This window comes from Mesorhizobium sp. M7A.F.Ca.US.010.02.1.1, assembly GCF_004023085.1.
GTDB lineage: Bacteria > Pseudomonadota > Alphaproteobacteria > Rhizobiales > Rhizobiaceae > Mesorhizobium.
Window position 1 is genome coordinate 230,222 of the sequence record NZ_RZRV01000002.1, and the last position, 57,671, is coordinate 287,892.

48 protein-coding genes (2 of these 48 running past the window's edge) are annotated in these 57,671 nt (G+C 63.1%); 24 read left to right on the forward strand and 24 right to left on the reverse strand.

Annotated elements, in window-relative coordinates; genetic code table 11:
- Positions 1 to 1,283, forward strand: partial view of a PAS domain S-box protein gene (locus EOA19_RS03000; RefSeq protein ID WP_023809173.1) — the final stretch only. It extends 2,491 nt beyond the left edge of the window; only the last 1,283 of its 3,774 coding nucleotides appear in the window; the start codon falls outside the window, past its left edge; it ends in the stop codon at positions 1,281 to 1,283.
- A gap of 261 nt (positions 1,284 to 1,544) precedes the next feature.
- Here the strand turns inward: EOA19_RS03000 and EOA19_RS03005 are convergent, their stop codons facing one another.
- Positions 1,545 to 3,503, reverse strand: coding sequence for an acetoacetate--CoA ligase (locus EOA19_RS03005; RefSeq protein ID WP_128302645.1), 1,959 nt, complete (start codon positions 3,501 to 3,503; stop codon positions 1,545 to 1,547).
- 272 nt (positions 3,504 to 3,775) lie between these two features.
- Here EOA19_RS03005 and EOA19_RS03010 point away from each other — a divergent pair, with 272 nt between their 5' ends.
- Positions 3,776 to 5,629: an AsmA family protein gene (locus tag EOA19_RS03010; protein ID WP_023809175.1), complete on the forward strand. Its 1,854-nt coding sequence runs from the start codon at positions 3,776 to 3,778 to the stop codon at positions 5,627 to 5,629.
- Between the two features lie 23 nt (positions 5,630 to 5,652).
- Here the strand turns inward: EOA19_RS03010 and EOA19_RS03015 are convergent, their stop codons facing one another.
- The 6 genes from EOA19_RS03015 to EOA19_RS03040 all read right to left on the reverse strand — a co-directional run bounded on the left by EOA19_RS03015 (position 5,653) and on the right by EOA19_RS03040 (position 12,657).
- Positions 5,653 to 6,471, reverse strand: coding sequence for an ABC transporter permease subunit (locus EOA19_RS03015; RefSeq protein ID WP_013530251.1), 819 nt, complete (start codon positions 6,469 to 6,471; stop codon positions 5,653 to 5,655).
- 4 nt (positions 6,472 to 6,475) lie between these two features.
- Positions 6,476 to 7,450: an ABC transporter permease subunit gene (locus EOA19_RS03020; protein ID WP_023809176.1), complete on the reverse strand. Its 975-nt coding sequence runs from the start codon at positions 7,448 to 7,450 to the stop codon at positions 6,476 to 6,478.
- An 8-nt stretch (positions 7,451 to 7,458) separates the two neighbouring features.
- Positions 7,459 to 8,598, reverse strand: a complete 1,140-nt coding sequence (locus EOA19_RS03025) for an ABC transporter ATP-binding protein (RefSeq protein ID WP_013530249.1) — start codon at positions 8,596 to 8,598, stop codon at positions 7,459 to 7,461.
- A gap of 84 nt (positions 8,599 to 8,682) precedes the next feature.
- Positions 8,683 to 9,780: a polyamine ABC transporter substrate-binding protein gene (locus tag EOA19_RS03030; protein ID WP_023809177.1), complete on the reverse strand. Its 1,098-nt coding sequence runs from the start codon at positions 9,778 to 9,780 to the stop codon at positions 8,683 to 8,685.
- Positions 9,781 to 10,114: 334 nt separating this feature from the next.
- Complete coding sequence (locus EOA19_RS03035) at positions 10,115 to 11,065, reverse strand: DMT family transporter (protein ID WP_128302646.1); 951 nt, start codon at positions 11,063 to 11,065, stop codon at positions 10,115 to 10,117.
- A 149-nt stretch (positions 11,066 to 11,214) separates the two neighbouring features.
- On the reverse strand, positions 11,215 to 12,657 hold the full coding sequence (locus EOA19_RS03040) for an XRE family transcriptional regulator (protein ID WP_023809179.1): 1,443 nt from the start codon (positions 12,655 to 12,657) through the stop codon (positions 11,215 to 11,217).
- Positions 12,658 to 12,884: 227 nt separating this feature from the next.
- Here EOA19_RS03040 and aceA point away from each other — a divergent pair, with 227 nt between their 5' ends.
- From aceA to EOA19_RS03055, 3 genes are all read left to right on the forward strand, one after another.
- Positions 12,885 to 14,174: an isocitrate lyase gene (gene aceA, locus EOA19_RS03045; protein ID WP_128302647.1), complete on the forward strand. Its 1,290-nt coding sequence runs from the start codon at positions 12,885 to 12,887 to the stop codon at positions 14,172 to 14,174.
- Between the two features lie 59 nt (positions 14,175 to 14,233).
- On the forward strand, positions 14,234 to 14,476 hold the full coding sequence (locus EOA19_RS03050; protein ID WP_006202762.1) for a hypothetical protein: 243 nt from the start codon (positions 14,234 to 14,236) through the stop codon (positions 14,474 to 14,476).
- Between the two features lie 231 nt (positions 14,477 to 14,707).
- On the forward strand, positions 14,708 to 15,160 hold the full coding sequence (locus tag EOA19_RS03055; RefSeq protein WP_128302648.1) for a response regulator: 453 nt from the start codon (positions 14,708 to 14,710) through the stop codon (positions 15,158 to 15,160).
- 67 nt (positions 15,161 to 15,227) lie between these two features.
- Here EOA19_RS03055 and EOA19_RS03060 read toward each other — a convergent pair whose 3' ends face one another.
- Positions 15,228 to 15,941 (reverse strand): HAD family hydrolase, encoded by a 714-nt coding sequence (locus EOA19_RS03060; RefSeq protein WP_128302649.1) that lies wholly within the window; start codon positions 15,939 to 15,941, stop codon positions 15,228 to 15,230.
- 163 nt (positions 15,942 to 16,104) lie between these two features.
- On the opposite strand from EOA19_RS03060, the gene EOA19_RS03065 reads away from it, so the two are divergent.
- The 4 genes from EOA19_RS03065 to EOA19_RS03080 all read left to right on the forward strand — a co-directional run bounded on the left by EOA19_RS03065 (position 16,105) and on the right by EOA19_RS03080 (position 20,430).
- The gene (locus tag EOA19_RS03065; protein ID WP_027035719.1) at positions 16,105 to 17,541 is read left to right on the forward strand and encodes a glutamine synthetase family protein; all 1,437 of its coding nucleotides are present in this window, start codon (positions 16,105 to 16,107) and stop codon (positions 17,539 to 17,541) included.
- Positions 17,542 to 17,588: 47 nt separating this feature from the next.
- Positions 17,589 to 17,957: a four helix bundle protein gene (locus EOA19_RS03070; protein WP_127296889.1), complete on the forward strand. Its 369-nt coding sequence runs from the start codon at positions 17,589 to 17,591 to the stop codon at positions 17,955 to 17,957.
- An 83-nt stretch (positions 17,958 to 18,040) separates the two neighbouring features.
- The gene (locus EOA19_RS03075; RefSeq protein ID WP_128302716.1) at positions 18,041 to 19,327 is read left to right on the forward strand and encodes an FAD-binding oxidoreductase; all 1,287 of its coding nucleotides are present in this window, start codon (positions 18,041 to 18,043) and stop codon (positions 19,325 to 19,327) included.
- A gap of 263 nt (positions 19,328 to 19,590) precedes the next feature.
- Positions 19,591 to 20,430 carry an SH3 domain-containing protein gene (locus EOA19_RS03080; RefSeq protein ID WP_128302650.1) on the forward strand — a complete coding sequence of 280 codons (840 nt, stop codon included), beginning with the start codon at positions 19,591 to 19,593 and terminating at the stop codon, positions 20,428 to 20,430.
- Between the two features lie 91 nt (positions 20,431 to 20,521).
- Here EOA19_RS03080 and EOA19_RS03085 read toward each other — a convergent pair whose 3' ends face one another.
- On the reverse strand, positions 20,522 to 21,268 hold the full coding sequence (locus EOA19_RS03085) for an SDR family oxidoreductase (protein ID WP_128302651.1): 747 nt from the start codon (positions 21,266 to 21,268) through the stop codon (positions 20,522 to 20,524).
- A gap of 314 nt (positions 21,269 to 21,582) precedes the next feature.
- Here EOA19_RS03085 and zwf point away from each other — a divergent pair, with 314 nt between their 5' ends.
- The 3 genes from zwf to edd all read left to right on the forward strand — a co-directional run bounded on the left by zwf (position 21,583) and on the right by edd (position 25,647).
- Complete coding sequence (gene zwf, locus EOA19_RS03090; protein WP_023809187.1) at positions 21,583 to 23,052, forward strand: glucose-6-phosphate dehydrogenase; 1,470 nt, start codon at positions 21,583 to 21,585, stop codon at positions 23,050 to 23,052.
- Positions 23,034 to 23,750, forward strand: coding sequence for a 6-phosphogluconolactonase (pgl, locus tag EOA19_RS03095; protein WP_128302652.1), 717 nt, complete (start codon positions 23,034 to 23,036; stop codon positions 23,748 to 23,750). The genes zwf and pgl overlap by 19 nt, the downstream gene beginning before the upstream one ends.
- 73 nt (positions 23,751 to 23,823) lie before the next feature.
- On the forward strand, positions 23,824 to 25,647 hold the full coding sequence (gene edd / locus EOA19_RS03100; RefSeq protein WP_128302653.1) for a phosphogluconate dehydratase: 1,824 nt from the start codon (positions 23,824 to 23,826) through the stop codon (positions 25,645 to 25,647).
- Positions 25,648 to 25,715: 68 nt separating this feature from the next.
- On the opposite strand, the gene EOA19_RS03105 is transcribed toward edd, so the two are convergent.
- The 4 genes from EOA19_RS03105 to EOA19_RS03120 form a co-directional block, all read right to left on the reverse strand.
- Positions 25,716 to 27,368, reverse strand: coding sequence for a VWA domain-containing protein (locus EOA19_RS03105; RefSeq protein WP_128302654.1), 1,653 nt, complete (start codon positions 27,366 to 27,368; stop codon positions 25,716 to 25,718).
- A 374-nt stretch (positions 27,369 to 27,742) separates the two neighbouring features.
- The gene (locus EOA19_RS03110) at positions 27,743 to 28,741 is read right to left on the reverse strand and encodes a helix-turn-helix domain-containing protein (RefSeq protein ID WP_032908654.1); all 999 of its coding nucleotides are present in this window, start codon (positions 28,739 to 28,741) and stop codon (positions 27,743 to 27,745) included.
- 20 nt (positions 28,742 to 28,761) lie between these two features.
- Positions 28,762 to 29,661, reverse strand: coding sequence for a bifunctional methylenetetrahydrofolate dehydrogenase/methenyltetrahydrofolate cyclohydrolase FolD (gene folD, locus EOA19_RS03115; RefSeq protein WP_128302655.1), 900 nt, complete (start codon positions 29,659 to 29,661; stop codon positions 28,762 to 28,764).
- Between the two features lie 180 nt (positions 29,662 to 29,841).
- A complete protein-coding gene (locus EOA19_RS03120) occupies positions 29,842 to 32,388 on the reverse strand; it encodes a Wzz/FepE/Etk N-terminal domain-containing protein (protein ID WP_128302656.1) in 2,547 nt (848 codons plus the stop codon).
- Positions 32,389 to 32,586: 198 nt separating this feature from the next.
- Here EOA19_RS03120 and EOA19_RS03125 point away from each other — a divergent pair, with 198 nt between their 5' ends.
- A complete protein-coding gene (locus EOA19_RS03125; protein WP_128302657.1) occupies positions 32,587 to 33,882 on the forward strand; it encodes a lipopolysaccharide biosynthesis protein in 1,296 nt (431 codons plus the stop codon).
- A gap of 55 nt (positions 33,883 to 33,937) precedes the next feature.
- Here EOA19_RS03125 and EOA19_RS03130 read toward each other — a convergent pair whose 3' ends face one another.
- The 3 genes from EOA19_RS03130 to EOA19_RS03140 are packed head-to-tail and all read right to left on the reverse strand — an operon-like array spanning position 33,938 to position 36,821.
- A complete protein-coding gene (locus EOA19_RS03130) occupies positions 33,938 to 34,861 on the reverse strand; it encodes a DUF6492 family protein (protein ID WP_128302658.1) in 924 nt (307 codons plus the stop codon).
- A complete protein-coding gene (locus tag EOA19_RS03135) occupies positions 34,858 to 35,652 on the reverse strand; it encodes a WecB/TagA/CpsF family glycosyltransferase (protein ID WP_128302659.1) in 795 nt (264 codons plus the stop codon). Before EOA19_RS03135 ends, EOA19_RS03130 begins: the two co-directional genes overlap by 4 nt.
- Positions 35,649 to 36,821 carry a glycosyltransferase family 4 protein gene (locus EOA19_RS03140; RefSeq protein ID WP_128302660.1) on the reverse strand — a complete coding sequence of 391 codons (1,173 nt, stop codon included), beginning with the start codon at positions 36,819 to 36,821 and terminating at the stop codon, positions 35,649 to 35,651. Before EOA19_RS03140 ends, EOA19_RS03135 begins: the two co-directional genes overlap by 4 nt.
- Positions 36,822 to 36,992: 171 nt before the next feature.
- Between EOA19_RS03140 and EOA19_RS03145 the strand changes: the two genes are divergently transcribed.
- From EOA19_RS03145 to proC, 3 genes are read left to right on the forward strand one after another with little or no spacing between them, the layout of a single operon-like run.
- The gene (locus tag EOA19_RS03145; protein ID WP_128302661.1) at positions 36,993 to 37,991 is read left to right on the forward strand and encodes a glycosyltransferase; all 999 of its coding nucleotides are present in this window, start codon (positions 36,993 to 36,995) and stop codon (positions 37,989 to 37,991) included.
- Complete coding sequence (locus EOA19_RS03150; RefSeq protein WP_128302662.1) at positions 37,960 to 39,306, forward strand: O-antigen ligase; 1,347 nt, start codon at positions 37,960 to 37,962, stop codon at positions 39,304 to 39,306. Before EOA19_RS03145 ends, EOA19_RS03150 begins: the two co-directional genes overlap by 32 nt.
- Positions 39,307 to 39,365: 59 nt before the next feature.
- Positions 39,366 to 40,181: a pyrroline-5-carboxylate reductase gene (proC, locus tag EOA19_RS03155; RefSeq protein WP_128302663.1), complete on the forward strand. Its 816-nt coding sequence runs from the start codon at positions 39,366 to 39,368 to the stop codon at positions 40,179 to 40,181.
- A gap of 8 nt (positions 40,182 to 40,189) precedes the next feature.
- Here the strand turns inward: proC and EOA19_RS03160 are convergent, their stop codons facing one another.
- The 3 genes from EOA19_RS03160 to EOA19_RS03170 all read right to left on the reverse strand — a co-directional run bounded on the left by EOA19_RS03160 (position 40,190) and on the right by EOA19_RS03170 (position 42,203).
- Positions 40,190 to 40,522 (reverse strand): type II toxin-antitoxin system VapC family toxin, encoded by a 333-nt coding sequence (locus EOA19_RS03160; RefSeq protein ID WP_245486050.1) that lies wholly within the window; start codon positions 40,520 to 40,522, stop codon positions 40,190 to 40,192.
- A gap of 58 nt (positions 40,523 to 40,580) precedes the next feature.
- Entirely contained in the window at positions 40,581 to 40,823 is a 243-nt protein-coding gene (locus EOA19_RS03165; protein ID WP_128302664.1) for a type II toxin-antitoxin system VapB family antitoxin, read from the reverse strand.
- Between the two features lie 66 nt (positions 40,824 to 40,889).
- Positions 40,890 to 42,203, reverse strand: a complete 1,314-nt coding sequence (locus EOA19_RS03170; RefSeq protein WP_128302665.1) for an NAD(P)H-dependent oxidoreductase — start codon at positions 42,201 to 42,203, stop codon at positions 40,890 to 40,892.
- A 338-nt stretch (positions 42,204 to 42,541) separates the two neighbouring features.
- On the opposite strand from EOA19_RS03170, the gene EOA19_RS03175 reads away from it, so the two are divergent.
- The 3 genes from EOA19_RS03175 (at position 42,542) to EOA19_RS03185 (ending at position 44,791) form a co-directional block, all read left to right on the forward strand.
- Complete coding sequence (locus EOA19_RS03175) at positions 42,542 to 43,948, forward strand: PTS transporter subunit IIC (RefSeq protein ID WP_128302666.1); 1,407 nt, start codon at positions 42,542 to 42,544, stop codon at positions 43,946 to 43,948.
- Between the two features lie 76 nt (positions 43,949 to 44,024).
- Positions 44,025 to 44,486 (forward strand): PTS sugar transporter subunit IIA, encoded by a 462-nt coding sequence (locus EOA19_RS03180; RefSeq protein ID WP_128302667.1) that lies wholly within the window; start codon positions 44,025 to 44,027, stop codon positions 44,484 to 44,486.
- A 17-nt stretch (positions 44,487 to 44,503) separates the two neighbouring features.
- Positions 44,504 to 44,791 (forward strand): PTS sugar transporter subunit IIB, encoded by a 288-nt coding sequence (locus EOA19_RS03185; RefSeq protein ID WP_023809203.1) that lies wholly within the window; start codon positions 44,504 to 44,506, stop codon positions 44,789 to 44,791.
- Positions 44,792 to 44,824: 33 nt separating this feature from the next.
- Here the strand turns inward: EOA19_RS03185 and EOA19_RS03190 are convergent, their stop codons facing one another.
- From EOA19_RS03190 to EOA19_RS03200, 3 genes are all read right to left on the reverse strand, one after another.
- Positions 44,825 to 46,219: a multicopper oxidase family protein gene (locus EOA19_RS03190; RefSeq protein WP_128302668.1), complete on the reverse strand. Its 1,395-nt coding sequence runs from the start codon at positions 46,217 to 46,219 to the stop codon at positions 44,825 to 44,827.
- 103 nt (positions 46,220 to 46,322) lie between these two features.
- Complete coding sequence (gene metH / locus EOA19_RS03195; RefSeq protein ID WP_128302669.1) at positions 46,323 to 50,132, reverse strand: methionine synthase; 3,810 nt, start codon at positions 50,130 to 50,132, stop codon at positions 46,323 to 46,325.
- Positions 50,133 to 50,263: 131 nt separating this feature from the next.
- Positions 50,264 to 51,082 carry an alpha/beta hydrolase gene (locus EOA19_RS03200; RefSeq protein ID WP_128302670.1) on the reverse strand — a complete coding sequence of 273 codons (819 nt, stop codon included), beginning with the start codon at positions 51,080 to 51,082 and terminating at the stop codon, positions 50,264 to 50,266.
- Positions 51,083 to 51,272: 190 nt separating this feature from the next.
- Between EOA19_RS03200 and EOA19_RS03205 the strand changes: the two genes are divergently transcribed.
- Genes EOA19_RS03205 through EOA19_RS03225 form a run of 5 tightly spaced genes read left to right on the forward strand, consistent with a single transcriptional unit; the run spans position 51,273 to position 55,896 of the window.
- The gene (locus EOA19_RS03205) at positions 51,273 to 52,526 is read left to right on the forward strand and encodes an ABC transporter substrate-binding protein (protein ID WP_128302671.1); all 1,254 of its coding nucleotides are present in this window, start codon (positions 51,273 to 51,275) and stop codon (positions 52,524 to 52,526) included.
- A 3-nt stretch (positions 52,527 to 52,529) separates the two neighbouring features.
- Positions 52,530 to 53,267, forward strand: coding sequence for an ABC transporter ATP-binding protein (locus EOA19_RS03210; RefSeq protein ID WP_128302672.1), 738 nt, complete (start codon positions 52,530 to 52,532; stop codon positions 53,265 to 53,267).
- A complete protein-coding gene (locus EOA19_RS03215) occupies positions 53,264 to 53,977 on the forward strand; it encodes an ABC transporter ATP-binding protein (protein ID WP_127269236.1) in 714 nt (237 codons plus the stop codon). Before EOA19_RS03210 ends, EOA19_RS03215 begins: the two co-directional genes overlap by 4 nt.
- Before the next feature lie 12 nt (positions 53,978 to 53,989).
- Positions 53,990 to 54,865: a branched-chain amino acid ABC transporter permease gene (locus EOA19_RS03220; protein WP_128302673.1), complete on the forward strand. Its 876-nt coding sequence runs from the start codon at positions 53,990 to 53,992 to the stop codon at positions 54,863 to 54,865.
- A complete protein-coding gene (locus EOA19_RS03225) occupies positions 54,862 to 55,896 on the forward strand; it encodes a branched-chain amino acid ABC transporter permease (RefSeq protein WP_128302674.1) in 1,035 nt (344 codons plus the stop codon). Before EOA19_RS03220 ends, EOA19_RS03225 begins: the two co-directional genes overlap by 4 nt.
- A 144-nt stretch (positions 55,897 to 56,040) precedes the next feature.
- Here the strand turns inward: EOA19_RS03225 and EOA19_RS03230 are convergent, their stop codons facing one another.
- Positions 56,041 to 57,357: an ArgE/DapE family deacylase gene (locus EOA19_RS03230; protein WP_128302675.1), complete on the reverse strand. Its 1,317-nt coding sequence runs from the start codon at positions 57,355 to 57,357 to the stop codon at positions 56,041 to 56,043.
- A gap of 58 nt (positions 57,358 to 57,415) precedes the next feature.
- Positions 57,416 to 57,671, reverse strand: the 3' portion of a protein-coding gene (locus tag EOA19_RS03235; protein WP_128302676.1) for a MurR/RpiR family transcriptional regulator. The gene runs 650 nt beyond the window's last position; only the last 256 of its 906 coding nucleotides appear in the window; the start codon falls outside the window, past its right edge — the gene reads right to left on this strand; it ends in the stop codon at positions 57,416 to 57,418.

Here is a 57,671-nt window from a genome sequence, read left to right on the forward strand (position 1 = left end):
AAACACGTGACGGACAGGAATTCCCGATCGAGGCCATTTTGCGCTCTGTCCCCTGGCGCGACGGCAAGGCGCTGATGCTGGTCGTGCGACGCTCCGGCGAGGATGATGCGCCGGCGAGCCTGCATGTGGTTGGCGACGAGCAGACGCAGCCGGACATTTCCGAGCTCAAGGTGCGCATCGCCGAGATGCGCACCATTATCGACACCGCCACCGACGGCGTCGTGCTGATCGGCCGTGACGGCACCATCCGATCGATCAGCCGGCCGGCTGAAGCGCTGTTCGGCTTCGACAGCGACGATGTGACCGGCAAGCCGTTCGCCTCGCTGTTTGCGATTGAAAGCCAGCGCGCGGCACGCGACTATCTCAATGGGCTGTCCGAGCCCGGCGTGGCGAGTGTCATGAACGACGGCCGCGAGGTGATCGGGCGCGAATCGCAAGGACGCTTCATTCCGCTGTTCATGACCATCGGCCGGCTGCCCAACGACAGCGGCTTCTGCGCCGTCGTTCGCGACATCACGCAGTGGAAGCGGGCCGAAGAGGACTTGACGCAGGCACGTGCGGTGGCCGAGCGCGCGTCCTCGCAGAAGACCGATTTTCTGGCCCGCATCAGCCACGAGATCCGCACCCCGCTCAATGCCATCATCGGTTTTTCGGAATTGATGGTCGACGAGAAATTCGGACCTGTCGCCAACGACCGCTACCGCGACTATCTGCGCGATATCAACCGCTCGGGCAATCATGTGCTCGACCTGGTCAACGACCTGCTCGACATCTCCAAGATCGAGGCTGGCCAGCAGGAGATGGCCTATGAGGCGGTGTCGCTCAACGACACGCTGGCCGAAACGGTGGCGATGATGCAGCCGCAGGCCAACCGCGAACGGGTCATCATCCGCTCCAGCTTCGCTTCGCGGCTGCCGGAAGTGGTGGCGGACCTGCGCAGCGTGCGCCAGATCGCGCTCAACATCCTGTCGAATGCCATCCGCTACACCCAGGCCGGCGGCCAGGTGATCGTCTCGACCGCCTATGAGACGTCGGGCGACGTCGTCATGCGGGTGCGCGACACCGGCATCGGCATGAGCCATGCCGAGATCGAGCAGGCGCTGAAGCCGTTCAAGCAGATCAACGCCCTGAAGCGCGGACGCGGCGACGGGACCGGGCTTGGACTGCCGTTGACCAAAGCGATGGTGGAAGCCAACCGTGCCCGGTTCACCATCAATTCGACACCGGGCGAAGGCACCCTGGTCGAGGTGGCTTTTCCGTCGACCCGTGTGCTCGCGGAATAGGTCAGCCCTCTACGGTCCCGATAAAAAGAAAAGGCGCCCAAAGGACGCCTTAAGAGATGGGATTGCTGTCACAACGGGGGCTTGAGCGAATTCGGATCCTCGGGGCTGAGGAACGGGATTTCTCCCTCAAGTTACGTGCGACTATCGACGCCGGACCTTAACAACTCCTTACCGGGGCGCCGGAAAATTTACGAATGTGTACCACTCATGAAATCTAGGTAAATTCTAGCGAGATATTTCGTTAACCATGCCGGCTGCCAATTACTCGGCCAGCTGAGGCAGGTTCTTGAACAGCTCGAGCGCCTCTGGATTGGCGAGCGCCTCCTTGTTCTTGATGGCGCGGCCATGCACGACATCGCGCACCGCGAGTTCGGTGATCTTACCCGACTTGGTGCGGGGAATATCCGACACGGCAACGATCCTGGCCGGGACATGGCGGGGACTGGCGCCACTGCGGATCTTAGCGCGGATGCGTTTTTCCAGATCGTCGTCGAGCTGCACGCCGGCGGCTAGCCGCACGAACAGGATGACGCGCACGTCGTTGTCGAAGTCCTGTCCGATGCACAATGCTTCCAGGATCTCAGGCATCTGCTCGACCTGATTGTAGATCTCCGCCGTGCCGATCCTCACCCCGCCCGGGTTGAGCGTGGCGTCGGAGCGGCCATGGATGATGAGGCCGCCATGCTCGGTCCATTCGGCGAAATCGCCATGACACCAGACATTGTCGAAGCGCTCAAAATAGGCCGCCCGGTACCTCTTGCCATCGGGGTCGTTCCAGAAGCCGATCGGCATAGCCGGAAAGGCTTTTGCGCAGACCAGCTCACCCTTTTCCTGCCGGACCGGCCTGCCGTCGTCGTCCCAGACATCGACTGCCAGGCCGAGGCCGGGTCCCTGGATCTCGCCGGTCCAGACCGGCTGCGTCGGCACGCCGAGCACGAAGCAGGAGACGATGTCGGTGCCGCCGGAGACCGAGGCCAGGTGCACGTCCTTCTTGATGCCGTCATAGACGAAGCGAAAATCTTCCGGCGACAGCGGCGAGCCGGTGGAGGAGATTGCCCGCACAGTGGCCAGATCATGCGTGCGGATCGGCTTGAGACCAGCCTTGCGCACAGAATCGATGAATTTGGCCGAGGTGCCGAAAAAGGTCATCTTCTCGGCATCGGCGAAATCGAACAGCACATTGCCGTCGGGATAGAAGGGCGAACCGTCATAGAGCAGCAGCGTGGCACCCGAAGCGAGCCCCGACACCAGCCAGTTCCACATCATCCAGCCGCAGGTGGTGAAGTAGAAGAAGCGGTCGCCATCGGTGAGACCGGCATGCAGCCGGTGTTCCTTGACATGCTGGATCAGCGTGCCGCCGGCCGAATGGACGATGCATTTGGGAATGCCGGTCGTTCCCGACGAAAACAGGATGTAGAGCGGATGCGAAAACGGCAGCGGCTCGAAAGTGACAGGCTTGCCGGCGAAGGGCGACAGCGCCTCTTCCAGCGCTACCGCCTTGTCGATGGTCCCGGCGACATCGCTCGATGTGCCGAGATAGTCGACGACCAGGATCTTGCGGACAGTGCCGAGCTTGGCCGCGACCGCGGCGATCTTGTCGGCGACTTCGATCGCCTTGCCATTGTACCAATAACCATCCGGCGCGATGAAGACGACGGGCTCGATCTGGCCGAACCTGTCGAGTACGCCCTGCTCGCCGAAATCGGGAGAGCAGGACGACCAGACGGCACCGATCGAGGCGGCGGCCAGCATGGCGGCGACGGTCTCCGGCATGTTGGGCATCATGGCGGCAATGCGGTCGCCCTTCTTCACCTTGAGCGACAGGAAAAGCTGCTGCAGCCGCGAGGTCAGCGCGTGCAACTCGTTCCAGGACAGCCGGCGCTCGACCTTGTCTTCGCCGCGAAACACGATTGCGTCGCCTGAGCCGGTCTTCTTCAGCAGATTCTCGGCGAAATTCAGTGTCGCATCGGGAAAGAAAGAAGCGCCGGGCATCTTGTCGCCGTCGACGAGCAGGTTATCGCCCTTGTCGCCGACGATGCCGCAGAAATCCCAGATCAGGCTCCAGAACCCTTCACGGTCCTCGACCGACCAGGCGTGAAGCTGCGAATACGAGGAAAACGCTACGCCGGCTTTCACTCCGGCGGCCTTGGTGAGGGCGGTCAAGGGTGCTGCGTCAATCTGGTCTTGCGTCGGGGTCCAGAGCGGTTGTCCGGCAGCCATGATCGTTCCTCCACGGTCGCCATCGCTTATGCATATCGCAGCGCAGCAGAGCAAGATTTTGTTCGGCTGATGCGACCAGATGTGCGCAAATGCCATCGCCGGGCCATAAAGACTTGAAATGCCTCAGCCCTAAGTCGTAGTGACAACTTGAAGTCGTGGTGGCGGCCGGAAGTGTGGTCACGACTGCAGTCGTAGTGACGACTGGGGGTCGTGGTGACGACTGGGGTTACACCCGTCGGGCGATTTGTCGGAATGGAAGCATACGGGGCCATATGCCATCATCTATGATCCGGCGCGGAATATGGGCGATCGGCGCTGCCGTGATCGTCGTCGCGCTGGTCGTTGCCGCCCTGCCGCTGATCGCCTCCACCCGTATCGTGCGCGACCGCATCGCCTGGGAAATGAGCGCGTGGAGCGGCTTCCGTGTCGCCATCGACGGTTCGCCGCGCATCGAGGTCTGGCCGACATTCCGCGCAATCCTGACCGATGTGACGCTTTCACAATGGACCGACACCGAGGCGCCGCCTGTGGTCGAGGCAGAACGGGTCGAGGTCGATCTTTCCGCCATGGCGGCGCTACGCGGCGACGTGGTGTTTTCGACGGCGCGGCTGGTGCGGCCGACGATCCGGGTCCAGCGCACACCTGCCGGCCTTTTCCTGCCCGCTGTCCCCACCGGCGGGCGCATCACGCGTTCCATCGACACGGCGCGCGGCGTGGTCAATGCCGACCCCGCCAAGCCGGACCTCGACAAGCTGCCTACCGACACCTTCGGCACGGTCGAGTTTCGCGACGGCCGTATGGTCGCCTCCATCGGCGGCAAGGACGTCGAGATCCTGAGCAGTTTGAACGGTCAGGCGAATTGGGCGGCGATGAACAGCAATGCGACGCTGTCGGCAACAGGGATCTGGCGGGGCGAAAGCGTCGCGCTGGACGTCGCCTCGGCCAGACCGCTTGTGCTGTTTGCCGGCGGCACGGCGCCGCTGACGCTGTCCTTCAAGGCGGCACCCGCCACCTTCTCGTTCGACGGCACGGCCAGCATGTCTGAAAATACCTATTTCGACGGTCAGGCGAAGTTCTCGGCACCCTCGCTGCGGCGTGTCCTGGAATGGTCGCAGGCCGGCATCGCTCCGGGTGCGGCGATCGGCTCGGTCAGCATTTCGAGCAAGATCACCGCGACCGGCGGGCGCGTCAAGTTCGACAACACGGCGATTGCGCTCGACAACAATCCGGGGATGGGTGCACTGGACCTCTCGCTTGGTGAAGCACAACCGGTAATCTCCGGCACGCTCGCCTTCGACACGCTCGACCTCAGATCGTTTCTGTCAGCCTTCACCCCGCTGGTGCCGACCGGAGGGGCGGGGCCCGGCGAAATCGACACAAGTTTCGCCGACAAGATCAATCTCGATCTCAGGCTGTCGGCAGCGCACGCCACGGCGGGGCCGATCCAGCTCGCCGACGTCGCCGCCACCGCCCAGGTCAAGGATGGTCTGTCCGTCTTCGACATCTCCGATGCCTCGGCCTTCGGCGGCAACATCCAGACCAGCCTTCGCTTCGATCGCAAGCCGGAAGGCTCGCAGGTCGAAATCCGCCTTCTGGCGTCCGACATCGACGGCGGTGCTTTCGGTACGGCGGCAGGGATGACGCGGCTGGTGCCAGTCGGCACGGGCACCGTCTCGGTGATCCTCAAGGGGCCGGGCAGAACCTGGGATTCCATCTTCGACAATGCCGACGGCTCGGTCTCGGCGACCTTCGGGCCGGGTGCGTTGAGCAAGCTCAACCTGCCGGCCTTCCTCAAACATACCGAACAGGGCGGCTTCTTCGCGCTCGACGATGTCTCTGACGGAACATTGCCGATCGACGGCGCCGAGATCAAGGCCACCATTTCGAAGGGCGTGGCGCGGATCGACAAGGCCGAGGCCAATTCAGCGAAGTACAAGATCTGGCTGTCCGGCATCGCGTCCTACGCCGGGCGCGGACTGGCCTTGTCCGGCGGCGTCATTCAGCCTGAGCAGGCGGCAACGCAGGCCAACGGCCAGCAAGGTCCCAACCAGTCGTCGTTCTTCGTCGGCGGGACATGGAGCACGCCGTTCATTTCCCCGATCAGCCGCGGCGTTTCGGGGGAATAGGCCGCCACCGCGCCTCCTATCTTTCACCCGCGCTGCGCGGCCTGCTCGTCGAGCTGGCGCTGCACCTCACGCCGTTTGTTGGCAAGCGAGGCGATGATGACGCCAATCGCCACGACGGCGATCAGAATGGTACAGGCGGCGTTGATTTCCGGCGTCACGCCGAGGCGAACCTGGCTGTAAATCTTCATCGGCAGCGTCGTCGCGCCCGGCCCGGAGGTGAAGCTGGCGATGACCAGATCGTCGAGCGAAAGGGTGAAAGCCAGCATCCAGCCGGAGACGATCGCCGGCATGATAACCGGCAATGTGATCTGGAAGAAGGTCTTCACCGGCGTTGCGCCAAGATCCATCGCGGCTTCTTCCAGCGAGCGGTCGAAGGTCATGAGGCGCGACTGCACGACCACGGCGACGAAGCACATGGTCAGCGTGATGTGGGCGAGCGTCACGGTGAGGAAGCCGCGGTCGAGCCCGACGGCGACAAAGAGCAGCAGCAGCGACAGGCCGGTGATGACTTCCGGCATGACCAGCGGCGCAAAGACCATGCCGGAGAATAGCACCCTGCCCTTGAAGCGCGTGTAGCGGGTCAAGGTGAGTGCCGCCAGGGTGCCCAGCACCGTCGCAACCGTGGCCGAGATCAGGCCAACACGCGCCGTCACCCAGGTCGCGTCCATGAGGCCTTGGTTGTGGAACAGCGAGACGTACCATTTGGTCGAGAAACCGCCCCAGACCGTGACCAGTTTCGATTCGTTGAACGAGAAGACGATGAGCAGCACGATCGGCAGATAGAGAAAGGCAAATCCAAGCACGATCGAGGTGATGTTGAAGCGGCTCCAGGTGGCGTTCATGAGGTCACCTGTCCATTTCCTGAGCGCGCGCCTGGGCCCGCTGGAAGAGCATGATCGGCACGATCAGCAGCAACAGCAGGATGACGGCGACGGCCGACGATACCGGCCAGTCGCGATTGGCGAAGAACTCGTTCCACAACGTCTTGCCGATCATCAGCGTCTGCGATCCGCCGAGCAGATCGGGAATGACGAACTCGCCGACGGCCGGAATGAACACCAGCAGACAGCCCGCGATGACGCCGGGCAGCGATAGCGGGAAGGTGATCTTCCAGAACGCGCTGGTCGGCGGACAGCCGAGATCCTTGGCTGCCTCGATCAGCGAATAGTCCATCTTCTCAAGCGCGGAATAGAGCGGCAGCACCATGAACGGCAGGTAGGAATAGACGATGCCGATGAAGATCGCCGTATAGGTGTTGAGGATGATCAGCGGCTGGTGGATGACGCCGGTGGCGAGCAGCAGCTGATTGAGCAGCCCTTCGGGCTTGAGAATGCCGATCCAGGCGTAGACGCGGATCAGGAACGAGGTCCAGAACGGCAGGATCACCAGCATCAGCAAGGTTGGGCGGATCGTCGCCGGCGCGCGCGCCATGCCGTAGGCGATGGGATAGCCGACGAGCAGTGTCAGGACCGTCGAGACCGCGGCGATGATGACGCTGGTCACATAGGCGTTGAAGTAGAGCGCGTCCTGCGTCAGCCAGGCGTAGTTGTCGAGGCTGAGTTGTTTCAGCTGGGCGAGGAACCCGGAAACGCCGCCGCTGAAATCGAGCGCCGGCGTATAGGGCGGAATGGCGATCGCCGTCTGCGACAGCGAGATCTTGAAGACGATGACGAACGGAATGAGGAAGAAGAACAGCAGCCAGACATAAGGGATGATGATGACCAGTCGGCCAACGAAGGCAGCACCCAGCCTGGCGAGGATGGATTTGCCGGCATTGGTCGTCGGAGAGGCTGATGCGGTGGTGACGGCGGCGCTCGACATGGTCGCCCCTACCGCGTCAGCACGACGCCGGCGTCGGGCCGGAAGGAAACCCAGGCGCGGTCGTTCCAGCTCAACGGATCCTCGGTGATGCGGGCCGCGTTCATGGTGCTGGCGCGCACCACCTGGCCGTCGTCCAGCCTGACATGATAGACGGTCATGTCGCCGAGATAGGCGATGTCGTAGACCTCGCCCTCGATGGCGTTGACCGCCTCGGCCGGCTTTTTCGACGACACCTTGATCTTTTCGGGCCTGATGGCGAAGGTGACGGCCGTCCCGGCGCCGGCCGTCCCGGCATTGTCGGTGCGGATGGTGATGCCGTTGCCGGCGTCGATACTGGCGCTGCCGGCCTCGCCACGCGCGATCTTGCCCTCGAACATGTTCACATTGCCGACGAAGCCGGCGACGAAGCGCGACCCCGGCGCCTCGTAGACTTCGGCCGGCGTTGCCACCTGCATCACCTCGCCCTTGTCGATGATGGCGATGCGATCGGCCATGGTCATCGCCTCTTCCTGGTCGTGGGTGACGACGACGAAGGTCAGGCCGAGGTTCTGCTGGAGGTCCATCAGTTCGAACTGCGTCTCTTCGCGCAGCTTCTTGTCGAGAGCGCCAAGCGGCTCGTCGAGCAGCAGCACTTTCGGCCGTTTGGCGACCGAGCGGGCGAGCGCGACGCGCTGGCGCTGGCCGCCGGATAGTTGGTGCGGCTTGCGCTTGGCGAACTGCTCGAGTTTGACCAGCTTCAGCATCTCGGCAACGCGCGATGCGATTTCGGGCTTCGGCATGCCGTCCTGCTTGAGGCCGAAGGCGATGTTGTTCTCGACCGTCATGTGCGGGAACAGCGCATAGGACTGGAACATCATGTTGACCGGCCGCCGATAGGGCGGGATGCCGCGCAGGTCCTGGCCGTCAAGCAGGATGCGGCCGGCTGTCGGCTCCTCGAAGCCGGCGAGCATCCTGAGCAGCGTCGACTTTCCGCAACCGGAGGCGCCGAGCAGCGCGAAGAACTCGCGCTCGAAGATGGTCAGAGACAGATTGTTGACGGCGGTGAAGTCACCGAACTTCTTGGTGACGTTGTCGAACTGGATGTACGGCTTGGCATTCGGGTCGTTCCACGGTGCAAAATCCCTGCGGATGCTGCCAAGCGATTTCATGTCCCACTCCGTCCTGATTTTCTTGCTTCTTGCCCCAGGTAGAAACGGTCCCGGCAGGTGGCTGCCGGGACCGTGTCGGATTGCTTACTGGCCAGTGACGATCTTGGTCCAGGTGCGCGTGATGACGCGCTGGGTCTTGGGATCGTACGGCGAGACGGTGTAGAGCTTCTTTATGGTCTCGGCATCGGGATAAACCGAAGGATCCTCCAACAATGCCTTGTCGACGAATTGCTGCGAGGCCTTGTTGCCGTTTGCGTAGAGCACGTAGTTCGACGACTTGGCGATAACTTCCGGCTTCATCATGTAGTTGATGAACTCGAGCGCCTCCGCGACATGCGGCGCATCGGCAGGGATCGCCATCTGGTCGAACCACATCTGAGCGCCCTCCTTTGGCACGGAATAGCCGATCTCGACGCCCTGCTTGGCCTCGACCGCGCGGTTGCGGGCCTGGAACACGTCACCCGACCAGCCGACCGCCAGGCAGATATCACCGTTGGCGAGCGCGTTGATGTATTCGGAGGAATGGAACTTCCTGATGTAAGGCCGGACCTTGAGCAAGGTCTCCTCGGCCTTGGCGATATCATCGGGTGACGTGCTGTTCGGGTCGAGGTCAAGATATTTCAGAGCCGCCGGGATGATATCTGCCGGCGAGTCCAGCACGTAGACACCGCAGTCCTTCAATTTGGCCAGGCTATCGGGATTGAAGAAGACATCCCAGCTGTCGATCTTGTCGGTGCCGAGTGCCGCCTGCACCTTCTTGATGTTGTAGCCGATGCCAACCGTGCCCCACATGTAGTTGACGGAGTATTCGTTGCCGGGGTCGTACTTGGCGGTGCGCTCGGTAACCGTATCCCACATGTTGGAAATGTTGGGCAGTTTCGACTTGTCGAGCTTCTGGAACACACCGGCCTGTATCTGGCGCGCGAGGAAGTTGCCGCTGGGCACGACGACGTCGTAGCCGCTGCCGCCGGCAAGCAGCTTGGTTTCCAGGATTTCGTTGGAATCGAAGGTGTCATAGACGACCTTGATGCCGGTTTCCTTGGTGAAATCGTCGATGATCGAACTGTCGATGTAGTCCGACCAGTTGAAGACGTTGACGACACGATCCGCGGCGTGACCGCCGACGGTGAAAAGTGTCAGGAATGCCGAGGTAGCCGAAAGCCAGAGCGCTTTGCGGATCATGCTATTCTCCTTTGATGAGTGTTCCTTCACCGGCTCGTGGCGATATCAGCGCGACCGGCATTTTCTTCAGACTATTGAGCTTTCCAAGGGGCGACAAGCGCGAACTGCCGAGACCATGCAGGCGGTTCGATGAGATGGCTCGATGCCCCTGAGGCGGCCTGGGAGGCATACCGTCATAGGCTTTCGCCGTGGCGCGGGCAGAGATACGACGATATGGTCCGGTCTCGATCGGACCGGCTGGGAGACTTGGCAAGATACGCCTGTCTTGTTGTTGCCGTATTCCCAGCCTGCCCGTGCTGCAGCGACGTTGTCAATGGCAAAGCTGCAGGCCGCTTCAATTAGGCGACGGCACCCCGGTGACCCCGGCGCGTTCGGGCCGTGCCTGGCGCTTGAATTCGAGCCCGATATGGACGAGCAGCGCCGTGACCACAACCGCGCCACCGATGATGGTGCGCCCCGACGGCACCTCGGAATGGATGAGCCAGACCCATATCGGACCGAGGATCGGTTCGAACGTGCCGAGCAGCGCCGCGATGGCCGCCGGTATCAGTCGCGCTCCGGTGGCGAAGAAGGCGAGGCCGAGGCCGAGATTGACCACGCCGAAGGCAAACAGAAAGCCCATGTCGCTGACCGACACGGCGAAGGTCGATGCCTGCGAGACGGCAAAGCCGGCCGCGAGCATGGTGCCGAGGCACGTCGCCGGCGTCATGCGCACGCCGGAAAACCGCCGGGTGATGACGGTGGCGACCGAGAACATGACCGCGATCAACAGCGCCAGCCCGTCGCCTATGGGCGAGACGGGGCCATCCAGCGATTCCGACACCATGATGGCGACGCCGGTGATGACGGCGGCGATTGCCACCCAGGTCGCGACACCAACCCTTTCGCGGAACAACGCCCAGGCAAACAGCGCCGCCAGAAGCGGCACGCCGGCCTGCATCAACAGGATGTTGGCGACGGTGGTGTAGGCCAGCGCCACGACGAAGGCGGTCGATGCGGTGGCAAAGCAGATCCCGACGGCAAGGCCGGGCAGACCCATGTCGCGGAACAGCTTCAGCGTGCCACGCCAGCCGTCGCGCCAGACCATGAAGCCGACCAGGAAGGCGGCTGCCCAGACGGAGCGCCAGAAAATGACCGTCCAGCTGTCACCGACAGTGATGAAGCGGGCGATGGTGCCGCCGAAACTCCACATCAGCGCCGACAGGAAGACCAAAAGCATGCCGACGCGTTCCTCGCGCGGCGAGACGGCTGGCGATGCGACGATCGGCGATGCGGTATCGATCATGAGCGCGACTGTCGGGCTTTTGTGGACGGGACGATGCGCAAGGGACGACAAAAAGATGCTCTGTTCGCGTAACGCAAAGGCGCAGGCCGGAACTGAGCCAGCGGCCGGCGACAATTGTGGCACCTTGCTCCTATTTCAGAGGAACACGGCTACTGGAAATCGAAGGCACTCAGGCCCGTCACCATCTCGTCGAGGCCGAGCGGGCGCGTCACCGGCGGCTCGGCGCGCGCCAGGCAGCCGACGCGTTCGCAAAGCCGGCAGGCAGGCCCGACCGGCGTCGCCGCGATACTGCCGGCCTTTGCGGTGATTGCCGCACCGGGTAATGCCGCGCCATAGACGATGTCGTCACGAAAGCCGATGTCGCAGCCAAGCAGCAATGCGGTGCGGCGCGGGCGTTCCGAGAACGCGCCTTGCGGCCCTTCCAGTGTGCGGGCGATGCACAGGAACTCGGCGCCGTCGGGCATTTCAACCGTCTCGACAAATATCTGGCCGGGTTGGGTGAAGGCAACATGCACGGGCAGCTTGGGACAGCCGCCGCCAAAGCGGCTTTGTGGAAACCCCTGGCTGCCGGCCTTGCGGAAGCGGTTGCCTGCATTGTCGACCTCCAGCATGAAGAACGGCACGCCGGAGACACCCTGCCGCTGCAGCATGGTCAGCCGGTTGGCTGCCTGTTCGAAGGAGACCCCGAAGCGCGAACGCAGGACATCGATGTCGTAGCGGGCGCGCACGGCAGCCGCATGAAAGGCCTGATAGGGCATCATCAGCGCATGCGCCGCATAACGGCCAAGTTCGAAGCGGGCCAGGCGGCGCGCCTCGTCGGTGCTCAGCTTGAGCGCCTGGATCTCGCCGGCGACCGCGACCGTCATGCGGATCAGGCAGGCCTCCATAGCGACTTCGCGCAACTGGTCGAACGGCGACAGCCGTTCGGACAGGAACAGGCGCTGCGAATGACGATCATAACGGCGGCGCCAGTTCGGCATGGTCGCGACCGGCAGCACCTTGACCACGATGCCATATTCGCGCTTCAGCCAGGCCTTCAGCGCGCCGAACAGATCGTCGCCGGGATCGAGCACCGAGGTGAACGCCGCGGCCTCCTCCTCGAGGGCAGCAAAATGGTTCGGCCGGCGCTCGAAAATCTCGTGCACCTCGTCGATCGGCAGGCGGGCGCCGGAAAGCGCCGTCGCCCGACCTTCGCGCGCCAAAAGCTCGTTGAGATCGGACAGGCGCTCGGCCTGCTCGCGATAGGCGCGGAACAGTTTTATCACCGCCGCGGACGCATTGGGCGCCGCCTCGGCAAGCTCGATCAGTTCCTGATCACCCGGCAACTCGCCGACCAGCAGAGGGTCGGTGAACACTTCCTTCAAGGCAGCGACAGATCCCCTCGCCTCGCCCTGCAGCTCGTGTGGATCGACCTTGTAGACGGAGGCCAGCCTGAGGATCAGCTGCACCGTCAGCGGCCGCTGGTTGCGCTCGATCAGATTGAGATAGGATGGCGAAATGCCAAGACCCTCGGCCATCGCCGTCTGGGTCAGGCCCTTGGCGTTGCGGATGCGGCGGATGCGCGGCCCGGCGAAGATCTTCTGGTCAGCCACGGACTGTCCTTTACAGCATTTACACGAATTTTCTGGGCTTTGGCCTTTTACAACAATGACAAATTTACAATGCACCTCTGTCAAACACAACACAGGTTTTCTCTTATATTCTGCCGGCTTTGTGGATTTATGTGGCTGATTTCGCGCAGAAATGTAAATCCAGTCATACCCAACGACCCCAAATTCTTGACGCCTTGACACAGATCAGCAATCCCTCGGAGTGACCAATGACTGATTTTTACAACCTCGTCCCATCGGCCCCGGAAGGTCGCTTCGACGGTATCGAACGGCCCTACTCCGCGGCGGATGTGAAGCGCCTGCGCGGTTCGGTGCAGATCCGCCAGAGCCTCGCCGAAATGGGCGCCAACCGGCTGTGGAAGCTGATCCACGAGGAGGACTTCGTCCACGCGCTCGGCGCCATGTCCGGCAATCAGGCGATGCAGCAGGTGCGCGCCGGGCTGAAGGCGATCTACCTGTCGGGCTGGCAGGTTGCCGCCGACGCCAACACGGCTGGTGCGATGTATCCGGACCAATCGCTCTACCCGGCCAATGCGGCGCCCGAACTGGTCAAGCGCATAAACCGCACGCTGCAGCGCGCCGACCAGATCGAGACCTCCGAAGGCAACGGGCTTTCGGTCGAGACCTGGTTCGCGCCGATCGTTGCCGACGCGGAAGCCGGCTTCGGCGGACCGCTCAACGCCTTCGAAATCATGAAGGCCTTCATCGAGGCGGGCGCCGCCGGCGTCCACTATGAGGATCAGCTTGCGTCGGAAAAGAAATGCGGCCATCTCGGCGGCAAGGTGCTGATCCCGACCGCGGCGCACATCCGCAACCTCAATGCCGCGCGCCTGGCGGCGGACGTGATGGGCACGCCGACCCTGGTCGTCGCGCGCACCGATGCGGAAGCCGCCAAGCTGCTCACCTCCGACATCGACGAACGCGACCAGCCTTTCGTCGACTACGACGCCGGGCGCACGGTGGAAGGTTTCTACCATGTCAGGAACGGCATCGAGCCCTGCATCGCCCGCGCCATCGCCTATGCGCCTTACGCGGATCTGATCTGGTGCGAGACCTCGAAACCCGACCTGGCACAGGCCAGGAGATTCGCTGAGGGCGTGCGCAAGCATCATCCCGACAAGCTGCTCGCCTACAATTGCTCGCCCTCGTTCAACTGGAAGAAGAACCTCGACGACGCGACGATCGCCAGATTCCAGAAGGAGCTCGGCGCCATGGGCTACAAGTTCCAGTTCATCACGCTCGCCGGCTTCCACCAGCTCAACTATGGCATGTTCGAGCTGGCGCGCGGCTACAAGGCACGGCAGATGGCGGCCTATTCCGAGTTGCAGGAAGCGGAGTTCGCGGCCGAGGCCAATGGCTACACCGCGACCAAGCACCAGCGCGAGGTCGGCACCGGCTATTTCGACGCCGTGTCTATGGCGATCACCGGCGGCAAGTCGTCGACCACCGCCATGCATGAATCGACCGAGCACGCGCAGTTCAAACCAGCCGCGGAATAGCGGACCGCAGAAATACAGAGGGAACGCCCAACAGGGCTTGGAACACAAGGAGAAGACCAATGGCATCGATAAGCCGCGTCAAGGAACGCGCCGAGGAACAGTCGACGACGATGAGCGTCGACCAGCAGGCGACGATCCGCATGCTGGCCAACGACCTGCACCGCCTCAACCAGTCGGTGATGAAGGCGGTCGAGGCGGGCGTCTCGGTCGAGCTCGTGCGCTCGGCACGACATCACGGCGGCGACGGCAACTGGGGCGATCTGCTGATCCCGGTGATCGTCACGCAGCAGAGCCACGGCTGACCGAAATCCATGCAACCGACCCTTCACCTGCGCAGCCTCTGCGCAGGTGAATTTCCTTTTCATCAAGCTCACGTGTGGACAGTTGAGTACAGTAGCGTTGCTTGAAATTCACTGCTCCCGGCGATGATTTAGGGTACTTTTATTTCAACTTGACATAGGCTCCGATCTCACGCCAATTGCGCTCCGGATTCAACTCTGCATTGAAATAGGGGCGAGCTTCTTGGCCGACTTGTGTGCCCGGTGAACCGCGAAGGCGAGACTCCAAGACATCCGAATCTGGCGACCCGTGACTCGAGCGCCGAGGCGATCCGTGATCCGTCGCAGGTGCTTGTCGTCGGGAAATCGCCAATCAATCGCGTGGTGATTTCAAAGATCGTCGAGCGATCCGGGCTCAAGCCGATTTCGGAATCTCCCGACACGGCGGCAAGGATCTTGCGGTCCCTCATTCCCGGTGTGGTTGTCCTTGACGGCGGCGCCGACAACAAGGACTGCGAGAACCTGATGTCCAGCATCGACGCGTTGCGCCGCGCCTCGGGCAAATCGCTGCCACCGGTAATCCTGCTGTCAACCAAGAATGGCGCGACGGAAAGTCTGGGCCTGTCTGGTATCATCGACGTGGTGGTCGCCAAGCCGATCACGCCCGAACGGTTGCAACCGGTGATCGATCGCCTCATCGGCCGCTAAGCTAATTGCGGGAAAGTGTGTAACGGTTTTCCGTCCGGAATTGAGCAAATTAGGTAAGGCCCGGCAATCACGGATCGATGATGCTTTCGATCAGTCCGGGCAGTTGTCCGAGATCGGATATCTGGCGGAACCTCGATGCGGTTACCGGCGCTTCGACATGCTCCAGCACCCAGATCAGTTCATGCGGCACATGGACACCCCAGCCGCCGGCCTCGATGGCCGGCACCACATCCGACTTCAGCGAGTTGCCGACCATCATGCTTTTCGCCGGACCATCGCCGTGGCGGTTGAAAAGCCTGCTATAGGTGGCTGCATTCTTGTCGCTGACGATCTCGACCGCGTCGAACAGGTCGCCAAGGCCTGAGCCAGCCAGCTTGCGCTCCTGGTCGAAGAGGTCGCCCTTGGTGATCAGCACTAGGCGGAATGCGCCGGCAAGCTGTTCGACCGTCTCGCGGGCGTGCGGCAAGGCCTCGATCGGATGGCTCAGCATCTCGCGCCCGGCATCGAGAATCTCCGCTATGACCGAGGCCGGCACGCGGCCTTGCGTCACCTCGATCGCCGTCTCGATCATCGACAGGGTAAATCCCTTGATGCCGAAGCCATAGACGGCGAGGTTGCGCCTTTCGGCCTCCAGCAATCGTGCCGAGATATGCTCGGCTTCGCCATGGTCGACGAGCATGGCGGCAAAGCGCTTTTCCGTCAGCCGGAAGAACTGCTCGTTCTGCCACAGCGTGTCGTCGGCGTCGAAGCCGATCGTCGTCAGTTTGCCGTTGGGCCGCATTCAATTTCTCGATTAAGATTTGGGCCTCGATTGGAATTGGGACGGTCGAGACTAAGCCGATTGGCGTGATTTTCAACCGCGCCGGCCAATGCCCGACGCGGCTCCCCTTCCCTTCCACAGGGGGGCACGGCTATACTCCACAATCCGCAACCCAATCTGGTGAATGATGCCGCCTGCAAAAAAGGAAGTCCGTCCGTCGAGCCGCGGAGGACGCGCCCGCACGCCTGCCTTCGTGAAAAATCAACGGGGCGTCAAGAACTGGAAGGAAGTCAGCGCCTGGCTGGAGTGGCGCGGCATCGAGGACATCGAGTGCATCACGCCCGATCAGGCAGGCGTTGCGCGTGGCAAGATGATGCCATCGAAGAAATTCACCTCCAACACCTCGCTGGCACTGCCTTCGGCTGTCTTCATGACGACGATCTCCGGCGGCTACCCCGAGGATGGCAATGGCTTCCATTATCCGGAAGACGACGGCGACCTTAAACTGATGCCCGACCTGTCGACGCTGACGGTGGTGCCCTGGGAAGAAGACCCGACGGCCGCGGTCATCTGCGATCTCGTCCACCAGGACGGACGCTCGGTCGAGTTCACGCCGCGCAACGTGTTGAAGCGTGTGGTGGCTGCCTATGACAAGCTCGGCCTGAAGCCGGTGGTGGCGCCCGAGATCGAGTTCTACCTGGTGCGCAAGAATCCCGATCCGGACTATCCGCTGACGCCGCCGGTCGGCCGTTCTGGACGCGCAATCGGCGGCGGCGCCGGCTATTCGATCGCCGGTGTCAACGAATTCGACGAACTGATCGACGACATCTACCATTTCTCCGAAAGCCAGGGCCTGGAGATCGATACGCTGATCCACGAGGAAGGTGCCGGGCAGCTGGAGATCAATCTGCGCCACGGCGACCCGATCGAGCTGGCCGATCAGGTGTTCATGTTCAAGCGCACCATTCGCGAGGCGGCGCTGAAGCACGAGATCTACGCCACCTTCATGGCCAAGCCGATCCAGGGGCAACCCGGCTCCGCCATGCATATCCATCAGTCGATCATCGACAAGAAGACTGGACAGAACATCTTTTCGGCCGCTGACGGCTCGGAAACCGACGATTTTTTCCACTTTATCGGCGGCATGCAGAAGCATGTGCCGAACGCGCTGGTGATGTTCGCGCCCTACGTCAATTCCTACCGCCGGCTGACACAGGCGGCGTCGGCGCCGGTCAACAACAAATGGGGCTATGACAACCGCACCACGGCATTTCGCGTGCCACGTTCGGATCCGGCGGCTCGGCGCGTCGAAAACCGCATCCCGTCCTCCGATGCCAACCCCTATCTAGCGCTTGCGGCATCGCTTGCCTGTGGGCTGATCGGCATCACCAACAAGATCAAGGCCGAGCCTCCCGTGCTGACCACCGCCAATGCCGACGAGATCGACCTGCCGCGCGGCCTGCTCGAAGCCGTCGACCTGTTCGAGGGCGACGAGGAACTCTGCGCGCATCTGGGCAAGTCCTTCGCCGCTACCTACGCGGCGATCAAACGGGCGGAGTTCGAGACCTTCATGGAAGTGATCAGCCCGTGGGAGCGGGAGTATTTGTTGCTCAACGTCTAGGGGAATAAGGGAGTAGGGCAGTAGGGCAGTAGGGCAGTAGGGCAAGGATGGCGGCCAAGATTGAATCGTACAGGGATTTAATTGTCTGGCAGCAAGCTATGGATCTTGCGGTATCGATCTACGAAACAACCAGAGCTTGGCCAAGGGATGAACTCTACGGACTGACGACTCAGGTGCGCCGTGCAGCCACCTCCGTTCCCGCCAACATTGCCGAAGGTTACGGGCGAGAAAGCCGAGCTTCCTATCAGCAATTTCTCAGGATCGCCCAGGGATCTCTCAAGGAACTGGAGACCCATCTGCTGATCGCGCAACGCGTCGGAATCGCTTCGCATGCGGCCGTCGAACCGTTGATGATCCGCAGTGAGAGCGTCGGAACGCTCTTGCGCCTTCTGATCCGTAAATTGTCACCTGAATAGTCCCCACCTACTGCCCTACTGCCCTACTGCCCTACTGCCCTACTGCCCTACTGCCCTACTGCCCTACTGCCCTAGGACTTCTCATGCCCTACCAATCCCCGATCTCCCCCGGCCGGTCCTGGTATGAGGACACAGCCGGTCCGAGACCTGAATACCCGGCGCTGGATGGCGACCGGGCATGCGATGTCGTCATCGTCGGCGGCGGCTTTACCGGTTTGTCGGCGGCGGCGCACCTGGCCAAGGCAGGCACCAATGTCGTGCTGATCGACGCTTACCGCTTCGGCGATGGCGCCTCCGGTCGCAATGGCGGGCAGCTCGGCACCGGCCAGCGCGCCTGGGCCGAGGACCTGGAAGCCGAGTATGGCTTGGCCCGCGCCAAGGCGCTGTTTGATCTTGCCGAAGAGGCCAAGGCGCATCTCCTCGAATTCACTGCCGCCAACCAGATCGATATCGACTATATGCCGGGCCAGCTCTCGGTGGCGCACAAGCCGCGCTATGTCGACGACTACAAGGCGCATGCCGAGATCATGGCGAGCCGTTTTTCCTACCCGCATATCTCGTTCATGGATGCCAGGGAGACAGCGGAGCGGTTGGGCTCGACCGCCTATTTCGGCGGCACGCGCGACACCGGCACCGGCCACATCCATCCGATGAAGCTGGTGATCGGCACGGCGCGGGTGGCAGCGCTTGCAGGCGCGCAGCTGTTCGAGGGGACGCCGTCGACCGGCATCATCTCCAGTGGCGGCAAGGTGAAGGTTTCGACACCGAAAGGTACGATATCGGCGCAGAAATGCCTGATCGCGGTCAACGCCTATGGCGGCACGCTCGAGCCGGTGAGTGCCGCGCACATCATGCCGATCGGTTCGTTCATCGGCGCGACGGTGCCTCTGGGGGCAGACTCAGATGTGCTGCCGGGCGGCGAAGCGGTCGACGATTCCCGCTTCGTCGTGCGCTATTTCCGCAGATCGAAGGACGGACGGCTGCTGTTTGGCGGACGCGAGGTCTATGGCGTCAACGATCCGAAGGATATCCACATTCACATCCGCCGCCAGGTCGCGGAACTCTATCCGGCGCTCGGGGATGTCGAGATCACGCATGGCTGGGGCGGCTATGTCGGCATCACGGTGCCGAGAAAGCCTTTCGTGCGCGAAGTGATGCCCAATGTGATCTCGGCCGGCGGCTATTCCGGCCACGGCGTCATGCTGTCGAACTACTTCGGTAAACTCTATGCCGAAACCGTTGCCGGCAACCGCGACCGGCTGAAGCTGATCGAGGATCTGAAAATCCCGCCGTTCCCCGGCGGTCGGCGCTTCCGCACGCCGCTGCTGTTCCTGGCGCTCAACTGGTTTGCGTTGCGGGACAGGATCTAGCCGACCGACCTGATGTAATATTGTAATATTCATTGTAACATTTGTTGCCCGTGCGACGCATTGCGCAATTTCCCGCAAAGGCGCAGAATCCCCTATAATGGCGTACTGATGCCACAATCGCAGGCGAAAGCTGCCGGTTCTGGGCGATTGTTCGGGGATTGTTGCGGGACTGCCCGCGTTGTTTTTTTGACCTATGCGGATCAGACGCCGGACTTCCGGCAACCGACCGATAGAACGTCGGCCCGCTTATGGAGGTGGCAAGAGTGAGAGAGCCCTTCAGTTTCGGTACGCCGGAACGTCGGCGCTTTGCCATGCAGTTCGGATACGACATGCGGCCCTCCTTCTGGCAGGAAGTCCGTTCGAACTCGCATCTGGTGATCGCCGCGATCGGCACTGCCGCGCTGCTTGGCGTCGCCGCCGTGGCGCTGTGGCTGGCATTGCCGGCCAGCGACAGACAAGCGGCAGCGAGCCCCGAACAGACCATTCCAACGGTTCCGGTGAAGACGACGAAAATAACCCCGGTTGGGGCCGCGGTCGCCGCGGCAGCCGTGCCGCAGGCGCGCAAGTCCGACGCTATTCCGACAACCGTGGCGGCCGCGCAAGCCAACATCCCCGCACTCGCCGCCAACGATCCGCGCTGGACCGGTTCGCAGCCGAAGGACGCCGCCACTTCCGATTCGACTGCTCCCAGCCAGGCAGCGGACAAGCAAGCAGCGGCATTCGCACAGCCGGCAGCCGCTACCGATGCCGCCACCGAACTTGCCAAGGTAGCCGCGCCCAGCGCAGCCGCGGGCAACCATCCCGACGGCGCACAAACCGCCGCCATTCCCGAGGTGCAGCCGCAAGTGCCGGCTCAAGAGCCAGCGGCAGAAGGCGATGACAGCCAGGCCAAGGCGAAGCCCAGGAAAGCCGCAGCCGCCGGAACAGGGCGCATCCTGAGGGCCGTGACCATGCGAAGCGGCCCGAAGAAAAATGCCGCCGCCATCGGTACGGTGCCAGCCAAAACCTCGGTGCAGGTGATGAGCTGCAAGAAATGGTGCCAGATCACCTACAACGGCAAGACCGGCTGGATCTACAAGAGTTACATCAAGACTGGCGCGTGACGTACCCCGCTCTGCGTGAGGCAGGCCTGTTGTTCTGATGCATGTCGTTCTCCCAAACCGGGGCCGCTTTCGAGCGACATACATCAGGCTTTCAGATGCAGCGGCCGCCATCGACCTCCAGCGCCACGCCGGTGATGAAGGCGGCCTCGTCCGAGGCCAGCCAGAGTGCGGCGTTGGCGATGTCGAGCGGCGTCGAAAGCCGGCCGAGTGGGATCGATGCGCGGAACTTCTCGCGGATCTCGGGCGTGTCGGCGCCCATGAATTTCTCCAGCATGCCGGTCTCGCCGGCAACCGGGCAGAGGCAGTTGACGCGGATGTTCTTCGGCGCCAGTTCCACCGCCATCGATTTGGTGGCGGTGATCGCCCAGCCTTTCGACGCATTGTACCAGGTGAGGCCGGGGCGCGGCCGCAGACCCGCGGTGGAGGCCGTGGTCAGGATGACGCCGCCGCCCTGCCGCTCCATGATCGGCACCACGGCAAGTGCCGCGTGATAGATCGCCTTCATGTTGACGGCGGTTATCAGGTCGAAGGTGTCCTCGTCGACGTTGAGCATGTCGCCGTTGCGATGGGTGTAGCCGGCATTGTTGACCATGATGTCGATGCGGCCGAAGGCGCTTTTCGCGGCATAGACCATCTCGTCGAATTCGGAGCGTAGCGAGACATCCGTCTGGGTCCAGATCGCCGCTTCTCCGATCTCGCCGGCGACGCGCTCCGCGCCCCTGGCGTTGAGATCGGCGACAACGACCCTGGCGCCCTCCTGCGCAAAACGCCTGGCAATGCCCTCGCCAAAGCCCGACGCAGCGCCGGTGATGATCGCAACCTTGTTTTCCAGACGCATGTTTTTTCCGCTCACTATTGGTGACCATCAACGGGCACGTCATTGGCGCTCATCCGCGCAAAGCCACGGCTTCTGACTGGATTGGCCGAAAGATGTGGGTCCATCGCCGATTTCTCCTTTGGCTTTCGCGTCGATCCCGCTCTATGCTGCAACTGCGAAGGCTTCCGGAGCCGCGCCTTCGACAAGCCTCCGGGTCATCGGACTGTCAAGGGGCAGGCGCATACACCCAGATGTGACACCATGGCACTGGAAAATTTAAATCGATTAGATTATATCAGCCGCGTCACAGCGACCGGCGTCAAAGCGGACAGACCATGACCAGCCAGATCATCCCCGTCGAGCCTTTCGACTTCATCATTTTCGGCGGCACCGGCGATCTGTCGGAACGCAAGCTTCTGCCGTCGCTCTATTATCGCCAGCGCGACCATCAGTTTTCGGAGCCGACACGCATCATCGGCACGTCGCGCTCGAAAATGAGCGATGAGGAATTCCAAGCCTTCGCCAAACAGGCGATCTCCGAGCACGTCAAGCCGGCCGACATCGACGCCAAGGAACTGAAGACTTTTCTGGCGCGGCTGTCCTACGTCTCCGCCGATGCGACGAGCGGCGCCGGCTTCGACAAGCTCAAGAAGGCGATCGGAGACAGCGACCGCATCCGAGCCTTCTACCTGGCGGTGGCGCCGGCGCTGTTCGGCGACATCTCGCACAAGCTGAAAGAGCACAATCTGATCACGCCGAACTCGCGCATCGTGCTGGAAAAGCCGATCGGCCGCGATCTCGATTCGGCACGCAAGCTCAACGACCTGGTCGGCGACGACTTCCACGAAAGCCAGATCTTCCGCATCGACCATTATCTAGGCAAGGAGACGGTGCAGAACCTGATGGCGCTGCGCTTCGCCAACGCGCTCTACGAGCCGTTGTGGAATTCAGCCCACATCGACCATGTCCAGATCACCGTGGCCGAGACCGTCGGTCTGGAGGACCGCGTCACCTATTACGATAAGGCCGGCGCGCTGCGCGACATGGTGCAGAACCATATGCTGCAGCTGCTGTGTCTCGTCGCCATGGAAGCGCCGTCATCGATGGATGCCGACGCCGTGCGCGACGAGAAGCTGAAGGTGCTGCGGGCACTGAAGCGCATCAATGGCAACGAAGCGCCGAAGCACACCGTGCGCGGCCAGTACCGCGCAGGCGCCTCGGCCAGCGGAGCTGTAAAGGGCTATGTCGAGGAGCTTTCCCACGACAGCAATACCGAGACCTTCGTCGCCATCAAGGCCGAGATCGGCACCTGGCGCTGGGCGGGCGTTCCGTTCTACCTCAGGACCGGCAAGCGGCTGGCAACCCGGGTTTCGGAAATCGTCATCGAATTCAAGCCGATCCCGCATTCGATCTTCGGCGACAGCGCTGGTCCGATCTTCGCCAACCAGCTGGTCATCCGGCTGCAGCCCGACGAAGGCGTCAAGCAGTTCATCATGATCAAGGATCCGGGCCCGGGCGGCATGCGGTTGCGCCAGATCTCGCTCGACATGAGTTTTGCGCAGTCCTTCGATGGCCGCGCGCCGGACGCCTATGAGCGGCTGATCATGGACGTCATCCGTGGCAACCAGACCCTGTTCATGCGCCGTGACGAAGTCGAGGCGGCGTGGAAATGGATCGACCCGATCCAGAATGCCTGGGAAAGTGCCAGGCAGGAGGCGCAGGGCTACACGGCGGGCACCTGGGGGCCATCGGCCTCGATAGCACTGATCGAGCGTGACGGGCGGACATGGCACGAGAGCAATTGAACAGCGCCGCCTATAGCTGGAACGGCTTCGCCGGGCGCCAGGAACTGGCGGCCGCCCTTGCCGGTCATGCTGCAGGCAAACTGACCAAGGCGATCGCCGAGCGCGGCACGGGGCTGCTCGCCGTCTCCGGCGGCACCACGCCGGCAAAATTCTTCGCCGCCCTTTCAGCGATACCTATCGCCTGGGACAAGGTGATCGTGACGCTGGTCGACGAGCGTTTTGTGCCGGCCTCTTCGCCACGCTCCAATGCCGGGCTGGTGGCCGCCAATCTGTTGCAGAACGCGGCCAAGGCGGCTCGTTTCGTGCCGCTCTATCACGAAGCCACCAGCATCGAGGATGCGGCCTCGTCCGATGATGCAGCGCTCCGGTCCTTGCCATGGCCGCTCGATGTCGTCGTGCTCGGCATGGGGCCGGACGGCCACACCGCTTCGTTCTTTCCCGATGCCGACGATCTGGCAACGTTGCTCGACCCGTCTTGCGACAGGATCGTGCTGCCGGTTCATGCGGCAAGTGCGGGCGAGCCGCGGCTGACCCTGTCGCTGGCGCGCATCGTCGAAGCCGGCTTCATCGCGCTGCACATAGAGGGTGAGGACAAGCGTACCGCCTTCGACGGCGCGGTTGCGCCCGGGCCGCGAAAGCCAATCCGTGCCGTGCTCGACGCAGCACATAAGCCCGTAGAGGTTTTCTGGGCCCCCTGAATCTCGATTTACTCTGGTCCCGGCAAACGGCGGGAGGATGTTTCCGGGACCTCGCCTGAAAGGACCGACCGCCATGACCGCCAGACGCGACATCGAAGCCATCACCGAACGCATCCGTCAGCGCTCAAAACCAGGCCGCGAGCGTTATCTCGGCCGCATCGCCGAGGCATCGAACCGCACCGCCAACCGGGCTGTGCTGTCGTGCGGCAATCTCGCCCACGGCTTTGCGGTGTGCAGCCCCTCGGAAAAGCTCGCGCTTGGCGCCGACAAGGTGCCGAACCTGGGCATCATCACCTCCTACAACGACATGCTGTCGGCGCATCAGCCGTTCGAGACCTTCCCGGCGCTGATCAAGGACGCGGCCCGCGAAGCCGGCGGCATCGCCCAGGTGGCCGGCGGCGTACCGGCAATGTGCGATGGGGTCACGCAAGGCCAGCCCGGCATGGAGCTGTCGCTGTTTTCGCGCGATGTCATCGCCATGGCCGCCGCGATCGGCCTGTCGCACAACATGTTCGACGCCGCCGTCTATCTCGGCGTCTGCGACAAGATCGTGCCGGGGCTGGTGATCGCAGCGCTCACCTTCGGCCATCTGCCGGCGGTGTTCATTCCGGCCGGACCGATGACATCAGGCCTGCCCAATGACGAAAAAGCCAAGGTCCGCCAGCTCTTCGCCGAGGGCAAGGTCGGACGCGCCGAACTGCTGGAGGCCGAGTCCAAATCCTATCATGGGCCGGGGACCTGCACCTTCTACGGCACGGCGAATTCCAACCAGATGCTGATGGAGATCATGGGCCTGCACACGCCGGGCGCTTCCTTCGTCAACCCTGGCACGCCGCTGCGCGAGGCGTTGACCCGCGAGGCGACGAAGCGGGCGCTGGCGATCACCGCGCTCGGCAACGCCTATACGCCTGTCGGCCGGATGATCGACGAACGCTCGATCGTCAACGGCGTCGTCGGCCTGCACGCCACCGGCGGCTCGACCAATCACACCATCCACCTGATCGCCATGGCGGCGGCGGCCGGCATAGCCATCACCTGGCAGGATATTTCCGACCTGTCGGAGGCGGTGCCACTGCTGGCGCGGGTCTATCCGAACGGCCTCGCCGACGTGAACCATTTCCACGCCGCCGGCGGGCTCGGCTTCCTGATCCGCGAGCTGCTCGACGAAGGCATCTTGCATGAGGATGTGCAGACGGTGTGGGGCGAAGGCCTGCGGCCCTATGCGGTCGAGGCAAAGCTCGGCGCCGACGGAGGCGTGGTGCGCGAGGCCTCGCCGAAGGCAAGCGGCGACGAAAAGGTGCTGGCGCCGTTCAACAAGGCATTCCAGGCGACCGGCGGCCTGAAGGTGCTGTCAGGCAATCTCGGCCACGCCGTCATCAAGACTTCCGCGGTGAAGCCGGAGCGGCGTATCATCGAGGCGCCGGCCAAGGTCTTCGACAGCCAGCAAGGGCTGAACGATGCGTTCAAGGCCGGCACGCTGATCGGTGATTTCATCGCCGTCATCCGCTTCCAGGGGCCCAAGGCCAACGGCATGCCGGAGCTGCACAAGCTGACTACCGTGCTCGGCATCCTGCAGGATCGCGGCCAGCGCGTGGCGCTGGTCACCGACGGACGCATGTCGGGCGCCTCCGGCAAGGTGCCGGCGGCGATCCATGTCACGCCGGAAGCGGTCGAGGAGGGTCCTATCGCCAGGATCCACGAAGGCGACATCATCCGGCTCGACGCCGAAGCCGGCACACTCGAAGTGCTGGTGCCGGCCGGCGACTTCGCTTTGCGCCGGACGGCGGATGCCGATCTCATCGGCAACGAGTTCGGTTTCGGCCGCGAGCTGTTTGCCGGCTTTCGACAACTGGTCGGCCGCGCCGATCATGGCGCCAGCGCCTTCGGCACGGCTTGACGGCAGTTCTGCGTAGTTCACGACAAAGGGCGGCACATGGCCGCCCTCTTGCGGTTGTGCATACGATTCTATTGCACGGTTAGCTCGGCTCGCTCGCCGGCCTTGACCGTCACGTTGCCTTCTTTGGAACTGTTGTCGGATTTCTCCGAGACGACGGCGTAGTCGCCCGCAGGGATCGCTGCCTGATACTTCTGGTCGAATGCATAGCCAAGCGACTTGCGGTTGCCGTTGATGTCCTTCTTGGCCTCGAAAATCTCGATCTTCGAGGCTCCGGGCGCGGTGATCGCCAGCACGCCGGCATTCATTGCGACCTTCAGATCCTGAAATTCGCCCACCTTGACAGTGAACGGCTGCTCGACGACGGCGAGATCAACCGTCGCAATCAACACATAGTCATCGGGTGGCAGATCGAATTTGCTGTCGGGTCCGTAGGCATAGGTCACCTCGTCCCTGGTTCCATCGATCTTCTTTTTTGCCTTGAGCACCTTGAAGCCGATGCCTGAACCGTCCGCCTTGTCGCCGCCGGCAGCATAGTAAGCATTGGCAACGACATGGCCGACACCGGCAATCATGTCCTTTTCCACGGTCTTGCCGGCAGCCAGCGGGATCGTATCGGTAGCCACGCCCTGCCCGATCGTGACAGTCACCTTCTGGTCGCCGGCCGGCAACACGGCTTTCGTCGTCCCATAAAAGGTCGCGGGCATGTCTGCACCCGGATAATCGATGACGACAGCCGCGCCATCGACGACATCCGCCCCCGCGTTCGGTCGCGGGTGGATGATCAGCGTGCCGGCATTCAAGTTGAAGAGAGGCTTGTAGACCTGGCCTGCCTCGATCTTGACCTTCTGCTCGGTCTTCGCCTGGCCGTCACTGGCCACGACGATATAGTCGCCCGGTTCCAGATTGGCCTTGTAGGCGCCGTATTCGGTGCTGACGTAGTCGCCGCGCGTACCGTCGGGTTTCGCCTTGTAGATTTCCCAGGCGTTGCCGTCGGTGACGGGATCGCCGCCCTCGGCAAGCACTGCTATCGGCTGGAAATTGAAGTCCGGTTTGGCCGGCTCCGGTGCGGGCGCTGGCTCCGGTGCCGGTTCAGGAGCAGGCGCCGCCACTGTCTCGACAAGCGCCTCCTGCAACGCCTTCTCGTCGGAGGCCTGGATGTATTTGCCGCCGGTGTTGTCGGCGAGGCAGGCGATCTGCTTGCCCTCGTCGGCGGTGAGGCCGAAACCGACGACATCGGCGGTGAAGTCGACGCCGGATGCCTCGAGCTCCTTGCCAAGCGCGCAGGGATCGCCGCCGCATGTTTCGAGCCCGTCGGTGATGAGCACGACGGTCGCCTTGTCCTCGGTGTATTTCAACGCCTCGGCCGCCTGCTTGACGGCAGCGGTCAGCGGTGTCTTGCCGAGGAATTTCAGGCTGTCGGCGGCGGCCGAAATGGCGCTGCCCGAACCTGCCTGCGGCGGCACGATCAGCTGGATGTCGTCGCAGCTGCCCTTTTCACGATGGCCATAGGCCATGAAGCCGATCTCGTCGTCGGTGGGGACCGATTGAAGCACGGTTCGAAGCGACTCGCGGGCGATTTCGAGCTTGGGCTTGCCGTCGATCTGCGCCCACATCGAGCCGGACGCATCGAGAATGATGATGACCTTGTTTGCGGCGAAACCGAACGTCGTCATCGACAAAAGGAGGATCGCCGCCGCGACGCCCCGTGCAAGTCCCGCCATCGAAATCTCCTAAATCCACCCCTGATCCGGGCGGCAAGCTATTTGACGCGGCGCCGGGACACAAGTCCGGGGGCGGGTGCGTAGGGCTCCGAACCCAGCTCGACAAAGACCTGACGGCAGCCAGTTCGGCGGTGCCGGCAATGCCGGCAGTTTTTGCGATAGGAATTTTTTCTTGACTCTATGCCCTCAGCTATGGTACATTTTCGTCCATGGTGCTGATTTGCGCCGGTGACCCGCCGCTCAGGCGGGTTTTTCGTTTGATGCACCCGTCAGCCTACGCGCAGTGAAGGCACCGAAGGACCTCGTTAACCCGAAGTCGCTGCCCTGGCCCGATGCGCCGGGCCGAATGCCGAACTTTTCAGCGGAAGCGGAATTCAATAGGTCGTGCGGCGCTCTTCCGAGGGCGGCCTGCCGAATTGCAGCCGGTAGCTCTGGGCGAAGTAGGAATGCGAGGTGAAGCCGGTCGCGATCGCCACGTCGAGGATCGGCATGTTGGTCTGGCGCAGCAGTTCGCGCGCCCGCTCCAGCCGCAACCGCATGTAATAACGGCCGGGCGTGACGCTGAGATGGCGCAGGAACAGGCGCTCGACCTGGCGCACCGAAAGGCCGGCGGATTTGGCCAGCTGCACTGCCGACAGCGGCTCGTCGAGGTGGTCGGCCATCAGTTCGACGATGCGCCTGAGCTTCTCCGACTTGCCGGTCAGGTCGCGTTCCGGCCCGACGCGCTGGCGGTCGCCGGCCGAGCGGATGCGTTCGTGCTGGAACTGGTTGGCGACGCCATTGGCGAGGTTCGAGCCGAAATCGCCGCGCACGATCTCCAGCATCAGGTCGATCGAAGTGGTGCCGCCGGCACAGGTGTAGCGCTTGCGATCGATCTCGAAGACGTTGCCGGTGCAGTTGATGTCGGGGAAGCGTTCGACGAAGCCGGCACGGTTTTCCCAATGGATGGTGCAGCGATAGCCTTCGAGCTGGCCGGCCTCGGCCAGCAGATAGGAGCCGACCGACAGGGCACCCAGCGCATTGCCGCGCCGGCCCCAGCTTCGCAAAGCCGCCAGCACCTTGCTCTTGCCGGGGAATTCCGTCGTCAGCCCAACCGAGACGAACAGGATATCGACCGGCGGCAGGTCGGCAACGGCATAGTCGATCTTGAGCGGCAGGCCGTTGGAAGCCATCACCGGATCGCCATCGGCCGACACCGTCGTCCAGCCGTAGAAGTCACGGCCGAGCAACCGGTTCGCCGACCGGAACGTATCGATCGCGGCAGCCAGCGAGAACATGGAGAACTTGTCGACCAGCAGGAATGCGAACTGCCGGCCACCTTGAACGGGGTCCGCGATGACCGGCCGTTCTGAGGGAACACTGGGGTTCGGCAAAGCTGCGGCTTTCTGGCGGGTCAGAAGGACGGCCGTTTCAATCCGGCCGCAAGGTAGGCCGAGGCTAACGTATTGGCCATCAGCATGGCAATGGTCATAGGCCCGACACCGCCAGGCACCGGCGTGATGGCGCCGGCGGCCTTGGCCGCTTCGGCATAGGCGACATCGCCGACGAGACGGGACTTGCCCTCGCCCTTTTCCGGCGCCGGAATGCGGTTGATGCCGACATCGATGACGGTGGCGCCTGGCTTGACCCAATCACCCCTGATCATCTCCGGCCTGCCGACGGCCGCGACAAGAATGTCGGCGGTGCGGGCAAGTGCCGGCAGGTCCCTGGTGCGGCTATGGGCGATGGTGACGGTGCAATTGGCGGCAAGCAGGAGGTTAGCCATCGGCTTGCCGACGATGTTGGAGCGGCCGACGACGACGGCGTTGAGACCGGACAAATCCTTACCGCGCACCCGCTCGATCAGAAGCATCGAGCCGGCCGGCGTGCAAGGCACGAAGGCTGTCTCGAGTTCACCGGTGCCGAGCTTGCCGACATTGATGAAATGGAAGCCGTCGACATCCTTTTCCGGCGCGATGGTCTGGATGATCTTGCCGGCGTCGATGTGGGCCGGCAGCGGAAGCTGCACGAGGATGCCGTTGATGGCCGGATCGGCGTTGAGGTCGCCGATGATCTTCAGCAATGCCGGTTCCGAGGTTTCGGCCGGCAGCGTGTGCTGGACGGAATGAAAGCCGCATTCCTTGGCGGTGCGCGACTTGGACGCGACATAGACCTGGCTGGCAGGATCCTCGCCGACGATGACCACGGCAAGACCGGGCTTGGGCTTGCCCTTGGCGACAAGTTCAGCCGTCAGGGACTTGACCGTCCCCACAACGTCCCCGGCAACGCTCTTGCCATCAATCACTACAGCCATGGACTACCCTCAACACCAGAATGCCCAAGCGCGTCGCTTCCGAAAGCGACGCGCTTTTCGATCTTTCACAGCGTGGCATTTTCACGAAAATTCCAACATGCAATCCCGCCAAAGCGCCGTCCCATGCCGTTTACGCGAAACCGGCATGTTTTTGTACGGCGCCTGGAAGAATTTTGTGGCTCAGAAGTAGCGGCGCCGCGCGCGGCTCTCGGTCAGTTCGCGAACCGCTTCGCGGAATTCGCGCAGGCTGGCGCGGATTTCCTCGATTGGCGCTTGCTGCTCGGCATCCTCCACGGCCCGCGACGGCTCCGCCGATTGCTGATGAGGCTGAGGCGCCTGTTGCTGCTGGAGGGGCGGTTGTGGATAGGACTCGGAAGCAGGCTGAGCCGGATCGGGCTGCTGCCCGGCGTTGGCGGCCGGCATCGATGGCAAATAGGGATAGCCCGGCGGCTGCGCGTAGCCCAATGGCTGCGCGTAGGGATAGAGCTGCGGCCCGGAATATGGCCGCTGCGTCACCATGGGAGGCGGCAGTGGCGGCTGCGCCGTCTGCTGCGGATGGCCGCCGGGCTGGAAAGGCGGCGCCGGGTATGCTGTCGCGGCCGCCTGCCGAGGCTCGAAGGCCGGCGCCGACTGGGGATAAGCGCGGTATTGCGGATCCTGCATTGGTTTCGCGTTTTCGGCAGAGGCCCATTCAACGGTATCGAACGGCTCCTCCCGGGATGGCCTGCGGGAGACGGACTTATGCAGTCTCGACAGCAAGGCACCGATCCGGCCGGGACCTTCGGCCGGCGAGACCTCGGCTTGCTGGACAGGCGGTGGCGCGGCCGGCGGTGGTGATGCAGGCGGGGGTGTCGATGGCTGCGGCGCTGGTGTTTGTGGCGGCGCCGGCGGCGCTGCCCGATATGCCTTGTCTTCGTAAGGCGTCCGGCGTTCGTCCGTGCCATGGTCGCGGCGCGAGCGCGAATTGGCGGTGTCACGCAGGCTCTCATAGGCGCCACGCATGGCTCCGAGGCCAATGCCGGAGGCAAAGCCCAGCAACAGGCCGCCGAGCGCGACCACGACCCGCGACGGCCCGTTTGCCTCGAGCGGCGCGAAGGCCTTCGAGATCACGTTGATGTTGGCTGTGTTGATGTCCTTCTGCTCGCCGGTTTCCTTGGCGCGCAGCAGATACTGTTCGTAGACGGAACGCTTGGCGGTCGCCTCGCGCTCCAGTTCGCGCATCGACACCAGGTCGCTGTTGACGTCGCCGCTGCGGACCTTCAGCTGCGCCAGGCGAGAGGCAAGGTCCTGTTCGAGCTGGACCGCGCGCTTGAGGTCGACCTGCAGCGACGAGCCTATACGGCGCAGCTCCGCGGCGATGCGGTCGCGTGCGCCGGCAATCTGGGCATTGAGCGCCTGGAGTTCGGGATGACGCGGGCCGAACCGGATGGCGGCGCGGTCAGCCTCCTGCTTGAGCGACGCATATTGCGAACGCAGATCGCTCATCGTGTTGGAGTTGATCTCCTCCGGCAAGGTGCCGGTGAGGACCGAATTGACGTCGACCGACCGCGCCGAAGCGGCCCGGGCATTCAGCTCCAGCGTGCGGGCGCGGGCAATCGACAGTTGCTCGTTGAGCTTCAGCATCTCGTCATCGCTGATGAGATGGCCCTGCGCGTCGACAAGGTCGTGCGTGGCCCTGAAATCTTCGACCTTGCGCTCGGCGGCCTCGACTCCCTTGCGCAACTCGTCAAGCCGGGCCGTCAGTTCGTCGGTGGCGCGGCCTGCGGTGTCCGACTGTATCTGGCCGAAAGTCTGCAGAAAGACATCCGTCATCGTGTTGGCGATGAGGGCCGATTTCTCGCCATTCTGCGTGGTGGCACTGACGGTGATGACGAAGGTCTTGCCGCCGCGCTCGACCGAAAGGCTCTCGGCCAGATTGCCGACAGCAAGCGCGCGGCGGCGGGCGTCGTCGACACCGCCCGGCCCGTCATTGCGGGACAGGACGGAGCGGATGAGCGACATGACGCTGAGGCCGCCGCCGCCTTGCCCATTGAATTCCGGATCGTTGACCAGATTGAGCTTGTCGACGACCTTGTTGAGAACAGTGCCTGATGTCAGCACCCGGACCTGGTTCTCGACGATGGCCAGCGTGGCGTCGGAAGCGACGACCGACTGGGTGAGGTCGCGGTCCGTGAGCTTCAGGTCGCGCGGGTCGACGATCAGTTCTGTGGTGGCTTCGTATTTCTTCGGCGTCGACAGCGCGATGGTGATGCCGAGCGCAGCGCCCAGTAGTGTCGTCGTCACGATCAGCAGCTTCGACTTGCCGACACCGCGCACGACCTGCATCGGATCGATCAGCGGCTTCCACTGCTGGCTGTCCATGCCGTCGTTTCGGGATACCGACGCGTCGCCCGCAGCGTAAGGTTCCGATGCATGATCGGCGCGACGGGCGCCAGCGGTTTCGGCGGCACTGATTTGTGTCCGTGGCGTGGTTTGCGCGCGATACGATGACGAAGCTTGCTTATGATCCCCGTCGGTCGCGACCGGATCCGATAGTTTCGTGTTCCGGGCCTCACGCTGCGAACGGGCGAGACGATGACGCGTGGCCGCATCCTCGCGCCATGACGGGTCTGCCCGATCGCCTATCGAGACCAGGGACGCGTCGGGTTCGTCGCCGCGCACAGCCTGGCCAAGCGCCAGCAATGAGCGCTCGCGCTTCCAGTCTTCGCGGTTTTCCCTGTCGACCATCGTCTGGAACTTTACCTTTGGCGACCTGCAAACGGCGATTGGCCATTCGTTAAGCCACGCTAAACAGGCATGGAAAACAAAAGGTTAATTTTCCCGCGCCGAAGCGTCGGTTTCTCGCTTCGGTTGCATCTATTTTCGACACAAGCCCAAGCTCCAGAACGGCACGTTAAGTTTTCCGGCCTAGGCTCTCCTCGAGACATGACGCAGGCCAGTGACATACCGCAAAGGCGGCCCCTCGCCCGGATCGGCAGCTTTTTGGCCGAACGACGGGGGCTGCTTCGCGACTATTTCTCGGCGATCAGCGGCGCCGGCGGGCGACTGGTGTTTTCACTGGCCTATTTCATCGCGTTGGCCAACACGCTCTCCATTTCCGAATTCGGCATGTTCGCCACCGCATCGGCGGCCGGTGTCATGCTGTCGCGCATCCTCGCTTTCGGGTTCATCTCGGCGCTCTACCGCACCGCCACCATCCGCCCCAATCTAATCGGCACTTTTTCCGCCGGCTTCCTGCTGCTCGGCGTGCTGTCGCTGCCGCTGCTGGCCGCGGCCTCGTTCGGCGTCTATCTGCTTTTCTTCGCCGACACCGTGCCGCTGTCGGTGTTTGCGGCAATCGTCTTTGCCGAAGCGCTGTTGTGGCGGCCGGTCGAGGTAGCACTGATCGTCAACAACGGCCTGGGCAAATTCGGCCGCGCCGCGCTGCTGGCCATCCTGGCGACCGCGCTGCGGGCGCTCGGCGCGGTGCTGTTCATGTTCTCAGCACAACACAGCGTCTGGATATGGTCTTGGTTCTATATCGGCGCCAATGCCGCCTCGCTGCTGATTGCCTTCGGCTTCTTCTACCCGCGCCAGAGGCTGCGGCTGCGGGTCGCTCTGTATCTTCGGCGATTGGCCGATTCCATCTATGTGGCCGGCGCCGAAGTGCTGTTCTACCTGCAGATGGAGTTCGACAAGCTGCTGGTGCTGGCGATCGGCGGCCCGCATCTGGCTGGCATCTACGCCATCATCATGCGGCTGGTAGACCTGACGGCCATTCCGATCCGCACCTTCTCGATGATGCTGGTGCAGCGCATGATGCGCGCACCGGAACTGTTGTCACGGCTGGCGGTCAAGAGCGGCATCGAAGGCGGTGTGTTCGCGGTCTCCACGGCAGCGCTGCTGACGCTTGGCATCGTGCTGCACTTCTTCCCCAACGCACTCGGCAAGAATGTCGCCGAGGCTGCCCCGCTGGTGGTGCTGGCGATCTGCGTGCCGGGACTGCGCAATCTTGTCGAATACCAGGCCGAACTTTTGTTCGCGCGCGGCCAGACGCTGGTACGGGCGCTCAATCTCGGCCTGCTCGCCGCGCTGAAGGCACTGTTGCTGACCTATGTGCTGACGACCATCCTCGACACGCCGAATCTGGTGCTATCGCTCAATGTCGTCTTCCTGCTTCTGTATCTCGCCTCGACGCTGCTCACCTATTCGGCGATGCGCAAGCCGGCCAAACCCGTCTAGGACTTTCTTTGCACCTGATCTTTTCCAAAAACCGGTTCCCGCTTTTCGGGATGCTCTAATCCAACCCAATCAGTCGGCGGATGCGGCCGATATCGGTGCCGATGAAGGATTGCATGCCGATCGCCACCTGCTCCGGCGCCATGGCGGCAACGAAGCGGCGGAACTCGTCATCCGAAAGCGCTTCGCCGGTCCAGTGGACGCGGCAGAATTCTTCCGAACCGTGGAAGTGGCCGGCGCCCTCCAGCAGATCGTCGACATAGCGGCCGTAGATCATGCATTCGGAGAATTTGCGCGCCGAGCCGACGACCTCGATCCAGTCGCGGCCATGGACCTTCTCGATCTCGGCGCACATGGCCAGCACGGTGTCGCGCCGCCAGGCGATCAGCGTCGAGATATAGTCATGGATCGACGTCCGGGACGGGTCGATGCCGAGTGCCGATCCCGCATTGCGCGACCAGATGCGATGCTCCTCATGACCTTCGTCCGCCAGGACACCGTCGCGGCGAAACAGGCGCACCTTGCCGTCGCGCCAGAAGGCGCCGCAGTCGAAAGGTTTGAGGAAAGCGACGTCTGAATCGCAGAAGATGAGCACGTCTTGAGATGCATGCGCCGATATGGCGATGCGGCGCAATTGCTGTACATGCCAGCCGCGCAGCGGCTGAGTCTTCAGGCTGAGCCACACGCGCCGGCGAAACAGGCTGAGCGGATCGTCGAAAGCGTGCAGCCAGCGCGGCAGCAATTCACGCTCGTCGACGACCGTGCGGCGGCCGGTTTCCAATTGGCGAAACAGACTGACGTCGCGATGTTCGACCAGGATGTAATGGTGCGCCGCGCCCGAAACGTGGCGATCAAGTGTCTCGCACAGCAGACGGCAGCGCTCGAAGTCGGGCGCGTAGCTTGCCGTCACGATTGCCGCCGTCGGTGTCTGCCGCAGCGGGCTCGGCTCGGCAGCGGCACCTGGCACGAACCTGCTGTTCACTTGATATCCCTCGCTGCTTCGGGCGCAAGCGAGAATTTCTGCCTGACGACGCGCAGCAGGAACAGCGGGTTGCCGACCACATAGCGGCGCCACAGGCGGCTCGGTTCGACAGCCAACCGGAACAGCCATTCGAGCCGCAGCCGGCGCATCCACAAGGGCGCGCGGGGCACCGCGCCGCTCAGGAAATCAAGCAACGCGCCGACGGCGATCGGCAGCGTGCAATGGCGCGCGTCGATATGGCGTTCGATCCACAATTCCTGGCGTGGCACGCCCATGGCGACGAGCAGCACGTCGGGCCGAAGCGCGGCAATCCGGTCGACGATTTCCTGCTCCTGCGAAGCAGGGAAATAGCCGTCATGGATCACCACGAAGCTGTGCTGCACCGCCAATGCGGCCAGCTTGACCGACGCCGCTTCGGCATTGACGCGCGTCGCGCCGAGCAGCCCCACGGTCAGCTGCGTCGTCGAGGCCTGCAGGAAGGCCGGGACGAAATCGGTACCGTTGAGATTGTCGGGAAATGGCGCCCCGTAGAGGAGTCTCGCCGCCAGATCGATACCGATGCCGTCGGGCAGGATGAGGAAATCATCGAGTGCCTCGGCGAACACCGGGTCGGTATAGGCGATGTTGGCGTTGTGGGCGTTGAGGAAACTGACCTTGGTGAAGCGCCGCTCGGCAATCAACCGGTTCAGCAGGGCGATGGCATCGTTCCAGCGGACCGCAACCACCGGGATGCCAAGGATCGTCTTCAGCGTGTCAAGCCCGAACGCGGCGCGGGCGGAATGCATGTTCATGCAAACGCCTCCTGCCTGACGGGTGCGAGCTTTTCGAGGCCGAGCCGGATGGCAGCGTCGAGCGCCTTGACCTGCGAGCCCCGGAACGCGCTGCCGTCAACGTCGCGGATGTCGGCCGCCGCAGCCTCGAGTGCCCTGGCGAAGGCGACGGGATCGTCGGTGACGACGCAGTTGGCCGGACGGTGGTCGATGCCGCGCAGCGAACGGCTGGTGGCGACGGAAGGCAGGCCGAGCTCGAAGGTCTCGATTGTCTTCAACTGGACGCCGCTGCCGGCGGTGCTGATCAGCGGGATGACGGCAGCGCCACGCACGAAAGCCTGCGCGTCGGGCACGCGGCCGACAAATTCAACACCCGGATGCTTCGACGTGACGCCCGAAGGCATGTGGCCGGCGATGCGGATGCGAAAGTCGGGCCGCAGATGCGGCACGACCTTGCCCAGGAACCAGTCGAGGCCGATGCGGTTCGGCTGCCAGGTCCAGGTGCCGATCAGGGCGGCATCGCAGTCGATGCGGCGCGGGCCTTTCAGGGTTGTCGCGTGGGCACCGGTCACCAGCGGTAGCACCGCCGAGCGGTCGTGCGAGGCGACACCGAGGGCGGCGCGGTCTTCCTCGGCCAGGGTGAAGACGAAGCACGCCCGGCGGCAGAGACGCTCTTCGACGGTCTTGAGCAGCCTCGCCTCGCGACGAAACAGCAGGCGCTGGAAGAGGCTGCCGGCGGCTGCGGCATTCTCCCGCGCCGAAAGATGCTCGACATTGTGGGCAATGAAGATCGAAGGCCGGTCGGTGAACAGTTTTTCGAAGGCGCCGGCGAACTGCACGGAATTCAAGACATAGCCATCAACTGGTCCAGCGCGCTCGATGGCAGCGAGAACATCGCTGTCGGACACGGCGCGCAGCTTGGCCGAGGCGAAGGTGAGGCCCGAAAGCAGCGCCTTGCCGACCCAGGCCAGCTTTTGCCGCGCGGAGGCATTGTCCGTGCGAACGTCGATGGCACCCAGAACCACGGTGTTTTCGGGGTCGGCTGCGGGTTTCCCCGGCCAGGTGAAGCCGATGACGGTTACGCGCGCGCCAGCGCGCCGCAAGGCAGCGATGATCGCAGCGTTGGCGATCTCGTAGCCCGAGGCGAGAGCGCCGTCAGGCACGATCGATGTGGCGAACAGCAGATGCATCTCACCTATCCTGTGGTGTAGCCGGTAGCAAAGTGCGGTGAACCCTTGATTAAGCCAGCACATTCGATGGCCGAAAGTCCCTGTCTGGCGGGCTTCTCCGTGCAAGGTGATTAACGAAACCTTATCACCGTGGTGCTACCAGAGCCCAACTCACCATGTGGCTGGACACGGATGATCCCTTTGCCATCGGACGGTTCGGTATCGATCGCTGGACGCACGCCGCGGCTTGACGTCGAGGCCGTCGAAGCCGTCATCACCTTGCCTACCTTCAAGCGTCCCCAGCAGGTGCTGGAAACGCTGGCGTCGCTGCGCGCGCAGCAAACCGGCAGGCGCTTTGCCGTGATCGTCATGGAGAACGAAGCCGAGGCGCGGGCCGGCGCCAAGGCGGCGCTGCCGCTGTTCGAGCGCGGTGAGATGCCGGGCCTCGTCATCACCGCGCATGAGCGCGGCAATTGCAGCGCCTACAATGCCGGCTGGCAGACGGCCATCCTGCAATTCCCGAACTTCAGGCATCTGCTGGTCATCGACGATGACGAGATCGCCGATCCGCAGTGGCTGGAACGGATGTGCCACGCTGCCGAAACGCTCGGCGCCGATATCGTCGGCGGCCCGCAAGTGCCCGTGTTTGCCGACCCCGCCCATGCCAGATGGGCAGAGCATCCGGTGTTCGCGCCGCCTTACCGGGAAACCGGACGCGTGCCGGCGCTCTATTCGTCCGGCAATCTTCTGGTCGGGCGCAACGTGCTGATCGCCATGGGTCCACCCTTTCTCGATCTCAGATTCAACTTCATGGGCGGCGGCGATTCCGACTTTCTCAGCCGGTCGGCGCAAAAGGGCTTTGTTCTGGGTTGGTGCGCCGAGGCCAAGGTGCTGGAAACCGTTCCGGCGCGGCGTATCGAAGCCGACTGGATCCGTGCCCGCAGCCTGCGCAACGGCGTGATCTCGACACTGGTCGAAAAGAAGAAGCGTGCCGGCACGCCAATGGCCGGCGCCAAAGTGTTGCTGAAGAGCCTGGCACTGCTTGCCGCTTCGCCCTTTCGCGGCCTGATCCGGCTGGCGCGGACCGGATCGCCTGATATCGCCATCTACCCCGTCCATGTGGCGCTGGGCCGCGTGCTGGCCGAATTCGGATATGCCAATGAGCAATACCGCCAGCCTGAGAAAAACTGAGCACGCGCCGCTCAGCGCCGCGTTCACGCGCGAAGGCGTGGCCACCGCCATTGCCGCGCTGCTGTTCACCGTCATCATGGTGTCCTTCCGGCCGTTCCAGCCGGGCGGCGCAGAACTTACCGGTCAAGGCGGCGACATCGTCAACCAGCTTGGCTTCGGCTCGCTCGGCGCCATGTCGATCTTCTCGCTGATGGCCTTTGCCGATCCGCGCGTCGTGCGCTCGCTGCTCAGCCCGTCCTGGGTGCTGATGCTGGGCTTCTTTTTCCTGTCGGTGGTCCTGTCGACCGATCCGCCTTCGGCGATGCGCGCCGCCTCCTTCACCCTGATCGGCATCCTGACGATGGCGACGATCCTGGTGCTGCCGCGCGACGCCGAAGCCTTCTCGAAGGTGATCATCTTCACCGCCGTCGTGGTCATGGGCCTTTCCTATCTCGGCCTCATCGTCTTTCCGCACGAGGCGATGCACACAGCCGACTCGCAGGAGCCCGAGCATGCCGGCCTGTGGCGCGGCGTGTTCACCCACAAGAACATCGCCGGGCCGATCATGGCCTGCCTCAGTTTCGCAGGCCTCTATCTCTACCGGCGCGGACAGCGCTACTGGGGCGCCGGGATCTTCCTCGCAGCAATGATTTTCATGCTGCACACCGGCTCCAAGACGACCGCCGGCCTGGTGCCGTTCTCGATCCTGATCGTGATGTTCCCGAGCCTGATAGGCATGCGGCTCGGCACGCCGATCCTGTTTGCGCTGGCGATCGTCGCCACGGCGGTCGGCACGCTGGGCATCGTCTTCCTGCCGCCTGTAAAACATCTGGCGGCAATCTATTTCCCCGGCATGACCTATACCGGCCGCACGACGCTGTGGGAGTTCGCCGGCAGCATGCTGGCGAAGAAGCCATGGACCGGCTACGGCTATGAGAGCTTCTGGGGCACGCCGCTGCTGCTCAACCAGGATCAGCCTTTCGACCGGCCGTGGGACATCAGGACCATCGTGCACGGCCATGACGGCTATCTCGACATCGCCGTGCTGATGGGCATTCCGGCACTGTGCGTGGCGGTCTACACTTTCCTCATCGCGCCGCTGCGCGACTACATGCGCATTCCGTTGCGCAGGGAAAACATCTTTCTCGGCGACTTCTTCATGATGGTGGTGCTGTTCACGGCGCTGAACGCCTTCCTCGAAAGCTTCTTCTTCCATCGCGGCGACCCGGTCTGGCTGTTCTTCGTGCTCGGCGTGCTTGGCCTCAGGCAAGTGTCGCTGCAGCCAATCGCGGTACGCGATCCCGATCGTGGCTCGCGATCTTTCCGTCCATCCTGACAGGGCTTCCCCAGGGAAGCGCCAGCGTCTATGTGATGGCTTCCTTCGGAGGGCTTTCGATGACGATCAGACTTGTTCTCGCCGGCTGCGGCAATATGGGCTACGCCATGCTCTCGGGCTGGCTGAAATCCGGCAAGCTTGCGCCATCAGCGGTCTTCGTGGTCGAGCCCAATGCCGATCTGCGCAATCGCGCCGCAGCGTTGGGCTGCGGCACATCAGCCGATGCCGGCGATATTCCAGCAGACGCCGTGCCCGATCTCGTCGTCATCGCGGTGAAGCCGCAGGTGATCCGCGATGTCACCTCCGCCTACAAGCGTTTCGGCGACGGCCGCACCACCTTCGTCAGCATCGCCGCTGGCACGCCTGCCGCCACCTTCGAGGAAATCTTGGGCAACCGCGCGCCGATCGTGCGCTGCATGCCCAACACGCCCGCGGCGATCGGCAAAGGCATGATGGTTGTGTTCTCAAACAAGCTCGTGTCGGATGACACCAAGCGTTTCGTCGCCGACCTTTTGTCAGCGAGCGGTGAAGTGGCCACCATCGACGACGAGGGCCTAATGGACGCGGTGACCGCCGTGTCCGGATCGGGACCGGCCTACATCTTCCATTTCATCGAGGCGCTAACGGTGGCCGCCGAGAAGGCCGGGCTGCCGACGGCGACCGCCAAGCTGCTCGCCATGCAGACGGTCTATGGCGCCGCCTCGCTCGCCGCCGAAAGCGGCGAGGAACCGGGCGTGCTGCGCCAGCAGGTGACCAGCCCCAAGGGGACGACGGCAGCGGCGCTGGAGGTGCTGATGGGCGAGGACCGGCTGACCAATCTGCTCACGCAAGCGGTGGAAGCGGCGCGGCTGCGGTCGGTCGAACTGGGAAAATAAACGGACGTTTAAGCGAGATCCGTGTGCGAGAAGTCGTTGCCCTTGTAGAGCAAAGCCGCGCCGTGACTCTTGGCACAAGCGTAGGATAGACAATCTGCAAGGTTGAGCTGGGCGGGATGCCCGCGCCCCTTCCCGTAGTCCGAGAACGCTTGAACCGCCAGCTTGGCATCGCCGGCGCCGATCGGCACGATTTCGATTTCAGCCTCGCGCAGAAACGCCTCTATCGCCGCTTCCACAACAACAGGCTCGACAGCAAGCATGGTGGAGAGCCGCATTGCTGCTTCGAGCACGACTAGTGCTGAGGTTATTTGCGTGGTGTTGCCTGGATTCGATTGCTCCATTCGCCGGCGTCCCCTTCTCTCGAAAGAATTGCGACAACCACCGAGGTATCGACGAACATCAGGAATGCCCCCACATGTCGTCGATCTCATCCTTACTTACAGGGCGGCCGCCCTGGCCGGCTTTGGCCTTAAGATCCTCGGCGATGGCAGCAAGTCGATCCGCTAGAGGAACGCGTCCGCTTTCCCGTTTCAATTCAGACTCAAGCGCTTCGATGACCGCCTCGGTCATGGAAATCTTGCGTTTGGTGGCGAGCCGCCGCGCCAGTTCGCGGGCGCGCGGATCCCTGATCTGGAGGTTCATTGGCCTGTCCTCAGTGACATTTGCCACTACAAGATAGTGCATTCGTCATGACAGTGCCACAACGGACTATCTTCCGTACAGCATCTCGTCCTGCAGCCGGCGCAAGGCGAACAGCCTAGTCGACTGGTCGGGCGCGGCATTATTCGCCGTCAGCAACTCGCCTTTCCTGACCGGTTTCAGCACCCTGCCGCCCTCGAGCAGACCGACCGGCACGGCGCGCTGGGCGCGGGCTTCGCCGACGGTCATCGTCCAGGAGCGGTAACAGGTCTCGCCGATCGCATCGAAGGTCTCGCCGGCGGCGATATCCCGCTTGGCGACCGCACAGACTTCGGCAACGGGTCGCGGCAGCGGCACCATGTCGGGGTTGCCGAAAAGCATGATGCGGGCGGCGGTCAGCGGCACTTCCAGAGAGGTCAAATGATAGGGCCGGAACAGGCTGTAATAGGGGCCGTGGCCGATATGCAGATCGTCCATGCGCTGGATGATGCGCGGATGCGTCGCCTCGACGATGACAAAGACGCCGGGCGCGACGCCCTTGCCGACCGTGTAGTCGACGACGCCTTTCTTCAACAGCAGACCGCCATCCTCGCGCGGGATCAGCACCTTGGCGAGATCATCGCGGTCGGCCCTCGGGCCGTGCATGCCGGGCACATCGGGCACCAGCCCGGTGGCGTTGGCGATGGCGCACATCTCGACCATGGTCTTGGAACCGTCGACGAACTCGACCAGCATGCGCGGGTTCATGTTGCGGCGGATCGCTTCGGCGCGATAGTCGTCCGGCACGGCATCGTGGTTGAGCGGGTTGTTCTTGCCCTTGCCGGCCGAGACGATGGTCAGCCCGAGCGCCGACGCGAATTCGATCAGTTCCATGCAGCTCGACGGCTCGTCGCCCGCACCCACCGAATAGACGACGCCAAGCCGGTCGGCCTGCTGCTTCAGATAGCAACCGATGGTGACGTCGGCCTCGACGTTCATCATCACAAGATGCTTGCCGTGCTCCATCGCCATGAGGTCGAAGTCGGCGGCGACACCCGGCTTGCCGGTGGCGTCGATGACGACGTCGATCAGCGGGTTGGTGACCAGCATCTCGTTCGAGGTGATGGCGATCTTGCCGCTCTCGATGGCGCCGGTGACTTTCGACGCGGTGTCGGCTTCGACCGCCATGGCTTCATCGCCATAGGCGATGCGGATGGCATCGCGCGCGGTGTGCGGGCGGCGCGTCGAGACGGCGCAGATCGAAATGCCTGGCATCAGCATGCCTTGCGTGACCAGATCGGTGCCCATTTCGCCCGAGCCGATGACACCAATGCGCACCGGGCGGCCTTCGGCGGCACGCCTGGCGAGATCACGGGCAAGGCCGGTCAGGGCGACGTTGGTCATGCAAGAATGTCCACAGCTTCGTGATTTGGGATCGGATAGCAGGGAACGGGTTCTATTTGCCAACGAAACCCGGTCGCGACCGGCAATTTCCACGAAATCGTCTCGGAAGGGACGTCCTTCGGGGCTCGATTGGCCGAAGCGCAACCAATTGACATCGCAGCGAACAACCCAATAAAACATTCGTTTGTCAACAAAGGCAAATGTTCACCGACGCGACAGTCGGGAAGCATTCGCCTCTGGCGCAAATTGGGGAGTGTCTTTGCGCCACGGCGTCAAAGGCTGGATGGAGCATCATTGCGAGGCGTCGAGCGAAGGCTCGCGGCTCCAGGGGAGGAAAAATGGATACTGTTCTCGCGGGCCTCAAAGGGGCCATCGATACGCTTGGCCCGACGATCCTGCTGCCGATCGTCATTTTCATCATCGCCGTGGCTCTGGGCGCCAAGGTCAGCAAGGCTTTTCGCGCCGCCGTCACCATCGGCGTCGCCTTCATCGGCATCAATCTGGTGCTTGGCCTGATGTTCACGTCGATTGGCGACGTCGCCAAGGCCATCGTCACCAACACCGGCATTCATCGCGACATCATCGATGTCGGCTGGCCCTCCGCGGCCGCGATCGCCTTCGGCTCATCGGTCGGCCTTTGGGTCATTCCGGTCGGCATCCTGGTCAATATCGTGCTGCTGCTGACACGCATGACGCGCACGCTCAATGTCGACGTCTGGAATTTCTGGCACTTTGCCTTTGTCGGCTCGCTGGTGGTCGCCGCAACCGACAATCTGGCCTATGGCATCGCGGTCGCAGCACTTGTCGCAGCACTCTCGCTGCTGTTCGCCGACTGGTCCGCGCGCGCGGTGCAGCAGTTCTACGGCGTGCCCGGCATTTCGGTGCCGCATCTCGCCTCGGCACAGATTCTGCCGATCGCCATTGTGCTCAACTGGATCATGGACCGCATTCCCGGGATCAACCGCATCAACATCAACACGGACACGATCGAGCGCAGGTTCGGCGTGTTCGGCGAACCTGTCGTGATGGGCCTGATCATCGGCCTCGTGCTTGGTGCGATCGCCTTCTACAATGCGGGTGACCTCAGTGTGGTGCTGGCAAAGGTTCTGGGCACCGGCATGACGCTGGCCGCGGTGATGCTGCTGCTGCCGCGCATGGTCAAGATCCTGATGGAGGGGCTGATCCCCGTCTCCGACGCCGCACAGGCGTTCGTGCGCAAGCGCACCGGTGACCGAGAGCTTCTCGTTGGTCTCGATTCGGCGATCCTGATCGGCCATCCGGCCGCGATCTCGTCGTCGCTGATCCTGGTGCCGATCGCGATCATCCTGTCCATCATCCTGCCAGGCAACCGCGTCATCCTGTTCGCCGACCTCGCGGTCATCCCCTTCATCGTCGCCATGACCGCGCCGCTGGTCAAAGGCAACGTGTTCCGCATGGTGGTGATCGGCACGGTGACGCTGGCCATCGGCTTCTACGTCGCCAACGCGCTGGCGCCGCTGTTCACAAGCGCTGCTGTCGCATCGGGCTTCAAGCTGCCGGCGGACGCGCTGCAGATCACCTCGGTGGTCGACGGCTTCCTGTGGGTGCCTTACGTGGTCATCGAGGCGATCCAGGGGATGGGGCTTGTCGGCATCATCGTGATCGCGGTGGTCATCGCGGCATTGTTTGTCCTCTACCGCCGCAATCCGCTCGGCTGGGAGCGGGCCGCGGGCGCCGAGGACGAGCCGGCCGAAGAGACGGCCTGAACCCGATAGCGTCCACCCTTCAAACCGATCGTGCGCCCTACCTCGGGGCGCACGATATTCCTCGACGGAGCAAAGAATGTCCGACGGCCTCATGCAGCTTCTGGACCCCGACGCGATCGTGCTCGGATCCGATGCCTCGACCAATGAGGAGATCATCCGCATCCTGGCGGGCCGGCTGGAGAGACTTGGCTATGTCAAAAGCAGCTATGCCGACGCGGTCGTGCGCCGCGAATTGACCATCCCGACCGGACTGCCGCTGGAGCGCCCCGACAATGTCGCGGTGCCGCACACCGATCCGGAGCATGTGCTGAAGCCGGGCATCGCGATGGGCACATTGAAGCAACCGGTGACCTTCGCCAACATGGAAGACCCCGACGAGATGCTGCCGGTCGGCTTCGTCTTCCTGCTTGCCATCAATGACAAGGACAAGCAAATTGAGGCGCTGCAGGCCGTCATGGCCACCATCCAGAACCCGCAAGCCTTGGATGACTTGAGGTCGGCCAGAACCCTCGAAGACGTGCGAGCCGTGCTCGGCTGAAACAAGGAGAAGCAGAGATGTCCAGACAGAAAACCATTCTCTTTGCCTGCGGCACGGGCATCGCCACCTCGACCGCGGTCAATGTCGCCGTCACCGAGGAAATGAAGAAACGCGGCCTCACCTTCAACGCCCAGCAGGCAAAGGCCACCGAAGTGCCTGGACTGGCCGACAATGTCGACTTCATCGTCGCAACCACACCGATCTCCGCTTCGGTGACCAAGCCGGTGATCAAGGGCCTCGCCTTCCTCACCGGCATCGGCAAGGACAAGGTGCTGGACGAGATCGAGGCGCAGTTGCGCAAATGACGGCACAGACGCTACGCGCAGGCTGACGCGGCTTCACACCACCCTGACATAGCTCGTCATTCCCGATTTCTGGTGCTCGATGATATGGCAGTGCAGCAGCCAATCGCCGGGATTGTCGGCGACGAAGCCGAGCTGAACCTTCTCGTTGGGCTGGATGAGATAGGTGTCGGAAATCGCAGGCTGAACCTGGCGCGTCGAGGATGACAGCACCTTGAAGCTCATGCCGTGCAGATGCATCGGATGGGATTGCGGCGTCAGGTTCTCCATGTCGATGACGTAGCTTTGGCCAAGCTTCAGTTCGGCCAGAGGCGCGGTCGGATCCTTGGTGTCGCCGGGCCACGGCACTTTGTTGATGGCCCAGAAACTGTAGCCAAGCGAACCGCAGATGCCATCGCTCGGGACGTTTTCCGCCGTGGCGCTCAGTGCCAGGGAAATATGCCTGGCGCTGGCGAGATCCACTTCCGCCACCGGATTGAGCTCCAGCGGCGCGAGATCGCGAATGTCCCGTTTGAGCGAGTTTCCAGTCGCACGCAGGGTCGCCAGGATTTTTGGCTTGGTGCCCCTGACGTCCCTCAAGCTGACGATCGCACCTTCCTCGTCGGGCATGCGTATGGCCAGCTCCATGCGCTGGCCGGGTCCAAGCAGCAAGGCATCGGGCGAAAAACGTTCAGGCACCGGATTGCCGTCGAGCGCCATGACACTCGCCTCCGCACCGTCGACGCGAAAAGCGTAGATGCGCGTGACGTCGGTGATGGCGACCCTGAGCCGCACCAGCCCTCCCGCCGGCGCGTCATATTGCGGCTGATCCAGCCAATTGGCGGTGCGCACCGTGCCGTAAGTGCCGGTTCTCGCGGCATCGCGCGGCCGGAACTGGTCGATGAACTGACCGTCGTCGCCGAGGCGCCAGTCGCGCAGGTTGAGGACGATTTCGGCATCGAATTTCGGGTCGTTGGGATTCTCGACCACGATCACGCCGGTCAGGCCATGGCCCATCTGCTCCAGTGTGTTGCAATGCGGGTGGTACCAGAAGGTGCCGGCGTCGGGCGGCGTGAAGGCGTAGTCGAAATGATCGCCGGTATAGACGTAGGGCTGGACCAGGAACGGCACGCCGTCCATCTTGTTTGGAACGCGAATGCCGTGCCAGTGGATCGTCGTCGGATCGTCGATCGCGTTGACAAGGCGTGCAGCGAAGGGCTCGCCCTTTTTCATTCTGAGCACGGGCGGCATTCCGGCGTTACCATAGGTCAGCACATCCCTGGTCTGGCCGACATCCATCAGCTTCGCCTGGATCTTTGCCGTCTGCAAAACCACCGGCTCAGTTGTGGCAGCTGCCAAGCCGCCAAGCCGACCCATGGCCGAAAGCCCGACCCCGCCCGCGCCGGCTATCGCTGCCGTTTTCAAAAGCCTGCGGCGTGTGAGTAAGGTCATTCGGCGCTCCAACTGCAAAGGCGACTGCCCGCGAAGGTGTAACCGCCGCGCCATGGATCACAAGCCGGGAACCCGCGCAAATTCTGTTGAGGGCATGCCGTCGCTATTCAGCCGCCTCGGCGTAGTGTGCCGGCACGTAGTTGAGGATGGGGCCAAGCCAGCGCTCGACCTCGGCCAATGGCATCGCCTTGCGGCGTGCATAATCTTCGACCTGGTCGCGTTCGACCTTGGCGACGCCGAAATAGTAGCTTTCGGGATGCGACAGATAGATCCCCGACACGGACGAGCCCGGCCACATCGCATAGCTTTCGGTCAGGCTCACGCCCGCATTGCCCTCACCGTCAAGCAGCCGGAACAGCGTCGCCTTCTCGGTGTGATCCGGCTGCGCCGGATAGCCGGGCGCCGGACGGATGCCGCGGTAAGGTTCGCCGATCAGCTCGTCGGGCGCCAAGGCTTCGTCGGGAGTATAACCCCAGAATTCCTTGCGCACCTTCTCGTGCATGCGCTCGGCAAAGGCTTCGGCGAAGCGGTCCGCCAGCGCCTTGACCATGATCGACGAATAGTCGTCGTTCGCCCGCTCGAACCGTTCGGCGATCGCCACCTCCTCGATGCCGGCGGTGACGATGAAGCCGCCGATGTAGTCGGGCTTTCCGCTGTCGGCCGGCGCGACAAAATCCGACAGCGCGACATTGGCCTTGCCGTCGCGCTTGGTCAGTTGCTGGCGCAAGGTGAAGAGCGTCGCCAGTTCCTGCGACCGCTTCTCGTCCGTGAACAGCCTGATGTCGTCGCCAACGGCATTGGCCGGCCAGAAGCCGATGACGCCGCGCGGGGCGAACCATTTTTCGGCAATGATTTTTTTCAGCATCGCCTGAGCATCCTCGAACAGCTGGCGGGCGGCGGCGCCTTGCGCCTCGTCTTCGAGGATCTTCGGATACCGGCCCTTCAGCTCCCAGGTCTGGAAGAACGGCGTCCAATCGATGTAGCGCGCGAGTTCGGTGAGATCCCAGTTCTCGAACACCTTGACGCCGGTAAAAGACGGCTTCGGCGGCTCATATTCAGACCAGTCTATCCGATGCGCGTTGGCCCTCGCCTTGGCCAGCGGCAGCCGCTGCTTGTCGGCTTCGGAGCGGGCATGCGCGTCGGCGACCTTTTTGTATTCGGTGCGCACGGTGTCGACATAGCCGCCCCTGGTCTCGTTCGACAGCAAGGACGAGACCACGCCGACCGCCCGGCTGGCGTCGGTGACATAAACCGTCTGGCCCTTGGTGTAGCGCGGGTGGATTTTCACCGCCGTGTGCACGCGGCTGGTCGTCGCGCCGCCGATCAGCAGCGGAATGTCGAAGCCTTCACGCTCCATCTCGGCGGCCATGTGCACCATTTCATCGAGGGATGGCGTGATCAGGCCGGACAGGCCGATGATGTCGACATTTTGGTCGCGCGCCGTCTGCAGGATTTTCGCTGCCGGCACCATGACGCCGAGATCGATGATCTCGTAATTGTTGCAGGCCAGCACGACGCCGACGATGTTCTTGCCAATATCGTGGACATCGCCCTTCACCGTCGCCATCAGGATCTTGCCCGCGGTCTGGCGTTCGCCATTGTCGATGCCGTTGGCGGCGTTGGCCACCTTCTCGGCCTCCATATGCGGCAGCAGCCCGGCCACCGCCTGCTTCATCACACGCGCCGACTTAACCACCTGCGGCAGGAACATCTTGCCCGCGCCGAACAGGTCGCCGACGACGTTCATGCCGGCCATCAGCGGGCCTTCGATGACATGGAGCGGGCGCTCGGCGGCAAGCCGCGCTTCCTCAGTGTCGGCGTCGATGAATTCGGTGATGCCGTTGACCAGTGCATGGCCGATCCGCTGTTCGACAGTCCATTCGCGCCAGGCGAGATCGCGCTCCTGCGCTTCCTTGCCGGCCGTGCCCTTGAAGCGTTCGGCGATCTCCAGCATGCGTTCGGTGGCGGTGCCGCCGGCCTTGGGCATGCGGTTGAGCACGACATCCTCGCAGGCTTCGCGCAGTGCCGGCTCGATCGTATCGTAGACGGCGAGCTGACCGGCATTGACGATGCCCATGTCCATGCCGCGCTGGATGGCATGGTAGAGGAACACGGCATGCATGGCCTCCCGCACCGGCTCGTTGCCGCGGAACGAGAAGGAGAGGTTCGACACACCGCCGGAAATGTGGACATGCGGCAGCGTCGCGGTGATCTCGCCCGCCGCCTCGATGAAGTCGACGCCGTAATTGTCGTGCTCCTCGATGCCGGTGGCGATGGCGAACACGTTCGGATCGAAGACGATGTCCTCGGGCGGGAAGCCGGCCTGTTCGGTCAAAAGCTTGTAGGCGCGGGTGCATATCTCCACCTTGCGCGCTTTGGTGTCGGCCTGGCCATCCTCGTCGAACGCCATGACGACCACGGCGGCGCCATAAGCGCGCACGAGCCTTGCATGATGCAGGAATGCCGCCTCGCCTTCCTTCATCGAGATGGAGTTGACCAGCGGCTTGCCCTGCACGCATTTCAGGCCAGCCTCGATGATCTCCCATTTGGAACTGTCGACCATGACCGGGACACGGGCGATGTCCGGTTCGGCGGCGATCAGGTTGAGATACTCCACCATCGCCTTCTTCGAATCGATCAGGCCTTCGTCCATATTGATGTCGATGATCTGCGCGCCATTGGCGACCTGGTCGCGCGCCACGTCGAGCGCGGCGACATAGTCACCCGCCGTGATCAGCTTCCTGAACTTGGCCGACCCGGTAACATTGGTGCGCTCGCCTACATTGACGAAGGGAATTTCGTCCGTCAGCGTGAACGGCTCCAACCCGGACAGGCGCATCTTGCGCTCGATGTCGGGAATGGCGCGTGGCGGATACTTTTTCACCGCCTCGGCGATGGCGCGGATGTGCTCGGGCGTCGAACCGCAGCAGCCGCCGACGACATTGACCAGTCCCTCGCGGGCAAACTCCTCGATCTGCGCGGCCATGAAGTCCGGGCTCTCGTCATACCGACCGAATTCATTGGGCAGGCCGGCATTCGGATAGGCGCAGGTGAAGGTGTTGGCGACGCCTGAAATCTCGGCCAGATGCGCGCGCATGGCGTTGGCGCCGAGCGCGCAGTTGAGGCCGATGGTGAACGGGCTGGCGTGGCGCACCGAATGCCAGAAGGCCGTCGGCGTCTGGCCCGACAGCGTGCGGCCGGCGAGGTCCGTGATGGTGCCCGAAATCATCACCGGCAGGCGCACGCCCTTCTCGATGAAGATCTCTTCCGCTGCAAAGATCGCCGCCTTGGCGTTCAGCGTGTCGAAGATGGTCTCTATCAGGATGATGTCGGCGCCACCGTCGATCAGGCCGCGCAGCTGCTCGCCATAGGCGAGGCGCAGATCGTCGAAGGTCACGGCGCGATAGCCGGGATTGTTGACGTCGGGCGACATCGAGGCGGTGCGGTTGGTCGGCCCGAGTGCACCGGCGACAAAGCGGCGCTTGCCGTCCTGCTGCTCGGCCCGAACAGCGGCGCGCCGCACCAGCCGCGCGCCATCGCGGTTCAGCGCGTAGACGGCATCCTCCATGCCGTAATCGGCCTGGGCGATCGAGGTCGAGGAGAAGGTGTTGGTTTCGAGGATATCGGCGCCTGCGATGGCGTATTGATAGTGAATCTCCTCGATCGCCTTCGGCTGCGTCAGGATCAGAAGATCGTTGTTGCCTTGCTGGTGGCAGGCGCAGCCGGCGAAGGCCTCGCCGCGAAACTGGTCCTCGTCAAAGCCGAGGCCCTGGATCTGCGTGCCCATGGCGCCATCGAGGATGAGGATGCGTTCGCGTGCTGCTGCCGTCAGCGCGGCAAGCACTTCCGAGCCGTCCGGTTTTGCCGCGACGGGGCCGAACAATGTGTCCAGCGATGCAGAATTCTGCGACATTTTTTATCCCTTTGGCGACAGGCCTTTTCATGTCACATAAGGATATCTTTATGTCAATATACGGTAGGTGCGCGTGATTGTCACCCACCTGTCTCGAAGGCGGGGTCTGTGGCGCCGGTTTTCCGACGGACCTACGCTCTGTCGAAGCTTGCCAGGAAGCGGGCGAAGACCGGATTGAAGCGATCCGGCGAATCCCAGAACGGCGCGTGGCCGGATTTGTCGAGCAGGTGGGCCTTGCCTTCCCACAGATTGGAGAACTTCACAGCGGAGACGAAATCGATGTTGACGAATGGCTCGTCGATGCCGTTCAGAACGGCGATCGGCGGCGTCTTGCCGGCCACGATCTCGCGCTGGTTCCGCCCGGTGCCGGCCGCGAACTTTTCGAACATCAGGCGCCGCGCCCTTCCATCGGTGCGCGCCACCGTGTCGATAAGAAAGGGCTCGAACGGCTCGCCGCAGGTGCTGCGCGCATAGGCCTCGACATCCGCGTCAGTGAAGGTTTCCTGCCCGGCAAGGTGCATATGCGGGCTCGGCTTGAAGCCGTTGCCGACCTCCTCGGGCGAGACGGGCGGCGTGCCGGTGATCATCAGGCCAAGCAGGCCGGGAAAGCGGTCGATCATCTCAAGCCCGATATGGCCGCCGAGCGACCAGCCGAAGACGATGGCCTTGTCGATACCGAGCAGCCCGAGCACTTCGGTCATGGCATCGGCATAGCCTTCCATGCTGTAGGAACGCTCCGGGTCGATCGCATCGCCGGACGCCCCATGGCCGGGCAGGTCGGGAGCGATGAGGTGGTAGCGCTCGCCTAGCGGGCTCTCCAACTGGTTGCGGAAAACGGCGCTGGAAGATGAATTGCCGTGGATCAGCATAACAGCGGTTCCCTGGCCACTGGTTTGGCGAACAGCGATCTTGCCGTGGCTGGTTTCAAGGGTCTTCTGCGAGATCGTCATTGTCCGCTCCGTCGGGAATTGCCCTGTTTTAGTGCAGTTGCGCAGCAAAGCGCCACGGCTTCCATACCTTTGCGGGAACCATCTTCCCGGCTAGGTTGCGTTGAAAAATCCTTTTCAAATAAGAACAATTATGCGTAGATTGTCAATTATCCAACTCCCGATGAACGGGAGGAAAACAGGGAACCGCACAATGAAGCCCAAATCCGCCGCAGGTGGAATCCGCCATATACTGATGAGCACGACGCTGATCGGCATGTTTGCCGTATCAGGCGCCCCCGCCTTTGCCGAAATCGTCAAGATCGGCCTGCTTGCGCCGCTGACAGGCCCTGCCGCGGCGGACGGCCAGGAATTCCAGCGCGGCGTGCAGATGGCTATCGACGAGGCGAATGCAGCCGGCGGCGTTGCTGGCGACACGTTCGAGTTGGTGGTCGGCGACGTCAAAGATCAGTCCGCCGGCAACGTCACCAGCGCGGTCGAGCGCCTGCTTGGCGACCCGGGCGTGCATTTCATGCTGACCGGCTACGCCAGCCTGACCAATTTCGAGATCGACAACATGGCCGAGGCGGACATGCCCTATATGCTCGCGGCCACCTCGCAGCAGACCAGGGACATCATCGCGCCGAGCCCCGATAAATACATGTGCTGCTGGTCGCTGACGCCTTCCTTCGACGCCTACAACACCGACGTCACCCTGTTCGTCGAAAAGCTCGCGGCCGACGGCAAGATCACCCTGCCGACCAAGAAGGTCGCCATCATCTCGTCCGACAACGCCTATTCGAAGACCATCTCCGAAGGCATGAAGAAGACCTTCAAGGAGAAGGGCTGGACCATCACCGTCGACGAGATCGTGCCCTTCGGCGAAGTGACCGACTGGCGTTCGATCCTGGCCAAGGTGCGCGAGAACGTTCCCGATGTCGTCATCAACACCGATTACCTGCCGGGCAATTCGGCGTCCTTCCTCAACCAGTTCCTCGAGCAGCCGACCAAGAGCCTCGTCTTTTTGCAATATGCGCCGAGCGTTCCGGAATTCGTCGAGCTGACCGGCAAGAAGTCGGATGGTGTCATCTACAATCTGCTCGGCGGCGCGTTGACGACGCCGAAGAACCCGCGCGCCGACGAGGTGGCAGCCAAGTTCAAGGCAAAATACGGCGTCGAGAGCGGCACCTATGGCGTCGGCCTCTACGAAATGACCAATGTCTATTTCGACGCGATCAAGAAGGTCGGCGGCGCGTCCGACCATGCGGCGATCATGAAGGCGCTGTCGGAAACCGACAAGCAGGTCGCCGAAGGGCGGCTTAAGTTCGATCCGGCCACCCACCTTGCCACGCAGGGCGACGACTACATCCCGATCACCTTCTTCCAGATCTGGGACGGCAAGCGCACGCTGATCTCGCCGGAGAAATATGCCACCGGCGCCTTCAAGCTCCAGCCCTGGATGAAGTAGGGAATGGCCCTGCTTGAACTGGACGACGTGTCGAAGGCCTTCGGTTCGCTGAAGGCCGTCGATGGCGTGTCGTTCAAGGTCGAGGCCGGCGAGATCTTCGGCATCGCCGGCCCGAACGGCAGCGGCAAGAGCACGCTGTTCAACATCATCACCGGCATACCGTTCGGCCCCGACCGGGGCCAGATCCGCTTTGACGGCATTGCCATAAACGGCAAATCGGGACACGCCATCGCGCGCCTCGGCCTCGCCCGCACGTTTCAGCGCGAGACCAGCTTCGACGGGCTGACCGTGTTCGAGAACGCGCTGATCGGCGCCAGTTACGGCAAGCAGGAAAAGACAGCGGCCACGGGCCGCAATGCCGCCGCCGAGGCGCTGGAGTTCGTCGGTCTGGGATCTCAGTCGTTCGGCCGGCTTGCCGGCGAATTATCCGTGTTCGAGCGCAAATGCCTGATGCTTGCCACCGCGATTGCCATGCAGCCGCGCATGCTCTTGCTCGACGAGCCGGCATCGAGCCTGACCAAGCCCGAGATCGAGACATCGATCGGCCTGATCCGCCGCACCGCCGACCGCGGCATCACCATCCTTCTGATCGAGCACGTGCTGACCTTCCTGATGAGCCTTTCGCAGCATCTGCTGGTGCTCAACAATGGCCGTGTCCTGGCCGCCGGCGATCCGGCAGGCGTAATCGCCGATCCGCGCGTCATCGAAGCCTACCTCGGCACGAGGAGGTCGGCGGCGTGAACCCCATTCTCAGCGTCGAAGGCGTCACCGCCGGCTATGGCCGCGTCACCGTGCTGCACGATATCTCGCTGGAGGCCGGCCGTTTCGGCAATGTCGGCCTGTTCGGCCCCAACGGCCATGGCAAGACGACGCTGCTGCGCGCAGTCTCCGGGCTGCTGCAGCCGAAGAGCGGCCGCATCCTGTTCGACGGGCAAGACATTGCCGGCCGCAGTGCACGCGCCATCGTCGGCGCCGGCCTGATCCATGTGCCGCAAGGCAACCGGCTGTTTCCCGATCTCTCGATCGCCGACTGCATGGCGCTTGGCGCCTATTCGCCGCGTGCCCGGCCACATGAGGCCGAGAACCGCGAGAAGGTGATCAAGCTGTTCCCGAAACTGGCGGAACGCTGGCGCCAGCGCGTGCGCACGCTGTCGGGCGGCGAGCGCCAGATGGTGTCGATCGGCACCGCGCTGATGAGCCATCCGCGCCTGCTGATCCTCGACGAGCCGACGCTTGGACTGGCGCCCAAGATCAAGGACGAGCTCTGCGCCTCCGTCATGGACATTTCGCGCGGCGGCGTGCCGCTCATCGTCGTCGAGCAGGACATCGAATTCCTGCTGGAGCTGACGCAGCAACTCTACCTCGTCAACCATGGCGCCGTGGCGACCGAGATCAAGCCGGGCGAAAGCCTCGACCACGGCGAGATCATGTCGATGTATTTTGGCCATTAGGAAAATCCGAAGATGAGCGCATTGGCGGAAATCCTGTTCGGCGGCCTGTTCCAGGGCTCGCTCTACGCCATGATGGCGGTCGGGCTGGCTCTGGTGTGGACAACGATCGGCGTGTTCAATTTCAGCCATGGCGTGTTCATGATGCTGGGCGCCTACATCGCCTGGCAACTGGTCGAACTCGGCCTGCCGGCGGCGGTCGCCTTTCCGATCGCCGTCGTCGTCATGGCCGGCGTCGGCTGGATCTTGCAGGCGAGCGTCGTGCGGCCGCTGATCGGCCGACCCAACATCGTGCTGGTCGTCGTCATCACCACGCTGGCGGCCGGGTCGCTGATCGAGAACGGCGCGCTGACCATCTGGGGACCGCGCTCGAAACAGATCCCGGCGCTGATCGCCGGCAACGCCACCATCGGCGGCGTCGGCGTCTCCCTGCACCAGATCGCCATCATCGTCATCACGCCGCTGATCCTGGCCGCACTTTGGGTGTTCCTCAACCGCACGCGGCTGGGACTGGCGCTGCGCGCTGTGGCGCAGAACGAAGATGCCAGCCATCTTGTCGGGCTGAACGTCACCGCGCTCTATGGGCTGGCGTTCGCCATCGCCGCTTCGCTGGCCGGGCTCGCCGGCATCTTCATGGGCGGCTACCGTTTCATGTCGCCGGTGATGGGCATCGACCCGCTGCTCAAGGCGCTGATCGTCGTCGTCTTCGGCGGCATATCGAGCATATCGGGCCCGATCTTCGCCGCCTATCTGATCGGCTTTTTCGAGGCCGCATGCAGCTATTATTTCGGCTTGTACTGGACACCCGCGCTGCTGTTCGGCGTGCTCATCCTGACCCTGATGGTACGCCCCGAGGGCATCTTCGCCAGCCGCTCCCGAGGCCTAGCATGACCAACACGACATCGCCGATCACCCTTGGCCATGCAGAGGCGGCAACCCCGATCGCTCCCGGCCGCACGCCGTGGAAGCAGGAGGCCATCGGCTTCGTGATCGGCTTCGCCTTGCTGGCATTGCTGCCGCTGATCTTCGGCGACACCTATGCCCGCCACATCCTGATCATGGCCTTCATCTATGCGATCGTCGCCTCGAACTGGGATCTTAGCCTCGGCTATGGCGGCGTTTTCAATTTCGGCCATCTGGCGCTGTTCGGCATCGGCGTCTATGCCTACAGCCTGCTGACCAAGCTGGCCGAATTCGACCCGTGGATCGCGCTGTTTGCCAGCGGTGTCATCGCAACCCTGGCGGCGATCCTGGTGACCATCCCGATCCTGCGGCTGAAGGGCATCTACATCATCCTGGTCACTTTCGGCTTCGCGCAGTTGGTCATGCAGGTGATCATCAGCCAGTCCGCCATCACCGGCGGCACGCAAGGGCTGGTGCGCATTCCCGGACTTTACGTGTTCGACCACAATATGGTCCGTGACGGCAAGTCAGCCTATTTCTACATCGCGCTGGCGCTGCTGGTGGCGAGCACGCTGTTCCTGCGCGTGTTCGTGCGCTCACGCGCCGGGGCCAGTATCGTCGCCTTGCGCGACAATGAGGAATACGCCGTCAGCCGCGGCGTCTCGATCGTCCGCCAGCGCATGCTGACGCTTGCCGCGAGCGCCTTCTTCACCGGCATCGCCGGCGCCTTCTACGCCGCCTACCAGCGCAATGCCTCGATCGACGTCTTCGGCATGAGCCTGGCGACCATCATCCTGTCGATGGTGCTGCTCGGCGGCACCAGCACCATTTACGGCGCCATCATCGCTTCGTTCGTGCTGACGATCTTCGCCGAATGGATGGCCGATTTCGGTGCGTGGCGGCCGATGATCACGGCGGTGCTGATCATCGGCGTGATGCTGGCCTACCCGAGCGGCCTGGTCGGCATGATCAAGGCTTCATGGGACGCCGTCGCCGGACGCCTGAAACGCCCGGCCTGACCGTTTCGGAATAGCGGCTCCGCGTTAGAGCATTTCACCGTTTCAGAGAAACGGCGAGCTGCTCTAACTCTTTGTTTTGGTGCAATTCTGGGTTTTGGAGCAATTCTGGACGGAAAACCGCTTCACACTTTTCCTAGAATTGCTCTAACGGATGCCGCACCAGTCGATGACCGAAGCGGCGATCACCTTGGCGGTCTCGACCACCGATTCGACCTCGACATATTCGTCGGAACCGTGAAACCCGTCGCCCGACGGGCCGAAGATGACACCATCGACGCCGGCGCCGGCATAGTGCGCGGCATCGCACACGGCGACGAAGCCGCGCGCCTGCGGCGCCTTGCCGACCATGGCCTTGCGCTTCATCAGCGATGTCACCAGCGGATGATCGACCGGCGTGTTCATCGGCGGGAAATATAGCCCGCCGAGCTCCCATTGGATCGCAGGCGGGTTGTCGCGCAGCCACGCATCGGTCTGGGCGAAATGGTGGACGAACGTCTCGAAATCGCGGCGGTAGTCGGCCGAGTTCTCATCAGGCAGGAATTTCATGTCGAGATCGAGCACCGCGACATCGGGAATGATGGCTGGGTTGGTCATGACGGTCGGCAGGCCGTGCTCGCCAAGGCCGGTGCCGCCATGCATGACGCCGATGTTGATGGTGTTCATGCCGAGCGGCAGCAGCGGATGGGATTTCGCCCGCGTCCGGTCCAGCTCATACTGGCGCACGGCGGCAATGAAGCGGGCAGCGATCTCGATGGCGTTGACGCCCGGCTCCAGCCGGTCCTTGTCGTGGCGCTGCGGATAAATCTCGTTGTAGCGCAGCGCCGAATGGGCGTTGCGGCCGCGGATCGTCACCCGCGCCCATTCGAGCCCGCCTTCGACCGGCAGGACATCGCCCCAGGTCGGTTCGGCGACCAGCACCGCCTTGGCCAGCTTGCCCTTATTCACCGCGTCCATGGCGCCGAAGCCGCCGGCTTCCTCGTCGACGACGGAATGGATGGCCAGCCGGCCCTGCAGCGTGATGCCCGCCTTGCGGATCGCATGTGCTGCGGCGACGCAAGCGGCGACGCCGCCCTTCATGTCGACGGCGCCGCGGCCATAAAGGCGGCCATTGGTGATCTCGCCGCCGAACGGATCCACCGACCAGTCCTTCATCGCGCCGACCGGCACGACGTCGATATGGCCGCACAGGATCAGGCTGCGGTCCTCGTCTCCCGCCCATTCGCCGACCAGATTGGGCCGGCCGGGCAAGGCATCCCATTGCTCGGTCTTGAACCCGTCCTGCCTGAGGATCGGTTCGAGCAGCGCCTGGACATCCGCCTCGCGGTTGATCGCCGGGTTGGGCTCGAATTTGGGGTTGACCGAAGGGATGCGAACCATGTCGCGGGTCAGGCCGATCAACCAGTCGCGATCGGTCTCGATCTCAGCCTGCACGGCATCGATGATGGTCTGGTTGTCGGGCATTGTCGCTTCCTTCTCTGCGTCGCGGCGCTTTGCAATCGCTGCACTGGGCGCAACGACACTATTTCCTTGTGGTTTTGGATTTGGCGGCGTCGTCGGCCGATGACGACAGGGCGGTATCGAGCGTGACCGCATTGGCGCTGCGGATCCTTTCGATGTCCTCGATGCGCTTGCGCACCCCGGCGCCGTGGCTCTCCAGCGCGTGGGCAAACACGGTTTCCATCTGGGCAACGGCCGTCGCCAGCGTGTCGAACGGCGAGTTGGCGTCGATCGCGGCGACCATGGTCAGGTCCGCTATGTCAGATATCGGCGACAGC

Bases quoted from the DNA above. Each gene is read 5' to 3' on its own strand.
- EOA19_RS03005 (WP_128302645.1), bottom strand. From the start codon at position 3,503: ATGGCTGCCGGACAACCGCTCTGGACCCCGACGCAAGACCAGATTGAC.
- EOA19_RS03010 (WP_023809175.1), top strand. From the start codon at position 3,776: ATGCCATCATCTATGATCCGGCGCGGAATATGGGCGATCGGCGCTGCC.
- EOA19_RS03015 (WP_013530251.1), bottom strand. From the start codon at position 6,471: ATGAACGCCACCTGGAGCCGCTTCAACATCACCTCGATCGTGCTTGGA.
- EOA19_RS03020 (WP_023809176.1), bottom strand. From the start codon at position 7,450: ATGTCGAGCGCCGCCGTCACCACCGCATCAGCCTCTCCGACGACCAAT.
- EOA19_RS03025 (WP_013530249.1), bottom strand. From the start codon at position 8,598: ATGAAATCGCTTGGCAGCATCCGCAGGGATTTTGCACCGTGGAACGAC.
- EOA19_RS03030 (WP_023809177.1), bottom strand. From the start codon at position 9,780: ATGATCCGCAAAGCGCTCTGGCTTTCGGCTACCTCGGCATTCCTGACA.
- EOA19_RS03035 (WP_128302646.1), bottom strand. From the start codon at position 11,065: ATGATCGATACCGCATCGCCGATCGTCGCATCGCCAGCCGTCTCGCCG.
- aceA (WP_128302647.1), top strand. From the start codon at position 12,885: ATGACTGATTTTTACAACCTCGTCCCATCGGCCCCGGAAGGTCGCTTC.
- EOA19_RS03050 (WP_006202762.1), top strand. From the start codon at position 14,234: ATGGCATCGATAAGCCGCGTCAAGGAACGCGCCGAGGAACAGTCGACG.
- EOA19_RS03060 (WP_128302649.1), bottom strand. From the start codon at position 15,941: ATGCGGCCCAACGGCAAACTGACGACGATCGGCTTCGACGCCGACGAC.
- EOA19_RS03065 (WP_027035719.1), top strand. From the start codon at position 16,105: ATGATGCCGCCTGCAAAAAAGGAAGTCCGTCCGTCGAGCCGCGGAGGA.
- EOA19_RS03070 (WP_127296889.1), top strand. From the start codon at position 17,589: ATGGCGGCCAAGATTGAATCGTACAGGGATTTAATTGTCTGGCAGCAA.
- EOA19_RS03075 (WP_128302716.1), top strand. From the start codon at position 18,041: ATGCCCTACCAATCCCCGATCTCCCCCGGCCGGTCCTGGTATGAGGAC.
- EOA19_RS03085 (WP_128302651.1), bottom strand. From the start codon at position 21,268: ATGCGTCTGGAAAACAAGGTTGCGATCATCACCGGCGCTGCGTCGGGC.
- zwf (WP_023809187.1), top strand. From the start codon at position 21,583: ATGACCAGCCAGATCATCCCCGTCGAGCCTTTCGACTTCATCATTTTC.
- pgl (WP_128302652.1), top strand. From the start codon at position 23,034: ATGGCACGAGAGCAATTGAACAGCGCCGCCTATAGCTGGAACGGCTTC.
- edd (WP_128302653.1), top strand. From the start codon at position 23,824: ATGACCGCCAGACGCGACATCGAAGCCATCACCGAACGCATCCGTCAG.
- EOA19_RS03105 (WP_128302654.1), bottom strand. From the start codon at position 27,368: ATGGCGGGACTTGCACGGGGCGTCGCGGCGGCGATCCTCCTTTTGTCG.
- folD (WP_128302655.1), bottom strand. From the start codon at position 29,661: ATGGCTGTAGTGATTGATGGCAAGAGCGTTGCCGGGGACGTTGTGGGG.
- EOA19_RS03120 (WP_128302656.1), bottom strand. From the start codon at position 32,388: ATGGTCGACAGGGAAAACCGCGAAGACTGGAAGCGCGAGCGCTCATTG.
- EOA19_RS03125 (WP_128302657.1), top strand. From the start codon at position 32,587: ATGACGCAGGCCAGTGACATACCGCAAAGGCGGCCCCTCGCCCGGATC.
- EOA19_RS03135 (WP_128302659.1), bottom strand. From the start codon at position 35,652: ATGAACATGCATTCCGCCCGCGCCGCGTTCGGGCTTGACACGCTGAAG.
- EOA19_RS03140 (WP_128302660.1), bottom strand. From the start codon at position 36,821: ATGCATCTGCTGTTCGCCACATCGATCGTGCCTGACGGCGCTCTCGCC.
- EOA19_RS03145 (WP_128302661.1), top strand. From the start codon at position 36,993: ATGATCCCTTTGCCATCGGACGGTTCGGTATCGATCGCTGGACGCACG.
- EOA19_RS03150 (WP_128302662.1), top strand. From the start codon at position 37,960: ATGAGCAATACCGCCAGCCTGAGAAAAACTGAGCACGCGCCGCTCAGC.
- proC (WP_128302663.1), top strand. From the start codon at position 39,366: ATGACGATCAGACTTGTTCTCGCCGGCTGCGGCAATATGGGCTACGCC.
- EOA19_RS03160 (WP_245486050.1), bottom strand. From the start codon at position 40,522: ATGGAGCAATCGAATCCAGGCAACACCACGCAAATAACCTCAGCACTA.
- EOA19_RS03165 (WP_128302664.1), bottom strand. From the start codon at position 40,823: ATGAACCTCCAGATCAGGGATCCGCGCGCCCGCGAACTGGCGCGGCGG.
- EOA19_RS03170 (WP_128302665.1), bottom strand. From the start codon at position 42,203: ATGACCAACGTCGCCCTGACCGGCCTTGCCCGTGATCTCGCCAGGCGT.
- EOA19_RS03175 (WP_128302666.1), top strand. From the start codon at position 42,542: ATGGATACTGTTCTCGCGGGCCTCAAAGGGGCCATCGATACGCTTGGC.
- EOA19_RS03180 (WP_128302667.1), top strand. From the start codon at position 44,025: ATGTCCGACGGCCTCATGCAGCTTCTGGACCCCGACGCGATCGTGCTC.
- EOA19_RS03185 (WP_023809203.1), top strand. From the start codon at position 44,504: ATGTCCAGACAGAAAACCATTCTCTTTGCCTGCGGCACGGGCATCGCC.
- EOA19_RS03190 (WP_128302668.1), bottom strand. From the start codon at position 46,219: ATGACCTTACTCACACGCCGCAGGCTTTTGAAAACGGCAGCGATAGCC.
- metH (WP_128302669.1), bottom strand. From the start codon at position 50,132: ATGTCGCAGAATTCTGCATCGCTGGACACATTGTTCGGCCCCGTCGCG.
- EOA19_RS03200 (WP_128302670.1), bottom strand. From the start codon at position 51,082: ATGACGATCTCGCAGAAGACCCTTGAAACCAGCCACGGCAAGATCGCT.
- EOA19_RS03205 (WP_128302671.1), top strand. From the start codon at position 51,273: ATGAAGCCCAAATCCGCCGCAGGTGGAATCCGCCATATACTGATGAGC.
- EOA19_RS03210 (WP_128302672.1), top strand. From the start codon at position 52,530: ATGGCCCTGCTTGAACTGGACGACGTGTCGAAGGCCTTCGGTTCGCTG.
- EOA19_RS03220 (WP_128302673.1), top strand. From the start codon at position 53,990: ATGAGCGCATTGGCGGAAATCCTGTTCGGCGGCCTGTTCCAGGGCTCG.
- EOA19_RS03225 (WP_128302674.1), top strand. From the start codon at position 54,862: ATGACCAACACGACATCGCCGATCACCCTTGGCCATGCAGAGGCGGCA.
- EOA19_RS03230 (WP_128302675.1), bottom strand. From the start codon at position 57,357: ATGCCCGACAACCAGACCATCATCGATGCCGTGCAGGCTGAGATCGAG.